This is a genomic window from Actinomyces sp. HMSC08A09 (genome assembly GCF_001807465.1).
Lineage (GTDB): Bacteria > Actinomycetota > Actinomycetes > Actinomycetales > Actinomycetaceae > Actinomyces > Actinomyces oris.
On sequence record NZ_KV789122.1, the window covers coordinates 79,868 to 121,965 of the forward strand.

Consider the following 42,098-nt stretch of genomic DNA (forward strand, 5'->3'; position numbering starts at 1 on the left):
GTGCACCATCCAGCGCCGGTGGTACTGGCCCTCGGGGGCCAGGGAGTCGGCGGCGCTGACGCCCTCGGGCAGCATCCCCCACTCCTCCAGGCGGGCGGCGATCACCTCCATGGCGGCGGCATGGACGTCCTTGAAGCGGCAGCCCGGCGTGCCCGCACGGGCGAAGGCGGCGTCGGCGGCGTCGAGAACCGCCTGGTAGATCCGGCGCTGAGCCTCGGTGAAGCGACCATCGACCGGGATCGTGCGAGTGACGTCAGCGGTGTAGAGGGAGTCGACCTCGACACCGGCGTCCACCAGGACCAGCTGGCCGGGCTCGACGGCGCCGTCATTGTTGATCCAGTGCAGGGTGTTGGCGTGGTTGCCGGCCGCGGCGATCGTGTCATAGCCCAGGCCGTTGCCCTCCTCGCGGGCCTTGGCCCCGAAGGCCCCCTCCAGGACCCGCTCACCGCGCCAGTGGCCACGGGCCCGGGGGATGGAGCGGATGAGGTCGTCGAAGCCGGCCTTGGTGGCGGTGACGGCGGCACGCAGCTGGTCGATCTCCCAGGGGTCCTTGACCAGGCGCAGCTCGCTGGCGGCCTCGGCCAGACCGGCGTCCACCTCCGTGGCGCCCTGGCCGGTCTGCAGCCCGACCTTCTCCCGCGTGGTGGTCACCAGAGCGGTGACGGACTCATCGGCCTCGGCGACGACGCGCAGCTGCACCGCGTCGGGACCGGCATCCTTGGCCAGCGCGTCGGGCAGTGAGTCGATGTGGGCGCAGCGCATGCCGGTGGAGGCCTCGACCTCCTCCAGGGAGGGCCGCACCCCCACCCACAGCTCGCCGTAGCGGGGGTCGCCGTAGAACTCCTGGCTGGATCGCGAGGCCCGGGGCCGGAAGTAGAGGACTGCCTCATGCGTCGGGGCGACGTCGTCGGTGTCATCGGAGCCGTCCGGGGAACCGGCGTCCTGACTCGGCTCGGTGAGGGGGTCCAGGACGAGCACGGCATCCGGCTCGAAGTCCGTGCCGGTTCCGGCCAGGTGGGCGAAGGCGCTGTGGGGCCTGAACCGGTAGTCGCAGTCGTTGTTGCGCACCTTGAGCGCGCCCGCGGGGAGCACCAGGCGCTCGCCGGGGAAGAGCCTGCCGAGGGCCTCACGGCGGGCGGCCGCCCAGGGGGCCGCCTCGCTGCGGGAGGGCAGACCCTCGGGACGCGGGCCCCACCCCGAGCCGATGAAGTCGCGGAAGGCCTGGTTCTCGGGCTGGCGGGACCGGTTGGAGCCTCGCGCCGCCAAGGACTGGGGGGCCTCCTGCGAGGAGGCGGGGGACTCGTCGGACGGGTGGGTGTCTGCGGGAGAAGTCGATGCCATAGGGGCATCATTCCACTGTTGGGCCCCAACCGGCGCTCGGTGGGGGACTCAGGAACGCGGGGGCGGCTCAGCCCTGCTCATCTGCCGGGAAACGCACCCCCACCTGGCGGCGTGCCTCCTGCAGAACCCCGATCGCCGCCACGGAGCGGCTCAGCGGGTGCAGATCGGACTGGCGCGCGCCGGCACGCACCAGGCGGCACACCTCGGCCAGCTCGTAGGCGAGCTGGTGACCGGGCGCCTCAGCGCCGCGCTCGACCGACAGGTCCTCACCCGTGCCCGTCGCTGCCGCCGGGCCGCGCAGCTCGATGCGCCGAGGCCACTGGCAGTCGTCAATGCTCAGCACGTCATGGTCCCCGGCGAAGCTCGACTCCATTCCCGGGGAGGTCTTGGAGTGTAGGCAGACGACCTCCAGCCCGGCGTGCTCACCGCAGTCGTAGGACAGGACCACCGTGCCCCGTGCGTCCACACCGTGCTCCAGCAACGTTCCCGTAGCCGTCACCCGGTCCGGCTCGCCGAAGAGGTGAATGGCCAGGCTGACCGGGTAGATGCCCAGGTCCATGAGGGAGCCGCCGCCCAGTGCCGGGTCGAAGGCCGGCGGCAGACCGCCGGAGCGGTAGACCTCCATCCGTGAGGAGAACTGCTCCTTGGACAGCACCACCCGGTGCAGCTGCCCCAGCCGCGGCAGGTGCTCACGTAGCCGAGCCACTCCGGGCTCGAAGGCGGACAGCCACCCCTCCATGAGGAAGCGGTCGGTCGCCTGCGCCGCCTCCACCATCGCCTCGGCCTGCGAGCGCGTCAGGGCGAAGGGCTTCTCCACCACCACGTGGAAACCGGCCTCCAGAGCCGCGATCGCGTGCTGTGTATGCAGGGAGTTGGGGGAGCCCACATGGATGACGTCGATCGGGGCCTTCGAGCCCGGGCCGTGGGCGGTGAGCATCTCCTTAAGCGAGGCGTAGGCATGCGGAACTCCGTGCTCGGTGGCGAAGGCGGCGGCGCGCTCGCGGTGGGCGGAGGTGACGGCCACGATCTGGGCACCCGGCTCGCGGGCGACTGCCTCGGCGAACCAGCGGGCGATGAAACCGGCGCCGATCACCCCGAAGCGGATTGGGGTGTCGGCGGCGCGCCGCGTGGTGGACACAGTATTGCTCATACGGCTCGGCTCGCTCATGCCGTCCAGTCTTCCACGCCTCCCTGCGCGCTGCCTGCACTTACCTACACTGTCCCGGTGCGCATCGACCCCCACACCCACTCGGCCTGCTCCGACGGCACCGACTCGCCTGCCGAGCTCATGGCGAAGGCGGCCGGGGCCGGCCTCGACGTCGTCGGTCTGACCGACCACGACACGATGGCCGGCTGGCAGGAGGCGGCCCGGGCCGTCCCGTTCGCCGGCGTCGCCCTGCTGCGCGGCACCGAGATCTCCTGCGCCGCCGACGGGGTCACCCTCCACCTGCTGTCCTACCTGCACCGGGCCGACGACGCCGGGCTGGAGGCCGCCTTCGCCCGCGCCCGCCGCTCGCGCGACAGCCGGGCCCAGCGGATGGTCGAACGCCTCAGCGAGGACTACCCGGTCACCTGGGAGGACGTCCTGACCCAGTCGGCCGACTCCCACACGATCGGCCGGCCCCATATCGCCGACGCCCTCGTAGCGGCCGGCTCCTTCCCCGATCGCAACGCTGCCTTCGCCGGGCCGCTGGCCACTTCCTCGCCCTACTACGTGCACCACTGGGCGCTGGACCCGGTGGAGGCCTGCCGCCTGGTGCGCGCCGCCGGTGGGGTCCCGGTGGCGGCCCACCCGCGCGCCGCCTCCCGCCAGCGCCGCCTCGTGCCCGATGAGACCTTCGCCCAGATGGCCGAGGCCGGCCTGGCGGCCCTGGAGATGAACCATCGCGACCAGGACCCCGAGCAGCGCGAGCAGGTTCGCCTCCTGGCCCAGCGCCTGGGCCTGGGGCTGTCGGGGGCCTCGGACTACCACGGCACCGGTAAGCCCAATCGCCTGGGGGAGAACCTCATGCCGCCCGAGCTGCTGGAACAGATCCTTGACGAGGGCGCTCTCGACCTCGTCCGCCCCTGAGGGCCGACCGGCCACGGCACCCGACTCCCGCCGAGCGGCGGTGATAGAAACGCCTCATGCTGCAGTCCGTCTTCGACACCACGGTCTTCGCCACGACCTTCACCACGCTCCTGGTCATCCAGGACCCGTTGGGCGCCATCCCGATCTTCCTGTCCCTGACCTCGCGGCAGACACCCCCTGAGCGCGCCGCCTCTGCACGCCAGGCCACGGTCGTCTCCTTCGCCGTCATCGTGCTCTTCGCAGTCTTCGGACGCTACATCCTGAAGTTCCTGGGGATCTCCGTGCCCTCCCTCCAGGTGGCCGGCGGACTGCTGCTGCTCCTGGTGGCCCTGGAGCTGCTGACCGACAAGGTCGATGAGAGCCCCGATCCTGACGCCGTCACCGCCAACGCCGCCCTCGTGCCCCTGGGCACGCCTCTGCTGGCCGGGCCGGGAGCCATTGTCGCGGCGATGGTCGCCGTGGACACCACCGGAGGCGGGGTGGCCGGGTGGGTCTCCGTGACGGCCGCGATCATCGGCACGCACATCGCCATCTGGGTCTCGCTGCGCTTCTCCCTGGGGCTCAACCGGGTGCTGGGCACCTCCGGCATCCGGATTCTCACCCGGGTCATGGGGCTGCTCCTGGCGGCCATCGCCGTCCAAATCATGGCCGACGGCGTCTTCGCCTTCCTGGAGACCCGCCTCTGAGCCGGGTCCGCTCCGGAGTCGGACAGCGGCTGAGACCCACGTGAGTCTCAGCCGCTGCTTGTCAGTCCTACTCGCCGGCGGTCCCGTCAACCGGGCGGCCGCCGCGCGTGCGCTTACGGGTGCGCTTGCGCCGGGGCTTGGCCTCGCCGTCGGCGGAGCGCCGGGAGCGCTCACCGCGCTTGGAGTCCTTGGCGCCCCTGCCGCCGCGGCCCCGGCCGCGCTCCGAGCGCCCGCCCTGTCGGCCGGACTGCTTGCGCCCACGCTTGCCGGTCTCACCCAGGTCCTCGATCTCCTCGGCGTCGAGCCCCTCCAGGGTGCGCTTGTGACGGGGCAGGCGGCCGGTGACCTTCTCCGGGATCGACAGGTCGGAGAACAGGTGCTCGCTGGTGTGGTAGGTCTCCACCGGCTCCTCGATGGGCAGGCCCAGAGCCTTGGCGATGATCCGCCAGCGCGGCACGTCGTCCCAGTCCACGAAGGTGACTGCCGTGCCGGAGTTGCCGGCGCGTCCGGTGCGCCCGATGCGGTGGACGTAGATCTTCTCGTCCTCGGGGCACTGGTAGTTGATGACGTGGGTGACGTCGTCGACGTCGATGCCCCGGGCGGCCACGTCGGTCGCCACCAGCACGTCCACCTTGTTGTTGCGGAAGGCGCGCAGGGCCTGCTCGCGGGCCCCCTGGCCGAGGTCGCCGTGCAGGGCCCCGGTGGCGAAACCGCGGGCGCGCAGGTCGTCAGCCACCCGGGCCGCGGTGCGCTTGGTGCGCGCGAAGATGATGGTGCGCCCGCGTCCCTCGGCCTGGAGGATCCGGGAGACGACCTCCACCTTGTTCATTGAGTGGGTGCGGTAGACGACCTGCTGGACCGTCTGTACGGTCATGCCCTCGTCGCCCGGGTCCTGGGCGCGGATGTGGGTGGGGCGGGTCATGTAGCGGCGCGCCAGGGCGACGACGGCCCCGGGCATGGTGGCGCTGAAGAGCATCGTGTGCCGGTCGGCACGGGTGCGGGCCAGGATCTTCTCCACGTCGGGCAGGAATCCCAGGTCCAGCATCTCGTCGGCCTCGTCCAGGACGACGGTGGTGACGTGAGCCAGGTCCAGCACGCCGCGCTCCATGAGGTCGATGAGGCGGCCGGGCGTTCCCACGACGACCTCGGCTCCCCGCTCGAGGTCCTCGATCTGGGGCTCGTAGGCGCGCCCGCCGTAGACCTGGACGATGCGCACGGTGCGCTTGGCGGCAGCCGTGGACAGCTCCTCGGCGACCTGCTTGGCCAGCTCACGGGTGGGCAGGATGACCAGGGCCTGGGGGCTGCCGGAGGCGGGATCCTCGTCCCAGCCCTCCTCCCCGGGGCCCAGGGTGTCCATGAGCAGGGGGATGCCGAAGCCCAGGGTCTTGCCGGTGCCGGTCTTGGCCTGACCGATGATGTCCTGTCCCTCCAGGGCCACCGGCAGGGTGAGGGCCTGGATGGGGAAGGGGTGGGTGATGCCCTTGGCGTCCAGGGCCTCGCAGATCTCCGGCTCGACGCCGAAATCGGCGAAGGTCTTGCGGGTCAGGTCGGTCTGGTCGCCCTCGTCGGTGATGTCGGGAGTGGCCTCGTCCAGGACGGGGGCGTGGGCGCCGGCCGTCTCGATGATCCCGGACGTGCCGGCAGTGGTGCCGGCAGCGGCGTCGGCGCTCTCGATGGTGGTCTGGTCGTCTGTGGAGTTGTGGTCGGGCTCGACGGCGTCGGCCCCGTGCTGCTCGTTGCTCACGAGGTTCCTTGTCTTCTGATCGGGTTGAACCGGTCCGGCGCGGCTGTCGCTCGCGCGCACGGTCGGGTGCGCTGCGTGGGCGTTGGCGCCGTCGGATGTGGCAGCCGATCGCGAGTCATAGCTGAGTCCATCTGACGACCGGGCAACCGTGGACGCCGTCAGCGTAGCGGGAAAACATGATGATGGCCTGTCTGGATGGGGAGGTGCGCCGTCGGCGTGGTCGATGTCACGGCTGTGCTTCACGCACGGCAAGACCTGGATACGATGGTGGCCATGTCCCAGATGCCGACTCCGTCACCTCAGCCCAGCGCCTCCACCCCGATGCAGGTCGGTCCTCACGAGCTGTCCGTCGTCGGCGTCGTCGCGATCTCCCGGACGGCGGCCTGCACCCGCTACGCCAAAGATGCCGACCGGGCTCCGCGGATGACGGCCCGGGTCGACCTGCTGCGCATGAGCGCCTGGGAGGTCGCCTCCTTCGACCGGGTGGTGGAGTTGGCCGCGACCCACGGCATGGACGCCCTGGGGGCGGCCGAGCGCTTCACCGACGTGCTGGGTGACTTCGACGAGCGGCTGCGGCCACTGGACTGGGCCGAGCGCCTGCTCAAGACCTACATCACCTTCGGGCTGCTCATCGACTTCGGGATGGCACTGAGCGAGTCGTTGGAGGATCCCTTGCGCAGAGGGCTCGTCCACGAGCTCAGCCAGGACCCGATCAGCACCTACGCCATCGCCGAGCTGGAGGAGGTCATCGCGGCCGACCCACAGCTGGCCGCCCGGCTGGGGCTGTGGGGTCGGCGCGTCATCGGTGAGGAGATCGGAACCTTCCAGAGGCTCCTGGGGCAGTTCCCCGAGCTCCTCGGGCAGATGGCTCAGGAGCAGCTCCACTCGGTGCTGACCCAGGGGGCGGTCTCGCGCATGAGAGGGCTGGGCCTGAGGGTCTGACCGTCTCTCAGCACGTCCGAGCGGCTAAGATGTGAAGTGCCCAACAGTGGAGTAGTGCCCGTGTCGGTGGCGTGACAGGACCCGGGCTGCGTTGGGTAAGGTGTCCGCATCCACATCCTCATCACCCGATGTGAGAGTCGTGGCTCTCACATCCTGAAGGAGTTCCCATGAAGCGAAGCGTATGGATGGCCGCGTCCGCGGCCGTCGCCCTGTCCGTCGTCCCGGTCGGCGCGGCTGCTGCCGAGACGGACCCCGCTCCTGCCGCCGAGCAGGTGGCGCCGCAGTCCGGTGGCGCGAAGGCTGACGCTCCCCAGCCCGACACCCCTTCCCCGGCCGCTCCCAAGCCCGATGGCGACAAGCAGCGTGCCCCCGCCCCCGAGCCTGCTCCCGCCCCCGCGGAGGACGCGGGCAAGGCGGCACCTCAGGCTCCGGGTGCCAACAACGCCGCGGCGCAGCAGGAGAACAAGCCGGAGGCTCCGGCTGAGCAGTCCCAGCCGAACCAGGGCGACCAGCAGCAGGGCGATCCTGCCGGTTCCCAGGCTGCTCCCGAGCAGCAGGCCCCGGCCCCCGAGCAGTCCTCTGAGGGAGGCGCCCCTGCGGCTGCCGAGGAGAGCGCCCCCCAGGGCGCCGCGGAGGCTCCCGGTGAGCAGGCCGCGGCACCCCGCGAGCAGGCTGCCTCTGGCCAGCGGGGTACCGCCACCGCAGGTCGCTCCACCCTCGCTCAGACCGGAGCGGGAACGACCGCCGCTTGGATGGCGCTGGGCACCGGTGCGACAGGTGCCGCCATGCTCATGGCTCGCCGTAGGCTGACCTACTGACACACATCGGTCCTTGACGTTGAGGAGAGGTCTGGCCCATGGATGACCGGATGCTCGACGGGGACAGGGTGCTGTGGTTCATCGGCGGCAGTCCTGAGCGTGCTCAGGAGGCCCTTGCCGCCGGACACGCCTGGACGCCCGAGCAGCGTGCGCAGCTCGAACAGATCGCAGCATCTGCCGGATATTCCCCTCAGCAGCCTGCCGGCTACCCGCCTGCTCAGCAGCAGGTGCCCGTTCAGGAGCCCGCGCCCGTGTACGGGGCGCCTGCACAGCCCGCGGCCTTTGATGGCGTATTCGGGGGCGACGGCGCTCGTGGCGGCACTGTGGACTACGGGGCGGCTCAGCCGACTCAGCCCGCTCAGCAGCCGGCTGCGGTCGCGCCGCCCCAGCCGCAGATGGCGACACCGACGCAGCCTCAGCCGCAGGGCTACAGGCTTCAGCCGCTGCCCGCGGTGACCGAGATGGAGGCGCCGCAGAGCGATGTCTCCCAGTACCCGAGCAGTGCTCCGCGTCGCGGTTGGGTCCTCCCGGTCGTGGCGGTCAGTGTGCTCGCCATCGGGCTGGTGGGGGGTGCCCTGGGAGGACACTGGCTGTGGCCCGGCAAGAGCGCGGAGGCTCCGTCGTCTCCCGCTGCGGCGGCCCCCGCTGCCCACAAGCCTGCGACCCTTCGCGCCGGCAGTGGTTCCTTCGTCTGCTCCTCGGGCGGTACCGGAGTCTCCTGCTGGGGCGCTGACGCCCAGGCCAACACTCAGGGCGCACGTGTCTCGCCGACGGCGGTGCCCGGCCTGGAGAAGGTCAAGGTCTCTGCGCTGAGCGTGGGCAAGGGCTTCGCCGTGGCCGTGGACGACTCGGGCAAGGTCTACGCCTGGGGCGCCAACGAGGTCGGCCAGCTCGGCAAGAAGACTGATGAGGCGCTGGTGAACCAGGCCGTGGAGGTCGGCAAGCTGCCGGCCGCTCCCACCGCGCTCGTCTCTGGTTACGAGCACACCTGTGCGCTCGCCAAGGGCACGGTCTGGTGCTTCGGCTCCAACCGCTACGGACAGGTCAACGGCACTGTCTCCGACACCCCCTCAGGGTTGGTGAAGGTGGACAAGATTGACGGGGCCACCCAGATCGGCACCTCCGGCTATGACACGTGGGCCACGGTTGACAAGGGGACCTGGACCTGGGGGAACAACTCCTGGGGGCAGGCCGACCCCTCGCAGAGCGTGGTCAACGTGGCGCCGACCCTGATCCCTGCGAGCAGCTGACGCCGGTATCGGCAACGCAGTAGCGCCCAGCCTCCTTCAGGAGGCTGGGCGCTACTGCGTATGTCGCGACGACGCTTACTTGTCGCCCTTGAGGTGGTTCACCGCACCCTTGATGGCGTCCTTGGCGTCCTCGGCGACCTCCTTGATCTTGCCCTCGGCCTGCTGGAGCTTGCCCTCGGTCTCGGTCTCCTTGTTGCCAGTGACCTTGCCTGCGGCCTCCTTGGCCTTGCCGGCGATCCTGTCGAAGGTTCCGTTGTCGCTCATGAGAGCTCCTTTCCGTAGTGAGTCTCCACGAGGTGGAGGATGGCTCGACTATACATGCGTGCATCTGAGACAGCGCCCGGTATCCAGTGAGAGTTTCTATAGAGATCGCCTAGAATATGTGACATATCCTATTTTACTGAGGGTGTGGTGGATCGTTTCCTCTCTCCGGCGTCGTTCGCCGCATCTCAGTGCCCGTAGACTTCAGGCAGCTCTCGTTCGAGAGCCTCCTGATACCGACACTGAGGTCGATCGCCCATGAGCAGTGCACCCGCGGACGTTCCCGCCGCCACCCGCGTCGAGAACGCCGGTCTTGACGTCATCTCCGAGTCCGATCGCAAGGGACGACCGAGCGATCTCTTCATGCCCTGGTTCGCGGCCAACATCTCCGTGCTGGGACTGTCCTGGGGCGCCTGGGTCCTCGGATTCGGACTGTCCTTCTGGCAGGCGGTCGTTGCTGGCAGCGTCGGTGTCATCGTCTCCTTCCTCCTGTGCGGCGTCGTGGCCGTCCTGGGCAAACGAGGCAGCGCCCCCACCCTGGCACTGTCCCGAGCTGCCTTCGGCTACAACGGCAACCGCCTGTCCGCGGCCCTGTCCTGGATCCTCACGGTCGGCTGGGAGACCGTCCTGTGCGTTTCCGCCACCCTGGCCTCGGCCACGGTGTTCCAGGCTCTGGGCTGGCACAACCAGGTCGGTGCCCAGATCCTGGGCTTCCTGCTCACCGTCAGCCTGGCCGCCAGCGCCGGCATCCTCGGCTTCGAGGCGATCATGAGGGTCCAGACCTGGATCACCTGGGCCACCGGTGTCCTCACCATCATCTACCTCGTCCTCGTCGCTCCCCAGATCAGCTTCCGCACGCTCCTGGCCCTGCCGTCGGGCGGCCCCGCGGCCTTCATCGGAGCCCTGGTCATGGTGGCCACCGGCTTCGGCCTCGGTTGGGTCAATGCCGCCGCCGACTACTCCCGCTACCTGCCCCGCAAGGCCTCGACAGCCGGCGTCATCGGCTGGACCACGCTGGGATCGGCACTGCCCTGCGTGGTGCTCGTCTTCTTCGGCATCCTCCTGGTGGGCTCCGACGCCGAGCTCGGCCAGGCCATCAACACCGACCCCATCGGCGCCCTGACCACGATCCTGCCCACATGGTTCCTCATCCCCTTCGCGATCGTCGCCATCCTGGGGCTGGCCGGCGGCATCATCATGGACCTGTACTCCTCGGGCCTGTCGCTCCTGGCGACCGGCCTGCCCGTGCGTCGGCACGTGGCCACCTCCATCGACGCCACCATCATGACCGTGGGCACCATCGCCGTCATCTTCGGTGCCGATGACTTCCTCGGCCCCTTCCAGGGGTTCCTCACCACCCTGGGAGTCGTCATCGCCGCCTGGGCCGGAGTCATGGTCGCCGAGGTCATTCTGCGCAAGCGCGACTACGACGAGGAGGCCCTCTTCACACCCGACGGCGTCTACGGCTCAGTCAACTGGGAGGCCATCGTCCTCGTGGCTGCCGGTTCCGTCGTCGGCTGGGGGCTGGTCGTCAACTCGGCCGCCTCCTGGTTGTCCTGGCAGGGCTACCTGCTCGGGCCTCTCGGGGGTCGCGACGGGGCCTGGGCCGGAGCCAACCTCGGTGTGCTGGCCGCTCTGCTCATCGGTGTGCTCGGGCACCTCGTCCTCGGCCGAGGCCGGGTGGCCCGCCAGGAGGCCCGTTCGTGAATGACAAGGCCACAGGCTTCGCTCTCGAGCCTGAGTGTCTGGAGGCCCTGAGCGCCTCTGCCGGCGCAGAAGGCCCGGGCCCGGCCGTGGAAGGCGCCCACCAGATCGCCCGACGCACCGGCGCACCTCGCCACGACCTCCTGGTGGTCCTGGGATCCGGCGCCGCTGACGCCTTGGCGTCCTGGGGTGAGCCGGCTGCGAGTATGCGCCTGTCCGACCTGCCCGGGGTCATGGTCCCGGTCGCGCCGGGACATGAGGACCGCCTTGACTCCTATGTCGTCGCTCGTGGCCGGAAGGTGGCCGGACAGGAGGTCGGGGGAGGTCGGCGCGTCCTCGTGGCTCGCGGACGGACCCACCTCTACGAGGGGCACGGCCCCGGACCCGTGGTCGCCCTGTCCCGTATCGCGGCTGCAGCCGGCGTACGTGGAGCCGCCCTGGTCAACGCCGGCGGCTGTCTGCGCGGCTGGCACATCGGCGAGGTCATGACGATCACCGACCACCTCAACCTCACCGGCTCCTCACCCTTCGACGGCCCGGTCTTCACTGACGTTCGCAGTGTGTGGGACGACGAGCTCGCTGACGTCCTGCGCGGTGTCACAGAGAGGTCAGGCGTCTATGCCGCTGTGCGCGGGCCGGAGTATCAGACCATGGCGGAGACGCGAATGCTGGAGTCCGCCGGTGCCGACTGTGTCGGCATGTCCACCGTCCTGGAGGCCATCGCCCTGCACCAGCTCGGGGTGCGCGTGGCCGGCATGAGCATCGTCTCCGACTTGTCCTTCGCCCAGGCGCCCACCGATCCCGACGAGGTTGTCCGACTCGCGGCCGGTGCGCACACGACGATCGCCGCCGGCACCGAGGCGGTGCTGGCGGCGATGTCCTGAGCTGCCGACGTCGAGGCGAGTCGCAGGGGATCGCTCGGGTCAGTTCACGCCCATGAACATATAGGCACGCGTCACCTTGCCGTCGACGTCGCGGAAGACAGTGTCGACTCCGCGCCCGACGACGTCGCCGCTTGGGGCGGTCATTGACCAGCGCAGCAATAGCGCGTCGCCGGACTCCATGCGCTGGTCGTAGCTGAAGGTCAGGCCCTGACCCGCAATGCGGTCGTTGTGGACGCGGTTGATGTGCTCAGCGATGTCGGCTGTTCCTGTGACGGTCAAGGCGGGTGAGGAGATGTGCAGCGACCCGTGCGGGGCCCACATCTGCTCGATGAGTGCACGGCGCTGACCGGCGTCGGGCTCAGTCCAGGTGCGCAGGTAGCTCGCGTCGAAGTCGGCGCCGGTACGGGTGGTGTCGGTCATGAGTCGTTCCTCTCCTCAGATTAAGTTGACAATGTCAGCATAACCGGAAAGTTGACTGTGTCAACATGTGGGTAGGCTTGGGGCATGAGCCCTCGTGATCCAGGTCCGACGCGCGCCGCCATCCTCGACGCCGCTGCAACGCTGCTCGAGGACAGGGGACCTGAGTCGGTGACGCTGCGCGCCGTTGGTGAGGCTGCCGGCGTGTCCCGCTCGGCGCCCTATCGTCACTACGCGGACAAGGCTGCGCTCATGCGTGCCCTGGCGGGACGGACCCTGCGGCAGATCGCGGAGCGGATTCGTCACGGTGCGGAGCGGCACCGGGGGGCGCGACAGCGGCTGCACGCCGGTTGCTGGGCCTACATCGACTACGCAGTCGAGTGCCCCCATCACTACCAGCTGGTCTTCGGGGACGCCCCGATTGCGGAGCCGGACCCCGGGCTGGAGGAGGCCGCCGACGACGCCATGGCCGCCGTCGGCGAGCTCGTTGCCCAGGCCCAGGGAGCCGGTCTACTACGACCCGGCCCCACCCGTGAGATCGCCACCGTCATCTGGGTTCTGCTTCATGGGCTCGCTGCCCTGCAGATCACGGGTCATCTCCATGAGCCCCGGACCATTGACGGCAATGAGCATCTTGCGGATCTGCTGGACCTTGCCCTGGAACAGCTGCGACCCGTGTGATGCGCCTTCGGTGATGTCGGCCGGTAGCGATCTGAGACGTGTCTGGGACGCCCGTCCCCGCACGGCGGCGAGCACGAGCGCCTAACCTTGCACCTATGACAACTGATGCAAAGACGCCCAACCAGGCTGTCACGACCCGCACCGAATCCGACTCCATGGGCACCATCGAGGTGGACGCCAACCGCTACTGGGGGGCCCAGACCGAGCGGAGCCTGCACAATTTCGACATCGGCCGCGAGACCTTCGTGTGGGGCCGCCCCATGATTAAGGCCCTGGGGATCCTCAAGAAGTCCGCCGCCCTGGCCAATGCCGAGCTCGGCGAGCTGCCCGCCGACATCGCCGAGCTCATCGCCAAGGCCGGCGACGAGGTCATCGCCGGTGACCTCGACGCCGAGTTCCCGCTCGTGGTCTTCCAGACCGGCTCGGGCACCCAGTCCAACATGAACTCCAACGAGGTCATCTCCAACCGGGCCATTGAGCTGGCCGGTGGCGAGCGCGGCTCCAAGACCCCGGTTCACCCCAACGACCACGTCAACCGCGGCCAGTCCTCCAACGACACCTTCCCCACGGCCATGCACATCGCCGTCGTCAACGAGCTGGCCGCCATGTACCCGCGCGTCCAGCAGCTGCGCGACACCCTGGACGCCAAGGCCAAGGCCTACGCCGACGTCGTCATGGTGGGCCGCACCCACCTGCAGGACGCCACCCCCATCACCCTGGGGCAGGTCATCAGCGGCTGGGTCGCCCAGATCGACTTCGCCCTCGACGGCATCCGCTACGCCGACTCCCGCGCCCGTGAGCTCGCCATCGGCGGGACCGCCGTCGGCACCGGCCTCAACGCCCACCCGAAGTTCGGGGCCCTGTGCGCCAAGAAGATCTCCGAGGAGACCGGCATCGAGTTCACCCAGGCGGACAACCTCTTCGCCGCCCTGGGCGCCCACGACGCCCTGGTTCAGGTCTCCGGCGCCCTGCGCGTCCTGGGCGACGCCCTCATGAAGATCGCCAACGACGTGCGCTGGTACGCCTCCGGCCCCCGCAACGGCATCGGCGAGCTCATCATCCCCGAGAACGAGCCCGGCAGCTCGATCATGCCCGGCAAGGTCAACCCCACCCAGTGCGAGGCCATGACCATGGTGGCCACGAAGGTCTTCGGCAACGACGCCACCGTCGGCTTCGCCGGATCCCAGGGCAACTTCCAGCTCAACGTCTTCAAGCCGGTCATGGCCTGGTGCGTCCTGGAGTCCATCCAGCTCCTGGGTGACACCTGCGTGTCCTTCGACACCAACTGCGCCTACGGCATCGAGCCCAACACCGAGCGGATCAAGGCCAACCTGGAGACGAACCTCATGCAGGTCACCGCCCTCAACCGCCACATCGGCTACGACAAGGCCTCCAAGATCGCCAAGAACGCGCACCACAAGGGCCTGTCCCTGCGCGAGTCCGCCCTCGAGCTCGGCTTCGTCACCGCCGAGGAGTTCGACAAGTGGGTCGTGCCCATGGATATGACTCACCCCAGTGCCGCTGAGGACTGATCCTCAGGACTGTCCCCCATAGCTGACGACGGCGTCGCCCTTCACATGAGGGCGACGCCGTCGTCGTACGAGCCGAGCCCACATTCTGGCTTGCTCGCCAGCACGCGGATGCCGACTCACAGAAGCGGCACAGCCCCGTCCTGGGATCGTTCGTGCCTTAAGGTGATGTGCTAGCCACGTACGCAGACACCCGAGCGAGGCACGCGACTGAGCGTGCCGGAGGGAACCACGATGAACCTGCCACGACGCACCATCCTTGCCGCCCTGCCCGCCACGGCGGGACTCCTGGGCCTGGGAGCCTGCTCCACCGGAGGGGCCACCGCGCAGGCCTCCTCCGCGGCCTCGTCGCAGGCGCCCACCGATGCCAAGCTCGCCCTGGACTCCGCCGCCTGGCGCTACGACGCGGACCACAAGGTCTACTACCAGCTGGGTCTGCGCTACGTGGCCACGCCCCAGGCCTCGGACTACGAGACCCTGGGCATCTACGTGCCCGGTGCCTACTTCACTGGGAAGGACAACGGCAACGGCACCTACACGGTCACCGTCAACGCCTCGGGCACCGTCGGCAGCTTCACCGCTGCCACCGCACCCACCGTCTTCCCGGTCAACACCCCGGGATACTCCGCCCAGAAGCCGCCCACCGAGTACTCCTACGACACCATCAAGGCCTACATGGAGGCCGGCTTCATCTACGTCCTCGCAGGCCTGCGCGGCAAGGACTCCAACTCCCAGACCTACTCCGGCAACGCGCCCTGGGGCGTCGCCGACCTCAAGGCCGCCGTGCGCTACCGGCGCTACAACTCCGCCGCCGTTCCGGGCGACGCCGCGAAGGTCTACGTCTTCGGGCACAGCGGGGGAGGGGCGCAGAGCGCCGTCGCCGGAGCCTCCGGGGACAGCGAGCTGTTCGCCCCCTACCTGGCCGTCCTGGGGGCCGCCACCACTGACACCAGCGGCAAGGCGCTGTCCGACGCCGTCGCCGGAGCCATGTGCTGGTGCCCGATCACCAGCCTGGACAGCGCCAACGCTGCCTACGAGTGGAACATGGGGCAGTTCGCCTCCTCCGACACCCGGGCCGAGGGCACCTGGACGCGGGCCTACTCCCAGGACCTCGCGGCCGCCTTCCCCACCTACCTCAATGGGCTGAAGCTCACCGACTCCCAGGGCAAGCCCCTGACCCTGGAGTCCTCCTCCCAGGGCACCTACCTGTCGGGCTCCTACTACGACCACCTCGTGGCGGTCATCCAGAAGTCCCTCAACGACTTCCTGGCGGCCACCACCTTCCCCTACACGCCCTCCTCCACCGAGATGGCGGGGATGGAGCCCAGCGGGGGCGGCGGGGCGCCGTCGGGAACCCCGCCCAGTGACGCCGGTGGCACTCCACCCAAGGGCGGGACATCCGGAGGCGGCGGTCAGGGCAGTGGCGAGTCCACCACCTACAAGACGGTGGAGGAGTACATCGCCGCCCTCAACTCCTCCTCCCAGTGGGTCACCTACGACGCCTCCAAGAAGACCGCGACGATCACCGGACTGAAGGGCTTCGTCACCTCCCAGAAGAACGCCTCCAAGGACGTGGGGGCCTTCGACGGCGTGGGCCGCGCCCAGACCGAGAACCTCGTCATGGGCTCGGGGGAGAACAAGCAGCACTTCTCCTCCCTGAGCCGCGAGGTCATCTCCAAGGGGCAGTCCAGGTACTCGGGGCTGTCGGGCTGGAACAAGGACTACGGCGTCGCCGGCTACGAGAAGGACCTGGGTGCCAAGGACTCGGTCGGCACCGACATGGTCACGCGCGTGGCGATGTATGACCCCCTGTACTACCTCACCCAGGACTCCAAGGGGCGGGGCAGCTCCACCATCGCCCCCGCCTGGCGCATCCGCACCGGCATCACCCAGGGCGACACCGCCTCCACCGTCGAGGTGAACCTTGCCCTGGCGCTCCAGCAGGCCGGAGCCGGCAGCGTCGACTTCGCCACTATCTGGGGACAGGGGCACACGATGGCCGAGCTGACCGGCACCGGTGAGGAGAACTTCATCGCCTGGGTGACCAAGCAGGCCTCCTGAGTGCAGGACGTTCAGGAGACTGCGCCGGGAATCCCGGGGGAATAACGACGGCGATGGGACGGTTGAGCCGATCGGTTTCCATCCGTCTCATGAATCGAGCGCTCATGCTCACCGCCGCAATGGTCCTCGCCGTCCTGGCTGCCGCACTCCACGTCCTCATCTTCTACATGGAGTCCATCGCCTGGGAGGGGCCCCTGGCCCGCAAGACCTTCGGAGGCACGCCCGAGGAGGCCAGGCCACACGCCTTCTACGCCTTCAACCAGGGCTTCTACAACCTCTTCCTGGCCCTCCAGGCGCTGACCGGAGTCGCCCTGGCGGCCCTGGGGCACGTGGCGCTCGGCGCCGCCCTCATCCTGGCCGGGACCGGGGCCATGCTGGCGGCCGCCGTGGTCCTGGCCCTGGCCTCGGCGCCCCACCGTGGCGCGGCCGCCAAGCAGGGAACCTTCCCGCTGCTGGCGGTCTCCTGCACCATCGCGGCGCTCCTGAGCTGAGCCCGCATGAGACGCCGGGATGATGAATCGATGAGGCCGTGTCCTTCGGGTCCTGAGCGCCCAGCCATGCAGTGCGGGAATGGTGCGCACTGCTGCGGTGTTGAGTGGGTGCAGCTCGTCGATACCTTCGACGTGTCGATGGTGAGCACCTGGGTGTTTGCTTTCAATCCTGCACCAATCGCCTTGGGAAAGGCTGCCACCTGGCAGATCGGCAGATGGTGGCTGGTACGGTGGCAATACGCCATCGGGCCGCGCCGCCTAAGGCCATGAGAGGACACCCGGCACCCGCAATGAGCAGCACCATTACCTTCGATGCCGTTACCAAGTCGTACCCGGCCGGGAGGGGCGCCGAATCAGGTTCCCCCGCCGTCGACTCCTTCACCGCCCGCATTGAGGCCGGCACTACCACCGTCCTGCTGGGATCGTCCGGCTGTGGCAAGACGACCCTGCTGCGCATGGTCAACCGCATGGTGGAGCCCTCCAGTGGACGGGTCCTCATCGATGACGAGGACGTCGCCACCCGCGATGCCGTGGCCCTGCGTCGCTCCATCGGCTACGTCATGCAGAACGCGGGGCTGCTGTCGCACCGGCGCGTCATCGATAACATCACCCTCGTACCCCGCCTCCAGGGCGCCGACCGCCACGACGCCCGGTGCCGGGCCCTCGAGCTCATGGACATGCTCGACCTCGACCGCGACCTGGCGGGGCGCTACCCCCACCAGCTCTCCGGCGGCCAGGCCCAGCGGGTCGGTGTGGCCCGGGCACTGGCCGCCGATCCTGAGGTGCTCCTCATGGACGAGCCCTTCGGCGCCGTCGATCCGCTCGTGCGCCGCGACCTCCAGCGCGAGATGGCCCGCATCCAGGCCGAGCTGGGGAAGACCATCATCTTCGTCACCCACGACGTCGATGAGGCCCTCGCCCTGGGTGACGAGATCATCCTCCTGCGCGAAGGCGCCCAGGTCGCTCAGCGAGGCAGCGGCCCTCAGCTGCTGGCCCACCCGGCCGATGACTTTGTCGCCCGCTTCCTCGGCCTTGACGACGCCGCCCGCCAGCTTCAGCTCACGGACGTCGCCGAGTCCCGGATCGTCCTGGACCGGGCCGGCCGCGCCGTCGGGCGCCTGGCCGACGAAGCCTCCACGGAGGCGGAGGAACGGGCATGAGCTGGGTCCTGGCCAACCTGCCCACCATCGCCGGGCACCTCCTGGCCCACCTTCTCCAGGCGGTTCCCGCGATCGTCGCCTCCTTCGTCCTGGCGATCCCCATCGCCCGGCTGGCCCGCGTGGCCCGGCCGTTGCGAGCCCTGCTGGTGACCGGCTCCTCCCTGCTCTACGCCGTCCCCTCCCTGGCCCTGTTCGTCATCCTCCCCATCATCCTGGCCACCGGCATCCGCGACCCGCTCAACGTCATCGTGGCCCTGACCCTCTACGGGCTGGCGCTCCTGGTTCCGGCCACCGCCGACGCACTCGACGCCGTTGACGCCCGCGTGTTGGACGCCGCCACCGCCATGGGCATGGGGCGCCTGCGCTGCTTCCTCACCGTCGAGCTGCCGCTGGCGGGCCCCGCGATCCTCACCGGCCTGCGCGTGGTGACGGTCTCGACGATCTCACTGACCACTGTCGGGGCGGTCCTCGGTGTGCGCAGCCTCGGCTGGCTGTTCACCGACGGCTTCCAGCGCGGCATCACCGCGGAGATCGTCACCGGCCTGGTGACCACCGCGGCCCTGGCCCTCGTCCTGGACGGGCTCGTCCTCGCTCTGGGGCGGCTGTGCCTGCCCTGGACCTGGAAGCGCGCCGGCGACGCCGGGGTAGTCCCTGCCGGAGCCTGCGCAGCCGCCTCGAACAGTCAGGAGGGCAAGGCGTGAGGTTCGTTCTGGCCGCCCTGGCCTACATCGCCGATCCCGCTCACTGGAGCGGGGCCATGGGGATCGGCCCGCTGCTGGTCCAGCATGTCCTCTACTCCCTGGCCGGTGTCCTCATCGCCGCCCTCATCGGGGTCCCCGCCGGCTGGTGGGTGGGGCACACCGGACGCGGGCGCACCTGGGTGCAGCCGCTCAGCGGCATGGCCCGCTCCCTGCCCACCCTCGGCCTCATCACGCTGTTCGGCCTCGTTCTCGGGGTCGGCCTGAGCGCCCCCATGATCGCCTTCGTCATCCTGGCCCTGCCCAGTGTCCTGGCCGGAGCCATGAGCGGGGTGCGGGCGGCCTCAGCCATGGCTGTCGACGGCGCCCGGGCCAGCGGCATGAGTGAGCTGCAGGTGCTGAGCCGGGTCGAGATCCCCCTGGGAGCGCCGCTGCTCGTTGGCGGGCTGCGCTCGGCCAGCCTCCAGGTCATCTCCACCGCCACACTGGCCGCCTACACCGGCGCCGGCGGGCTCGGCCGACTCATGTTCCTGGGCCTCAAGACCCAGGACTACGTCATGATGCTGGCCTCGGCGCTCCTGGTCATCTCCCTGGCCCTGGCCTCCGAGGCCGTCTTCGCCCTCATCCAATGGGGGGTCACGCCCCCAGGTGCCCGGCAGCACCGGAAGGAATCAGCATGACTGCACCGTCCAACCCGCGCCCCGGCAAGCAGCTGACGCGACGCGGCCTGCTGGCCGGCGTCGGTGCGACCGCCGGCTTGCTCGCACTGAGCGCCTGCTCCGACACCGACCCCTTCGCCGTCGACCAATCCTCAGGAGGCTACTCCGGCGGCCCGATCATCATCGGCAGCCAGCAGTACTACTCCAACGAGATCATCGCCGAGCTCTACGCCCAGATGATGGAGAAGACGGGCCTGAGCGTCACCCGCCAGTACCAGATCGGCCAGCGGGAGGTCTACCTGCCCGAGCTCGAGGCCGGCAAGATCCACGTCATCCCCGAGTACGGCGGCAACCTGCTGGAGTACTACAGCAAGACCTCCGCCTCAGACGGCCCGACTGCCACGACCTCCACCGCGACCGCCACTGCGACCCCCTCCCGCGCCGCCGGCGATACCGCCTCCATCCAGGACACCCTGCTGAGGACCCTGCCGCACTCGCTGACCGTCCTGAACCCGGCCGAGGCGACGGACCAGGACTCCCTGACCGTCACCAAGGCCACCGCCCAGGCCCACTCCCTGACCTCCATCGGCGACCTGGCCTCGCTGGGTCGGTCCGTCACGATCGCCGCGAACTCGGAGTTCACCACCCGCCCATACGGCCCCAAGGGCCTCAAGGCCGTCTACGGCGTCGACGCCTCCGTCACGCCGGTGGAGGACTCCGGCGGGCCTCTGACCGTCAAGGCCCTCACCGACGGCACCGTCGACGTCGCCGACATCTACTCCTCCGATCCCGCCATCAGGGCCAAGAACCTCGTCATCCTGTCCGACCCCCAGATGCTCATCCTCCCGCAGAACGTCACCCCGCTGGTCTCCGCCTCACTGCCGGCCATCGCGGCCACCGCCATCAACCGGGTCTCGGCCCTGCTGACCCCCGACGAGCTGCGCTCCCTCAACCAGCGCTCCACCGGCGAGAAGCTCAGCTCCAAGACCATCGCCACCGACTGGCTCACCTCCAAGAAGCTGCTCTGAGCGGCGAGAGGGCCGCGGTGTCCGGCCTGTCAGTGATGGCGGGGAGCGTGCGCGACGACAGTTAGTGATCTCTTGCACACAGTCACTCTCTATCGGAAAGTGGGTTCACGTGAGAGAGTTTAGTTGTTCGTTCAACAACTAACGCTCAAGGAGCTCTCATGTCCGTCCCCTCCATCTCCATCATCGGCGCCGGCAACATCGGATCGGCGGTCGCGGGTCTGGCGGTCAAGGCCGGTGCCAGTACTCAGGTCCTGGTGCGCGACGCCTCCAAGGCCACCGGCCTGTCGGGCGTCGACGTCGCCCAGATCGGTTCACCCCTGACCGGCGACATCGTCGTCCTCGCCCTGCCCTACGCCGCCATCGACGAGGTCATCGCCACCTACGGCGCACAGGCATTCGCCGGCAAGGTCGTCGTCGACCCGACCAACCCCCTGGACTTCACCACTCTCGACTCTCTCGTCCCGGCCGGCAGCTCCGCGACCGCCGAGCTCGCAGCGAAGCTCCCGGACGCCCAGGTGGTCAAGGCCTTCAACACCGTCTTCGCCGCCGTCCTGGCGAGCGGCACCATCGGCGCTCGCCCGGCCACTGTCCTGGCCGCCTCCGACTCCGCAGAGGCCAAGGCGGGCCTGCGCTCGTTCGTCGAGGCCGCCGGACTGGCGTGGGCCGACGCCGGCGAGCTCCAGCGGGCAGAGCGTATGGAGGCACTCGGGGCACTGAACATCGCCCTGGGTGTCACGGAGCAGGTCGCTTGGACCGGCGGCCTCGCCGTCGTGTCAGAGTGAGCCCCGAGTGAGCCCCGAGTAAGCCTCGAGTAAGGCTCCCGGTTCGCAGGTAACCTGTCGCCTATGCCCGTGTTGGCCGCTCACACGCGTGGGTGGCCGACGACGGATCAGCGACCAAGCACACGAGGAGACGACGTGGCCGACACTGAGCAGCCGACCGGCACGCAGCAGGCGGGGGAGATGGCGCCCGACCCCTATAGCCGCAGCTGCCCCTCACGCGGCCTGCTCAAGTCGCTCGGCGACCTATGGACCGTGCTCGTCGTCGGGGCGCTTCACGAAGCGGGCCAGCCGCAACGATTCAAGGAGATATCGACCCGCGTCGACGGTATCTCCACCAAGATGCTCACCCAGACCCTCAGGGGCCTTGAGCGTGATGGACTCATCGAGCGCCATCAATACCCTGAGATCCCACCACGAGTGACCTACGAGCTCACCGACTCAGGCAAGGGGCTGGCGGAGGCGCTGGCTCACCTCGAGGCCTGGGCCACTGAGCACCTCGGCGCTGTCAGCCAGGCCCGGGCGCGCTACGACGCCGAGCACTGAGCATCCGCTGAAACGCTCGCCGAGGGCGTTTCAAGCGCGTCTACAGGTGCCGCCAGGTCTCCACGCGCCAGCGCGCGTCCCCGGATGTGGGGCGCCACTGCCCCCGTGGGTCGGAGAGGGCCGGATCGATGGCCCACTCCTGAGTGCTGATCCCCGGCGCGCGCACGAGCGCCGAGTCGGGCAGGCCGCGCTCGCGGGCCCGCTGCGTGGCATCCAGGTCCAGGACGCTGATAACGAGCACATCGGGCAGGCCGTCAGCCAGCGCCTGCTCGTAGACGCTCCCGCCACCGATGACCCACAGGCGGGGCAGCCCCGCAGCATCCCCCTCACGGGGATCGTGCCCCAGCTCAGCGGCCAGGCCCCGCGCCGCCACCGAGAGCCCCTCGCGCAGCGAGCCGGCGTGGATCGCGCCCTCGGCCCGCCAGGAGCGGTCACGGGTGAGGACCACGTTGCGCCGCCCGGGCAGAGGGCCCCCCAATGATTCCCAGGTGGTGCGTCCCATGACCAGCCCGCAGCCCATGGTCGTGGCCTTGAAGTGGGCGAAGTCCGCCGGCACGCGCCACAGCATGCCGCCGTCGGCTCCCAAGACGCCGGTGACGTCCTGGGCCCAGATCATCCCCAGGCCGCTCATACCGCGACCGGGGCCTTGATCGTGGGGTGGTGCTCGTAGCCCTGGGAGGCGTCGATGTCGTCCATGTCGTAGGAGTCGATGGACTCGGCCCGCTCCAGGCGCAGCGTGGGGAAGGGGTGGGCGCTGGGCACCCGGGAGAGCTGGGTGCGGACCTGTTCGACGTGGTTGTCGTAGATGTGGCAGTCTCCGCCGGTCCAGATGAGCTCTCCGGGCTCCAGGTCCGTCTGCTGGGCGAGCATGTGGGTCAGCAGCGCGTAGGAGGCGATGTTGAAGGGCACCCCCAGGAACAGGTCGGCGCTGCGCTGGTAGATCTGCAGGCTCAGGCGGCCGTCGGCCACGTAGCACTGGAAGAAGGCGTGGCAGGGGGCCAGCGCCATGGATCCCAGCTCGGAGACGTTCCAGGCCGACACCAGCATGCGCCGCGAGTCCGGGTCGGTGCGCAGCGTGTCGATGAGTCCGGTGATCTGGTCGATCGCGCCCCCGTCCCGGGTGGGCCAGGAGCGCCACTGCGAGCCGTAGACCGGCCCCAGCTCACCGGAGTCGTCGGCCCACTCGTCCCAGATGGTGATGCCCCGCTCCTGGAGCCAGCGCACGTTGGTCTCCCCGCGCAAGAACCACAGCAGCTCACCCTTGACGGCCTTCATGGCCACGAACTTCGTGGTGATGCGGGGGAAGCCGCGGCGCAGGTCGTAGCGCAGCTGGCGGGCGAAGAGTGAACGCGTCCCGGTGCCGGTGCGGTCGGACTTCGCAGTCCCGTTGGTCAGGACCTCGGCCAGGAGGTTCTCGTAGGCGACGTCGACACCTGGTGGGGAGACGAGCCCCATCTGCGCCAGGGCCGGGTACTGGGCAGCCGACGGTGAGGGCTCGCTGGCGCTGCCGATACCGCTCACGCTTCGATCACCTCGACGTGGGAGCTGTCGACGTAGTCGCTCAGAGCGAGCTGGGGCCCCAGCGCCGCCTGCGCCCCCTCGATGACCTGGTTGGCCAGTGCCCGGCCCCCCTTCCAGCCGATGGCGGCCCCGATCCCGAAGGGCAGGAGGCGCCCCAGTGCCAGCGCCCCGCCCTTGGCGGCCGAGCGCTTGGCCACCCGCTTGATGAGGTGGGCGTTGATCGACTTCACCGATGGCAGGGGCATCTGCATGAGCAGCTGAGCCGCCCAGAACATCGAGGACAGACCCAGCTGGCCCTGAACCGCCTCGGATCCCTCCTTGCCCAGAAGGGCGGAGAGGACCAGGGCCCGACGGCGCTCGGTGTCGACGACGTGGACCCCCTGGATCTCCGCGACAGTCAGAACGTAGGTGACGGCCGAGGCGATGAAGGCGGCGCTCTGGCCGACCGTCAGGGCAGCGGCCGCGCCCGTACTGATGGCCGGGATGGCTGCCGAGGCCCCGACCGCCCCCGATGACAACCCTGCGTCCCGCCGGAAGCGGGCGCCGGCCATCTCGACGAGCTCGGCGGCGTCGGCCCCGGGGCGGTCCCGGCGCATCCGTGCGACGCGCTCCTCGATGCGGGAGGCCGGGATGGCGATCGCCTTGTCGAGGGCACGTTCCAGCGCTGTGGAGCGCCCGGAGCGGGAGGTGTTCACAGTGTGGTCTCCTTACCTGAGTGACGCAGGGGGCCTCGGGGAGCGCGGCCGGTTCAAGGACCGGAGTGCTTGAGGGCTCAGTCCTCGTTGGGGTCGACAATCGTCGTGGTGTAGGAAGCGCCGTGCTCGATGGTGTGGCCCACGGTGCAGTGACGGTCGACGGCGCCGGCGACCCGCTGGCTGAGCAGCTCGCGCTGCTCGGCGTCGAGCGAGGACAGGTCGGTGACGATCTCGACCTGGAAGGACTCGTAGCGCTCCTCGGCGTCGTTCTTGACGGTCGAGCAGCCCACGGTGGCCTCGAAGTCCTCGCCCAGGGCCTTGGCCAGACGGTGATCGGCGGACAGGGTGTTGCAGGTGGCCAGCGCGATCTTCATCAGCTCACCGGGGGAGAACTCGCCCGGGCCCATCCCGATGCGGACCTCAGCGCCCGAGGAGTTGCGGCCGATGTACTGACGGGTGCCCGCGCGCTCGGCCCACACGGCGTTAGGGGCGGAAGCGGCTGTGTTAGAAGTGCTCATGGCCTGATCGTGCCATGAAACCGGGCGAGACTCGGCGGTGGAATCGGCGTACAGCCCCGTGCTGCGCCACTGGCGGACAGGGGCGCAGCACGGGAATAACGCCGCTGGGCGACGCAGCGCACAGTCCGTGATCGGGGCGGGCGATCGAGGTGAGCGATGGGGAGGCGATGTAGACGCGAAGGAAGCACGGCTCAGTGCTCGGCGAGCCACGCGGTGGCTCGGCGCTCCTCGTCCGCCACGACTCGGCCGACCATGCCCATCGCCTTCTCCTCGATGGTCTTGCCGACCAACGGCACGGTGACCTTGAGGTCGACGTCGACGGTGACGGTGGTGGCCTCACCGGCGGGAGACATGGTGGAGGTGGCGCTGACCTTGACCGGGGCGTTCTTGATCGACACGTCGTAGCCGCCGGAGCGTGAACCGTCATCCTTCGGCTCGCCCCAGGACTCGGCCACGGAGAAGGCCACCGCCGAGCGCACGAACCTCGAGGCGACCGAGGGCAGCTGGGAGGGCTGGATGCTTCCGGCGATGGTGGCCACGAAGCCCTGGCCTCGCTGGGCGACGTCCACCGAGGCGTTGTCGAGCCCGGCCCGTGAGACCCGTGCCTCCTGGTAGGCGGGGTCGGCGAGCATCTGCGCGGTGCGTGCCGGAGTGGCGGGATAGGTGATGGTGATGGTCTTCCTCATGGTGCGATCCTGTCATGTTTCGCTGGTCCGGGGCATGTTCCGACCCCCGTGGGGACGGAAGCCAAGGCGTGCTCGTGCGGTTGAATGCGGGATCGCTCAGTTCCCGAACATGTGTCTTGCTTGGCAATTAGCCGGCTCAACGAGCCGGTTCCGCTCACTGCCGATAACCTTGAGAGGTGCCTAATCTTCTGCCTAGCGCCCTGAGAGACGCAGTCGACCTCGCCGAGGCCGACCTTGACTGGATCCACCAGCTGGTGGCCGACTGGCAGCTGATTGCGGACCTATCCACCTCCGACCTGGTCCTGTGGGTGCGTACCCGTGCGGGGCGCTTCATCGCCGCGGGCCACACCCGCCCCTCGGGGGGAACCACCGTTCACCTCGAGGACGTCGTCGGGCGGCGCATGCCGGCCTCGCGTGAGGCCATGGCCATGGAGTCACTGTCCACCGCCCAGATCCAGGACGCGGCCGAGCCCTACTGGACCGGTACCGCCGCGGTCCAGGAGGAGTACATCCCGGTTGTTCACGCCGGCACGCCGATCGCCGTCGTGACTCGGGAGACCTCGGTGGGTGTTATCCGGGGCGGGCGCATCGTTGAGCGGGAGATGGAGGAGATCGCCGAGGTCCTGTGCCAGATGACCGCCTCGGGCGAGTTCCCCATCCAGGGGGCCGGCACCACGATCCGCCACGGCACGCCGCGCGTGGCCGACGGCGTCCTGCGCCTGGACGAGGAGGGGCGGATTGTCTACGTCAGCCCCAACGGGCGCTCCTGCTTCCACCGCCTGGGGATTGAGGGCGAGCTGGAGGGGATCCTGCTGGCCGAGGCCGTCACCTCGATCATCCCCGCCCGTACCCCCGTCGATGAGACGCTGGCCGTGGTTCTCATGGGCAGGCAGGCCTGGCTCACCGAGGTCGAGGTCGGGGGAGTGTTCCTGTCTGTGCGCTCCATCCCGCTGACGCTCAAGGGGCGCCGTTCCGGGGCGGTGCTCCTGGTACGTGACGTCACCGAGGTGCGTCGGCGTGAGCAGGTTCTGCTCAATAAGGACGCCACCATCCGGGAGGTTCACCACCGGGTCAAGAACAACCTGCAGACCGTCTCGGCGCTGCTGCGTATGCAGGCCCGCCGCGCCTCGAACGAGGAGACCCGTCAGGCCCTGTCCGAGGCCGAGCGCCGGGTGACCACTATCGCCACCGTCCACGACGCCCTGAGCCACAACGTCAATGAGCACGTGGACTTCGATGAGGTCTTCTCCTCCATCCTGCGCATGGCCGCGGTCGTGGCCACGCCCACGGGCGAGGTCAGCACCAAGCTGGAGGGCTCCTTCGGGGTGGTCGACGCTGACACGGCGCAGGCGCTGGCCACGGTGCTGGCCGAGCTCGTGACCAACGCTGTCGAGCACGGCCTCGACGGCCGCGACGGCCGCGTGACGGTCACGGCCCACCGTGACGAGGACCGGCTCGAGGTCCATGTCATGGACAACGGTGCGGGCCTGGCGCCGGACACCCTCATGACCGGACTGGGAACACGGATCGTCACCACGCTCGTGCGAGGAGAGCTGCGCGGGGTCATTGATTGGGAGCCTCTGAGCGGAGGGGGCACCGACGTCGTCATTCATGCCCGCCTTCATCAGCGGGCTGCCAGGGCTGAAGCCTGACCTTTCCTTTTCCCGCTGTAGAGAACCACTGGATCAACAAAACGGTGTTCGCACGATTAACCGTGCGAACACCGCAGTGTCAAGAACTCGATCAGTTTTCAGGAGGACCGGCGGGCCCTGGCCGCCCGGCGCTTGAGAGAACGGCGCTCGTCCTCGCTCATGCCTCCCCAGACGCCGGCGTCCTGGCCGTTCTCCAGTGCCCACTTCAGGCAGGTGTCCACCACCTCGCAGCGGCCGCACACCTCTTTTGCCTTGGCGATCTGGGCAATGGCGGGACCTGTGTTCCCCACGGGGAAGAAGAGCTCCGGGTCAACGGTGAGACATGCGGCTTGGCTGCGCCAGTCCATAAGGGCCCCCTACAAGGTCATCGGTCATGCGGTTGGCGCCGACCCAACTTGTCAGGGAACGGCGGCCGCGTCCGAGAACAACTTTCACACGACGGGGGGCGGTGGGCAAGACCTCGATCATGAGACCTGTGCCGATATCCTGTCGTGATCCTCACAGGATGCTGAGCTGTTGAGATAACACCACTTTCCTTCATTGAGAATGCCTGTTAAACAGGGTGTTCAATAGGACGATCATTGTCTTCGGGCCGGGGTAGCACGATCTGAATGGGCAGGCACGTTCCGCGATAGACGAGTGCCCCACGACCGGGCAGCGTCATCGCTCTGGGGTCGGTGACCGTCCGCAAGGAGATGCCGGCGGCCTGATCGGCAGGGCGCATACCGGGCCACAGCACGACGAGTGCCTCACGCTCACGCATGGTGGAGATCGCGCCGCGGAAGGTCGTGGCGACCTTCTCCGTCGAGGCGGAGGCCAGGACCACCTCGGAGCGCGCCAGCGCGGCCTCCACCTGAGTGGCGGTGGCGATGTCCGCCAGGTCCAGGTCGTCAACGACGAGGGGGTCGGAGGCCATCGCCTGGGCCAGAGCCCGCAGTGCCGTGGAGCGCCCCGAGCCGGGAGGCCCGGCGACCAGGACGCTGGTGTGAGCCGGAAGCGTGACCGGTGCCGCCGCGTCTCCTCCCACAGCCCAGGTGCCCTCCGGGACGTCCTCCCAGGTGAGCCGGGTCGGCAGCGGCTCGAGCCGCAGCGCGCGGGCGCCGTCGCGCTCGGAGGCGGATACGGGGAAGACCGCACGGAGCACGATCTGGCAGGCGGTCGTCGTCGCCCCGTCCAGGATGACGCCACGCCCCGGGGCGCCGCCGGTGACCACCCCGCGTGGAAGACCAGCGAGAGCGGCCTGTGTGCCGGTGGCCGCACCGAGAACCAGCCTGAGGCCCATGGATCCGGCCCACCGGGCGGTGGAGGCGACCAAAGGGGCGGTCAGCAGCAGGGGAGTGCCCGCTGCGGACGTGGTGCGGATAACGGCCTCCAGCAGGGCGTTGCCCTGGCCGGGGCCCAGCACCTCATCGATGGTCGCGACGAGCGCGTCGACGTTATCGAGGCACAGGAGGTCCGTGCCGAGGTGCCCACTGGCGGCGAGTCCCCACAGCCGGGCCAGGCGTCGCGGGTCCTCCGTGCCGACCACCGTGCCCACCCCGGGGTGGGTGAGGAGCTCGCGCATGGGTGAGGCCTCGTCCGGGGCCTGGCCGGAGGCGTCTAAGGTTGGGGAGGCGAAGCCGCACAGGTGCACTCCTCGGCCCGCGCCCAGTGCTGCCGTCGCGGCTGAGGCGATGACTGTGGACCGCCCTGACCTTGAGGCCCCGAGGACCAGCAGCGGGCGTGTGACCCGCCAGTGCCACAGCCCCAGGCTCTGCTGGCGAGGAAGGTCGGTCACGGCCAGGAGAAGATGGTCGTCGTCGCACCCGGACAGTCCTGCGTGGTCAGCAGGCTCCGCGGGGGCGAGTGCTCCGTCGGCTCCCTGCTCCTCACGATCACCCGGTGCCCGGGGGCCCCGGAGCCGAACCAGCTCGAGCGCCTCGGCCGCGCTGATCGAGGCGGGCAGGGCCGGCGCCCAGGGGCGCCACGGGGAGGCGTGCCCCTGGGCTGCGAGTGAGATGAGGTCGACGATCCTCTGGACCTCACGTGTCGAGCCGCACCAGGGGGCCTGAAGCACCTGACTGCCAGGGCTGGGAGCACCACTGGCTCCGTCGGAGAGACCTTGCCGGTCAGGGGCACTCTCCTGAGCGCCGCCGGCGCCACTGACCAGGACCCGCCCGGGATGATGACCGATCCGGGCGGCCCCGTCGTGCCCCAGGACGTCCCTGGAGTCAGCGGCGTCGAGCACCCGCAGGCACACTCGCAAGGAGGTGTTGGCCCGAATCGCCGGGGACACGGCCCCCTGAGGGCGCTGTGTGGCCAGAATGAGGTGGATGCCCAGGCTGCGCCCCTGGGCGGCGATACGCACCAGTGACTCCAGGACCTCGGCGTGCTCGCCGGCCAAGGTGGCGAACTCGTCCACCGCCACCACCAGATCGGGGACGACGACCTGTGGCGGCAGGCAGGAGAGATCCTTGGCGCCGTGGGCGGCCAGGATCCGCTCGCGGCGGCGCACCTCGGCCTCCAAGGAGGACAGGGCGCGCTGGGTGCCGGCGGGATCCAGATCCGTCAGGACCCCGGCCGTGTGCGGCAGGCCGGCGAGGGGGCCGAAGGCGGCACCGCCCTTGTAGTCGACCAGGACCAGGGTGAGGCGGTCCGGCGCTCGGCTCAGCGCCAGCTGTACCAGCCACGAGATGAGCAGCTCGGACTTCCCCGAACCCGTTGTCCCGGCCAGCATGGCGTGCGGGCCGTCCGCCACCAGGTCGGCATGCACCGGCCCTCGTGCTCCCACGCCGAGCACCGCTGACAGCGCCGGGGCGCCCCGGGTCGGCGAGTGCGCCTGCTCCTGCCACTGCTCCCGCAGCTCGTGGGCGTCGAGGTCGTGCATGACCGTCTTGAGGGGGACCACGTCGGGGACGCCATCGACCCGGGACGACGACCGGGGCGGTTCCGTGATCCGGGAGCGGCTCAGGTGCTGAACCGCCTCCCACCAGGTCGGTGAGCACGACGGCGCCCCGGCCGGAGCGGGCCGTGTGCTCAGCGCCTGGGGCGGGACCTCATCATGGGAGCAGGTCACTATCTGTGCGCTGTGAGGGTGGGCCTGCGGGCCCCAGGCGAGGCGTAGCCCCAGCCGGCCGCTCGCCATCTCCCATCCCTCACTTTGCGCACTGTCCCGATGGCCCGCGCGTTCATGTTGCAGGGCTCCTGACGGGGCATCCAACACGGTCACCCGGACCTCGTCGCGGGCCAGAAGCTGGGCACACCACCATCGCAGCGCATTGCCGGCGCCCTTGCCCACCAGGGCCAGGCTCTCGCCGTCGCAGAGCGTCAGGACGCAGCGTCGTCGGCGAGCGGCACTCCATGCGGCCAGGACCTCCCGAGCGGCGGAGGCGGGCGTTGAGCCCTCGGACGGGGAGTCCCGGACGGCCTGAGACATGCTGGAGCGCGCCGCGACGGCCAGCAGCATCGTGGCAGGGTCCGGCTCATTGCGCCTCCAACCCGGTCGGTGTCCCCGGTGGCGCCGGCGAGCCCGCCATCGGGCCCCACCGGCACGCCCGGTGCGCCCGGCGCGTTGGGCTCGCCGTTGTTGCAGGAAGGGCACCAGACGCATGATCGTCATCGTCACCATCGGCGCCACCATGACCATGCCCATCGCGCCGCGGCTGCCCGTCCTGAGCGCGATCACTGCTGAGCCGCCCATGACCAGGACGCAGACCAGTGAGCCCACCATCAACCATGCCGTTGACGAGGCCTGTGTCGCAGGGGCCGCCACTACCAGGTCGCAGGGGCGCCTGCGCAGCTCGAGCACGCTGTCTCCCAGCCGCAGGAGCGTCCCCTCCTTCATCCTCGTCTCCCGGCGCACACGCAGCCACAGCCCCAGGTGCCAGTAGCGGTAGGAGCCGTTGGCCGATCCGCAGTCCTGCGCCAGGACTCGGCCGCCGTGAAGGCGCAGGCGCAGATGATGGCGGGAGACCAAGGGGTCACTGAGAACCTCGCCCCGGCCCAGAAAAGCGCCGTCCCTGACGGCCATCACCAGGCCACGGTCAGGACCGTCCAGGACCGCGAGGTGCCACGGACCGGCCAAGGTGGCCAGAGCCGCCTCCGCGGCTGCCTCACCCGCCGATCGCCGGCGCAACGAGGCCGAGGCCTCTCCCGGCAGGAGCCAGTGGTGGTCCGGGACGGCGGTGGGAGTGCTCATTGCTCCAGAATCGCCGCTGGGGACCGTCGCGTCGCCGTCGGTCAGCCCCGGGTGTGGACAACCTCGGCGTTCGGGGATGTTCATGGTCACTGTGGACACGGGCGGATCCCGGTGTGAACCCGGTTGGGGGAAGATGGCCCCATGACTGACACCGACGCGCCCCGCGGATCCGCTCCCGTCCCGGCCCCCTCCTCGGCACGCTCCGATCAGCGTGGCCCCGTGGATCTGAGCGCCATCCCCACCGCCGCCCGGGAGCGTTGGAGCGAGCTGGTGCGTGACATCGAGGCCGCCCGCGACGCCTACTACAACGCGATCGATGCCGAGAGCCCCCTGTCCGACGCCGACTACGACACCCTCTATCGGGAGCTGGAGGGACTGGAGGCGGCCCACCCCCTCCTGGCCCGAGCCGGGTCACCGACCCGCTCCGTGGGCGGGCGCGCCGTCACCGACTTCGCCCCCGCCCCGCACCACGAGCGCATGTACTCCCTTCAGGACGTCTTCTCCCTCGACGAGGTCCAGGAGTGGGCCGAGCGCATGGTCGCCGAGACCGGGGTCGGCGACGACGAGCTCGCCATGACAGCAGAGGTCAAGATCGACGGCCTGGCCGTGGCCCTGACCTACGAGGACGGCATCCTCACCCGGGCCGCGACCCGCGGCGACGGCACCACCGGTGAGGACGTCACCGGTAACGTGCGCACCATCGCCTCGGTCCCCCTCGTCCTGGCCGGCGACGCCCACCCGTCTCTGCTCGAGGTGCGCGGAGAGGTCTACTTCCCCACCCAGGAGTTCGAGGCCTTCAACGAGGAGCGCCGCACCCGGAACGTGCAGCGGCAGGCCGACGGAGCCCCCCTCCTGCAGGTCTTCGCCAACCCCCGCAATGCGGCCGCCGGCTCGCTGCGCCAGAAGAACCCCGCTGTCACCGCCTCCCGGCCCCTGGCGATGATCGCCCACGGAGTCGGTGCGATCACCCCCGCACCGGGGGAGAGCCTCCCCACCCGGCAGCACGAGTGGTACGAGCTGCTGGCCGGCTGGGGGCTGCCGGTGTCCCCCTACAACGCCGTGGTGAGGGGACGCGTCGAGCGTGAGGCTTACATCGAGCGCTATGCCGCCCACCGCCACGACCTCATCCACGAGATCGACGGCATCGTCTTCAAGCTAGACGACCACTCCCTTCAGCGCCGCCTGGGCCACACCTCCCGAGTGCCCCGCTGGGCCACCGCCTACAAGTACCCTCCCGAGGAGGTCCGTACCCGCCTGCTGGACATCGCCGTCCAGGTCGGACGCACCGGCCGCGTCACGCCCTTCGGCATGATGGAGCCGGTCCTCGTCGCCGGCTCGACGGTGGCCCGCGCCACCCTCCACAACGCCACCGAGGTGGCCCGCAAGGGCGTGCGCATCGGGGACATGGTCATCGTGCGCAAGGCCGGCGATGTCATCCCTGAGATCCTGGGGCCGGTCGCGGACCTGCGTGACGGCAGCGAGCGGGACTTCGTCATGCCGACGCACTGCCCCTCCTGCGGCACCGAGCTGGCGCCGGCCAAGGACGGCGACGTCGACCTGCGCTGCCCCAACACCCGGTCCTGCCCCGCCCAGCTCACCGAGAGGATCGCTCACATCGGCTCCCGGGGCGCTCTGGACGTCGAAGGGCTGGGGGATGAGGCCGCCGGCGCCCTGACCCGCCCCGACGCCGGACGCCTCGAGGCCCTGACGGCGCTCGCGGCGGGGCGGAGCCTGGAGACCGAAGGCGGACGGCTCAGCCTCCCGCCCGGAGAGCTCGAGTCCCTCCACGTCTCCCAGCGAGTGGAGGCCGTCGAGGAGCTCCTGAAGCAGGCGGGGATTACCGAGCAGACTCCGGTGCTCACTGGCGAGGCCACCCTGTTCGACCTGACCGAGGACGACCTGCGCGAGGTCTTCGTCTGGCGCCCCGTCTCCCGTCGAGGCGTGCCCACCGGTGACTGGCGCCTGAGCCGGTTCTTCTGGACCAAGCAGACCTACGACGCCGACGGTCGGGTCAAGAAGGCGACAGCGCCGGGGAAGAATGCCACCGCGATGCTCTCCCAGCTCCGCCAGGCCCGCAGCCGCCCGCTGTGGCGCATCCTGGTGGCTCTGTCGGTGCGCCACGTCGGCCCGACCGCCGCTCGGGCCCTGGCGGCGCGCTTCAGGTCCCTGGAGGCCCTGTGCCAGGCCGATGTCGCCGAGCTGGCCGAGGTCGACGGCGTCGGCCCCACCATCGCCGAGTCCTGGGCCAGGTGGCGTGAGGTCGACTGGCATCGCGAGATCCTCAGCCGCTGGGAGGCCGCCGGGGTCCGCACCCGGGAGGAGGACTCGGAGGAGCAGGAGGAGCCGGCGCGCACCCTGGAGGGCCTGACCGTCGTCGTCACCGGCTCCCTGGAGGGATTCACCCGGGACAGCGCCAAGGAGGCCATCGTCTCGCGCGGCGGCAAGGCCTCGGGCAGCGTCTCGAAGAAGACGAGCTTCGTCGTCGTGGGGGACAAGGCGGGCTCCAAGGAGACCAAGGCCCGCGAGCTGGGGCTGACGATCCTTGACGAGGAGGGCTTCGTGGCGCTCCTGGAGGGCGGACCCCAGGCGGTCTCCTGAGGACGCACGAACGGGGTGGGGCACCTCCTGACAAGGAGGTGCCCCACCCCGTTCGCGACTCGGCTGTTACGGGCGCTGATACCGGCTCAGTAGTGGCTGTGGACCACCGTGTTCGTGTCGACCCAGTTGTAGATCCACTGCGCCTCGGGGACCGGCATGTTGACGCAGCCGTGGGAGCCGGAGTACCCGAAGCTGGAGCGCCAGCCCGCGCCGTGGAAGGCGTAGCCGCTGTAGAAGTAGCTCACCCACGGGACGTCCTCGGCGACGTAGGGGGAGCCGTCGGCGTTCTCACCGCGCATGGTCTGGGACTCGTACTGCAGGTAGACCTTGTAGGTGCCGGTGACCGTGGGGGTCTCGGCGGCGCCGTCGACGATGGAGACCGGGCCGTGCACGACGGTCGCCCCCTCGTAAGCGGTCACCGTCTTGTTCGACAGGTTGAGGTCGACCCACTTCTCACCCGGAGCGGCCTGGTAGGGCAGCTTCTCCGCACCATTGGCGATGGTGCGCTCCTTCCACTCCGCCTTGACCGTCGTGGCCTCGAAGGAGCCGGAGTAGGCCTTGTTGCTGCCCAGGGACTGCGTGATCGCGGTGGTCACCGCGTCGGCGTTGTTGACGGTCTTGCCGTCCTTGGCCTCGGTCGGGGTGGAGACCACCTGGCCGCTGGCATTGACGTTGCGCTCTCCGGTGACGGGCTCGGAGCTGGCCTCCTCAGCCTGTGACTTGACCCACTGGGAGACCTTTGAGGAGTCCACGGCGATGGTCGGGGCGGACTCGGTCGAGTTGGTGATCTTGATCCACGAGGCCTTGTCCGTGTTCTCCGCCGTGTAGGAGTCCTCGCCCATGGTGATGGTGACGTCCTGGGAGACCCAGCCGTTGGCCTTGTCGGCGACCTTCTGGGCGTCGGAGTCGGAGACCTTCGGGGCGGCGTCCGTGATCGTCAGGGAGATCGACGAGGAGTCCAGGGACGTGGCGGCCTTCTGCGCGGCCTGGGCCAGGGTGTTGGCGTCCAGGGAGGATCCCTTGGCCGAGCTTGTGGTGGTGAAGGTGGCGCCGTCCTCGCCCAGGACCACGGTGGCGTTGCGTGCCTTGGCGCGGTCCTCGGGGATCAGGGAGGTGGCGTAGCTGCTCACCTTGGTCTTGTCGGTGGTGGAGACCACCGGGACCTCGCTCTTGCCTTGGGAGACCAGGGCGCGGAACTTCTCACCGAGCGTGTCGCCCCGGGCCATGACGGCGTCGGCGGTCGCCTGGGCGTCCACGGTGGTTCCCAGGTCCGCCAGAGAGGCGCTGGCGGTGACGTCTCCGGAGATGTCGACCTTGGTGCTCTTGGCGCGCTCCTCAATGGCGGCCACCACCTCCTGCCGGCTCTTGCCGGAGACGTCGGTGCCGGCCACAGTGGTTCCCGGGACGGCCCGGCCGTCGTAGTGCGCGGCGTAGGCGTAGCCTCCGGCACCGGCGACACCCAGCAGGAGGAGCGCTGCGGCCGCGACTCCCAGGGGCCAACGGCGACGCCGCCGCGACTCGGTCGGGGACGGCTCCGCAGCGGTGGAGGTCAGCGCCGGGAAGGCGTTCGTCCCCGGGACGGCCGCAGCGGAATAACCGGCACTGACAGTGCTCTCGGTTCCTGAAGCGCCCTCGAGCGTCGACTGATCGTCGGGCTCGCTGCCGGAGCCCTGTTCTGAGGTCGCTGCCGGGGCGATGGCCTCGATCTCCTCAGTACTGCTCTGCTCGGCGCTCGTACCGCTTGAGGCGGTATTGGCGGAATGGGCCTGCGGTGCCGTGGCTTTCGCAGCCGCCTGGAAGACGGACTGACGACGCACGCCTTCGGGCTGCCCGTAGGGCGTGCTGAGCACAGTGGTCTCGCTCTGTGAGGCTTCTCCCTGGTGCTGCGTGCCAGCGGGGGAAGTGTTGCTGCTCATGCATCCTCGTCCCTCGGCCACGGGTCCCGTGTGGGGCGGGGTGGCCGAATTCAGTGGTCCATCCGACCTCCGGTGGTCCAAGGTGCTGGATGGAGGTCTGACCCAAGGGCTGTTCCTGGTCCGACCTGCGTCAACGCGGCAGCGCCGTCGCCGGCGGGGCGGTCCTCACCCTGGTGATTACCATGACATCTGTGAAACGAGATGATGTCAATCATCCTCGGGGATGAGGCTCTGTGAGATCGCACGAATTCGGTGTCGGTTCAGTTTCCTAGGAACCCGCAGCGCCTGGCGCCATGCACCGCCGGCGGGGGAGGGGCGCCGATGCGGGCCGGGCGTGCCGGTCACGCCTGCGATGTCGACGCGGTGGGGCCGCAGCCCGGCTCGACCCGGCTAGACTCCACACCATGTCTGCTATTTCCACTGATGAGGTCGCACGGGTTGCGGCGCTGGCTCGGGTCGCCCTGAGCGATGAGGAGGTGTCGCGTCTGGCCGGAGAGCTGGACGCGGTCGCCTCCTCCTTCGCCCGGGTCACGAGCGTGGTCACGCCCGACCTGCCGGCGACCTCCCACCCCGTGCCCCTGACCAACGTGCTGCGTGAGGACGTTCCGGCCCCCACGCTCGACGTCGACGAGCTCCTGGCCGGCGCGCCGGCCAGCGAGGACTCCATGTTCCTCGTTCCGCAGATCCTGGGGGAGGACTCCGCCTCATGAGCGCTCACAGCACCAACGCCCTGGCCGACCTCATCAGGAGCAGCGCCGCCGCGCAGGCCGCGGCCCTGGCGGCGGGGGAGGTCTCCTCACGCGAGCTCACCCAGGCCCACCTCGACCGCATCGCCGCCGTCGACGGCGCCGTCGGGGCCTTCCTCGACGTCGATGCCGAGTGCGCCCTGAGCCAAGCCGACGCCGCTGACGCCGCCCGCAAGGAGGGCCAGGTGACCAGCGAGCTGACCGGTGTGCCGGTGGCCGTCAAGGACCTCATCGTCACCCGAGGCCAGGTCACCACCGCCGCCTCACGGATCCTCGAGGGATGGGTGCCGCCCTATGACGCCACCCTCGTGCGCAACCTGCGCGCCGCCCGCACCCCGATCCTGGGCAAGACCAATCTCGACGAGTTCGCCATGGGCGGCTCCACCGAGCACTCGGCCTTCGGCCGCACCGCCAACCCCTGGGACCTGGGCCGCATACCGGGAGGATCCTCGGGTGGCTCGGCCGCGGCCGTGGGCGCCTACGAGGCCCCCGTCGCCGTGGGCACCGACACCGGGGGCTCGATCCGCCAGCCCGCGGCCGTCACCGGCACAGTCGGCGTCAAGCCGACCTACGGCACGGTCTCGCGCTTCGGCGTCATCGCCATGGCCTCCTCCCTCGACACGCCCGGCCCCATGGCCCGCACGGTGCTGGACACCGCTCTGCTGCACGACGTCATCGCCTCCCACGACCCGCTGGACTCGACCTCGCTGCCGGACGCCCCGCGCGACATGGCTGCCGTGGTCCGGGCCGCCCAGGAGGGGAGGGACCTGACCGGACTGCGAGTCGGCGTCATCTCCGAGCTCGACGGCGGAGAGGGCTACCACGACGGCGTCGTGGCCTCCTTCCACGCCGCCCTGGAGCTGCTTGAGGCGGCCGGCGCGCAGGTGGAGACCGTCTCCCTGCCGCACCTGGAGTACGCGCTCGACGCCTACTACCTCATCATGCCCGCCGAGGCCTCCTCCAACCTGGCCCGCTACGACGGGATGCGTTACGGCCTGCGGGTGGAACCGACGTCGGGACCGGTCACCGCCGAGACCGTCATGGCGGCCACCCGCGGGGCGGGCTTCGGTGACGAGGTCAAGCGCCGCATCATCCTGGGCACCCACGTGCTGTCGGCCGGCTACTACGACGCCTATTACGGCTCGGCCCAGAAGGTGCGCACTCTCGTGCAGCGCGACTTCGCCGCCGCCTGGGACAAGGCGGACATCCTCGTCTCGCCCACCGCCCCGGTGACGGCCTACCGCTTCGGGGAGAAGGACGACCCGCTGGCGATGTACAAGCTGGACGTGACCACGATCCCGGCCAACCTCGCGGGGGTCCCCGGCATGAGCCTGCCCTCGGGGCTGAGCGATGACGGGCTTCCGGTGGGCTTCCAGATCCTGGCGCCGCAGAGGGCCGATGACCGCCTGTACCGCGTGGGTGCCGTCCTGGAGGCCGCGCTGGAGGAGACATGGGGGGCGCCGCTGCTGTCGCGTGCGCCCGAGCTGGAGGAGACACGATGAGTGACACGCTGATGGACTTCGACGAGGCCGTTCGCCGCTACGACCCGGTCCTGGGACTCGAGGTGCACGTCGAGCTGGGAACCGCCACCAAGATGTTCGACGCCGCCCCCAACGTCTTCGGCGCTCAGCCCAACACGATGGTGACCCCCACGTCGGTGGGCCTTCCCGGTGCGCTGCCGGTGGTCAACGCCCGCGGCGTGGAGTACGCCATCCGTATCGGCCTGGCCCTGGGCTGTGAGATCGCGCAGTCCTGCCGCTTCGCCCGGAAGAACTACTTCTACCCGGACCTGGCCAAGGACTTCCAGACCTCGCAGTCCGATGAGCCCATCGCCTACGACGGCGCCCTGGAGATCGAGATGGAGGACGGCTCCTTCTTCACCATCCCGATCGAGCGGGCTCACATGGAGGAGGACGCCGGCAAGAACACCCACATCGGGGGTGCCGACGGCCGTATCGAGGGCGCCAGCCACTCCCTGGTGGACTACAACCGCGCCGGCGTGCCGCTGGTGGAGATCGTCACCCGCCCCATCGAGGGCACCGGTGCCAGGGCGCCTCAGGTCGCCGCCGCCTACGTACGCACCCTGCGCGACATCTTCCGGGCCCTGGGCGTCTCCGAGGCGCGTATGGAGCGCGGCAACGTGCGCGCCGATGTCAACGTCTCCCTGCGCGAGTCGCCCGACGCGCCGCTGGGCACCCGCACCGAGACCAAGAACGTCAACACCTTCCGTGGGATCGAGCAGGTCGTCCGCTACGAGATCCAGCGTCAGGCCGCCATCCTGGCCGCCGGGGGAGAGGTGCTTCAGGAGACCCGTCACGGCCAGGCCGACGGCACCACCCGTGCCGGTCGTGTCAAGTCCGACGCCGACGACTATCGCTACTTCCCCGAGCCGGACCTGGTTCCGGTGGCGCCCAGCCGTGAATGGGTCGAGGAGATCCGTGCGGGGTTGCCCGAGATGCCCGCGGCCAAGCGTCGTCGCCTCAAGGCCGAGTGGGGCCTGAGCGACACCGAGATGCGCGACGTCGTCAACGCCGGGGCGCTCGAGCTCATCGAGGCCACCGCGGCAGCGGGGATCACCGGCCAGGCCGCCCGCAAGTGGTGGATGGGTGAGCTCTCCCGCAGGGCCAAGGAGCAGGAGACGGCCCTGGAGGACATGGCCGTCACTCCCGAGCAGATCGCCGAGCTGCAAGGGCTGGTGGACTCCGGTCGCCTGACCGACAAGCTCGCCCGCCAGGTTCTCGAAGGGGTCCTGGCCGGTGAGGGTGATCCTGAGGCCGTGGCCGCCGCTCGCGGGCTCGAGGTCGTCTCCGACGACTCCGCGCTGCTGGCCGCCGTGGACGAGGCCCTGGCCGCCAACCCGGACGTGGCAGACAAGATCCGCGGCGGTAAGGTCCAGGCGGCCGGCGCCATCGTCGGAGCCGTCATGAAGGCGACCCGCGGCCAGGCCGATGCCAAGCGCGTGCGTGAGCTCGTCATGGAGCGCGTGCAGGGCTGAGGCGGGTCTCACCACTCGTCTCCTGAAGCCTCCCTCCGTACAGCTGCCCTCTTGCGTCGAGGCCGACTCGGAGTACTCCGGCCCGTCACCGCTGCATCCAGCCAGTGGTGACGGGCCGGACTGTCCGTTGTCGGCGGTTTCCCTCAGCATCTCCGGTGGCTCGCATCGGTGATGGAGGGGTCGCGCGCAGGGTGAGATTGCTTGCGAAAGCCGCTCGGGATCTCAGCATCCGGTCATAGTAGGACCGTCATCCGAGTGGCTGGCGGTCGGTGAGAGATAGGCTCGGGGTACTGACGTCAAGTCCCGCCCATCCCACGAGGAGTGCCCATGGTTCAGCCCAGTCCCAGTTACACCGTCGCCCTGTACCTCGAGGTACCCGCCTCCCAGAAGGCGGTGGCCCGCCTGGTCGACACTGCCACTGCGACTGGTGCCATCGTCACCGGCGTCGACGTGGCCGATTCCGACGGCGACAAGCTCACCGTCAATCTCACTGCGGACACCCGGGACTCCAAGCACCGCAACGAGCTGGTTGCCAAGTTGGAGGAGATCGACGGCGTCATCGTCCGCAACGTCGGCGACTCGACCTTCCTGACTCACGTCGGAGGCAAGATCGAGATCGCTAGCAAGTACCCGATTCACAACCGTCGTGACCTGGCCCGCGTCTACACCCCCGGAGTGGCCCGCGTCTGCAAGGCCATCTACGACCACCCCGAGCGCGCCCGGATGCTCACCATCAAGAAGAACACGGTCGCCGTCGTCACCGACGGGACCGCGGTCTTGGGGCTGGGGGACATCGGCCCGTCCGCAGCCATGCCCGTCATGGAGGGCAAGGCCGTTCTGTTCAAGCAGTTCGGCAACGTGGACGCCTGGCCGGTGGCCCTGGACACGAAGGACCCCGAGGAGATCATCTCCATCGTCAAGGCCATCGCCCCGGCCTACGGCGGCATCAACCTGGAGGACATCGCCGCCCCCAAGTGCTTCGACATCGAGGCCCGCCTGCGCGAGGAGCTCGACATCCCGGTCTTCCACGACGACCAGCACGGTACCGCCATCGTGACCCTGGCGGCCCTCATCAACGCTCTGAAGATCGTGGGCAAGAAGATCGAGGACGTGCGCATCGTCCTGTCCGGTGTCGGTGCGGCCGGCAGCGCCATTGCCAAGCTGCTCATGGCGCACGGCGCCACGGACATCGTCGGCTACGGGCGCACCGGGGCCCTGTCTGCGGCGAACACCGAGGGGATGAACGAGCACCGCAAGTGGCTGGCTGAGAACACCAACCCGCGTCAGGTGACCGGTTCCCTCAAGGAGGGCCTTAAGGGAGCCGACGTCTTCATCGGCGTCTCGTCGGGCAACCTGCTCGAGCCCGAGGACCTGGAGGCCATGAACGACGGCGCCATCGTCTTCGCCATGGCCAACCCGATCCCGGAGGTCGACCCGATCCGCGCGGCCGACTACGCCGCCGTGGTGGCGACCGGACGCTCGGACTTCCCCAACCAGATCAACAATGTGCTGGCCTTCCCCGGACTCTTCCGCGGCCTGCTCGACACAGGCATCACCGACATCTCCACCGAGCTGCTGCGGGCCGCGTCCACCGGCATCGCCTCGGTGATCGCCGATGACGAGATCAGCTCGGTGTACATCATCCCCGGCGCCTTCGACACCCGGGTCGCCGATGCCGTGGCCAAGGCGGTCCGCAAGTTCGCCGAGACGGAGTGAGAAGCATAGGTTCCAGGTGACGTAGCCAGGGGCGTGAGACACCTTCGGGTGTCTCACGCCCCTGGCGGTACTCAGGACCTGGGCTGAGCTCGATCGTCGGTCACGACAACGGAGACATCAGCGCAGCCAGGAGTCGCCGACCAGGCGAGACCACCAGGCGCCCAGCCCCAAGGTGTCGCCGGCCCGAGTCAGGGCGAACAGAATGGCGGACAGGGTCAGAACCCAGTGGAGATCGACCAGGGGGTTGGTCGCGGCGTTCTCGGTGCCTCCGGTTCCGATGGGCCACAGGGCCAGATACAACGGCACCATGAGTGCTGAGGCCGCGAAGGCGCTCACCTTGAGTCCGATGCCCAGAGTCAGGGCGACGCCCACCCCGAGCATCCCGGCCATGAACAGCCAGTCGCTCACCGGGTTGGCCAACAGCTCGAAGGCGCTCCCGAAGGGGCTGTGAACCGCCACGCCCTTGATGAAGCCCTGGGCGGGCTGACCTCCGTTGATCCAGGCCATCTGACGAGGGGTGGAGAATCCAAGGCCGAACGTCTTGTCCAGGAAGGTCCACAGGAAGATGAAACCGACGACGATCCGCAGGGCGGCCAGCACGATGCGAGCCGACGGGCTGGTCACGATGTCGGATCCGGAACGAGGGCGCTTGGCGCCACGAGTGGAAGCAGGCACGGGAGGTGCTCCTTGATGATCGCTGGGGTCCGATGCCGGACACCAGTAGTTGAACAGTAAACTGACTGGCCGATTGTAGACATACCGGACTGCTCGGTGGATACTGACGAACGGCGGGGTGTTGTCGATACGCGGCGATGCGTTCATCGAAACGGTTGGAATGACGGGGAAAAGTCGATGTGTCCTGGATCATGGGCGATCGGTTTGACGTCTGAGGGGTGGACCTGCTTAAAGTACAGCCCGCTGCCGGACGGCTCGGGCCTTGCTTGAGACCTTCCAGCGGCGAACTCACTACAACAGAACGTCGATCGGTGTGACCGGGAACAATGCTCCTGAGGTTGACGTCGAACCGACAAATGTTCTAGAGTAGCGGAGTTGCTCGCCAGAGCGAAGTTGAGTCAAAAGGCTTGATTGAGTTCCGGCTGGGTGTGTTGTTTGAGAACTCGATAGTGT

The 42,098-nt window shown here is 69.4% G+C and carries 37 protein-coding genes (1 of these 37 cut by a window edge); 23 read left to right on the forward strand and 14 right to left on the reverse strand.

The window, feature by feature from the left end:
* Both HMPREF3165_RS06955 and HMPREF3165_RS06960 read right to left on the reverse strand, forming a co-directional pair.
* Positions 1-1,341: the 5' portion of an aminopeptidase P family protein gene (locus HMPREF3165_RS06955; protein ID WP_070511828.1), read on the reverse strand. 285 nt of this gene lie to the left of the window's left edge; the window shows 1,341 of its 1,626 coding nt (coding positions 1-1,341); its start codon is at positions 1,339-1,341; its stop codon lies beyond the left edge, outside the window.
* 67 nt (positions 1,342-1,408) lie between these two features.
* Positions 1,409-2,509, reverse strand: a complete 1,101-nt coding sequence (locus HMPREF3165_RS06960; RefSeq protein ID WP_070511831.1) for a Gfo/Idh/MocA family protein — start codon at positions 2,507-2,509, stop codon at positions 1,409-1,411.
* A gap of 57 nt (positions 2,510-2,566) precedes the next feature.
* Here HMPREF3165_RS06960 and HMPREF3165_RS06965 point away from each other — a divergent pair, with 57 nt between their 5' ends.
* The gene (locus HMPREF3165_RS06965) at positions 2,567-3,412 is read left to right on the forward strand and encodes a PHP domain-containing protein (protein WP_070511833.1); all 846 of its coding nucleotides are present in this window, start codon (positions 2,567-2,569) and stop codon (positions 3,410-3,412) included.
* 56 nt (positions 3,413-3,468) lie between these two features.
* Positions 3,469-4,098 (forward strand): MarC family protein, encoded by a 630-nt coding sequence (locus HMPREF3165_RS06970; protein WP_070511836.1) that lies wholly within the window; start codon positions 3,469-3,471, stop codon positions 4,096-4,098.
* 67 nt (positions 4,099-4,165) lie between these two features.
* Here HMPREF3165_RS06970 and HMPREF3165_RS06975 read toward each other — a convergent pair whose 3' ends face one another.
* The gene (locus HMPREF3165_RS06975; RefSeq protein WP_070511839.1) at positions 4,166-5,842 is read right to left on the reverse strand and encodes a DEAD/DEAH box helicase; all 1,677 of its coding nucleotides are present in this window, start codon (positions 5,840-5,842) and stop codon (positions 4,166-4,168) included.
* Positions 5,843-6,106: 264 nt separating this feature from the next.
* Between HMPREF3165_RS06975 and HMPREF3165_RS06980 the strand changes: the two genes are divergently transcribed.
* The 3 genes from HMPREF3165_RS06980 (at position 6,107) to HMPREF3165_RS06990 (ending at position 8,852) form a co-directional block, all read left to right on the forward strand.
* The gene (locus tag HMPREF3165_RS06980; protein ID WP_176747018.1) at positions 6,107-6,784 is read left to right on the forward strand and encodes a ferritin-like fold-containing protein; all 678 of its coding nucleotides are present in this window, start codon (positions 6,107-6,109) and stop codon (positions 6,782-6,784) included.
* A gap of 167 nt (positions 6,785-6,951) precedes the next feature.
* Complete coding sequence (locus HMPREF3165_RS06985; RefSeq protein ID WP_070511845.1) at positions 6,952-7,602, forward strand: peptidase; 651 nt, start codon at positions 6,952-6,954, stop codon at positions 7,600-7,602.
* A gap of 38 nt (positions 7,603-7,640) precedes the next feature.
* Positions 7,641-8,852: an RCC1 domain-containing protein gene (locus tag HMPREF3165_RS06990; protein WP_070511848.1), complete on the forward strand. Its 1,212-nt coding sequence runs from the start codon at positions 7,641-7,643 to the stop codon at positions 8,850-8,852.
* Between the two features lie 75 nt (positions 8,853-8,927).
* Here HMPREF3165_RS06990 and HMPREF3165_RS06995 read toward each other — a convergent pair whose 3' ends face one another.
* Entirely contained in the window at positions 8,928-9,116 is a 189-nt protein-coding gene (locus tag HMPREF3165_RS06995) for a CsbD family protein (protein ID WP_020991836.1), read from the reverse strand.
* A gap of 255 nt (positions 9,117-9,371) precedes the next feature.
* Between HMPREF3165_RS06995 and HMPREF3165_RS07000 the strand changes: the two genes are divergently transcribed.
* Together HMPREF3165_RS07000 and HMPREF3165_RS07005 are read left to right on the forward strand one after the other, a co-directional pair.
* Positions 9,372-10,820 carry a purine-cytosine permease family protein gene (locus HMPREF3165_RS07000; RefSeq protein WP_070511851.1) on the forward strand — a complete coding sequence of 483 codons (1,449 nt, stop codon included), beginning with the start codon at positions 9,372-9,374 and terminating at the stop codon, positions 10,818-10,820.
* Positions 10,817-11,701 (forward strand): purine-nucleoside phosphorylase, encoded by an 885-nt coding sequence (locus tag HMPREF3165_RS07005; protein WP_070511853.1) that lies wholly within the window; start codon positions 10,817-10,819, stop codon positions 11,699-11,701. Before HMPREF3165_RS07000 ends, HMPREF3165_RS07005 begins: the two co-directional genes overlap by 4 nt.
* Positions 11,702-11,740: 39 nt before the next feature.
* Here HMPREF3165_RS07005 and HMPREF3165_RS07010 read toward each other — a convergent pair whose 3' ends face one another.
* Positions 11,741-12,121: a nuclear transport factor 2 family protein gene (locus HMPREF3165_RS07010; protein ID WP_020991835.1), complete on the reverse strand. Its 381-nt coding sequence runs from the start codon at positions 12,119-12,121 to the stop codon at positions 11,741-11,743.
* Positions 12,122-12,205: 84 nt separating this feature from the next.
* Between HMPREF3165_RS07010 and HMPREF3165_RS07015 the strand changes: the two genes are divergently transcribed.
* The 10 genes from HMPREF3165_RS07015 to HMPREF3165_RS07060 all read left to right on the forward strand — a co-directional run bounded on the left by HMPREF3165_RS07015 (position 12,206) and on the right by HMPREF3165_RS07060 (position 21,750).
* Entirely contained in the window at positions 12,206-12,799 is a 594-nt protein-coding gene (locus HMPREF3165_RS07015) for a TetR/AcrR family transcriptional regulator (RefSeq protein ID WP_070511855.1), read from the forward strand.
* Between the two features lie 95 nt (positions 12,800-12,894).
* Entirely contained in the window at positions 12,895-14,331 is a 1,437-nt protein-coding gene (gene fumC, locus HMPREF3165_RS07020; RefSeq protein WP_070511858.1) for a class II fumarate hydratase, read from the forward strand.
* Between the two features lie 231 nt (positions 14,332-14,562).
* On the forward strand, positions 14,563-16,389 hold the full coding sequence (locus tag HMPREF3165_RS07025) for a subtype A tannase (protein WP_070511862.1): 1,827 nt from the start codon (positions 14,563-14,565) through the stop codon (positions 16,387-16,389).
* Positions 16,390-16,493: 104 nt separating this feature from the next.
* Positions 16,494-16,880, forward strand: a complete 387-nt coding sequence (locus HMPREF3165_RS07030; protein WP_083303234.1) for a DUF1304 domain-containing protein — start codon at positions 16,494-16,496, stop codon at positions 16,878-16,880.
* Between the two features lie 290 nt (positions 16,881-17,170).
* Positions 17,171-18,040, forward strand: coding sequence for an ABC transporter ATP-binding protein (locus tag HMPREF3165_RS07035; RefSeq protein ID WP_070511866.1), 870 nt, complete (start codon positions 17,171-17,173; stop codon positions 18,038-18,040).
* Positions 18,037-18,741, forward strand: a complete 705-nt coding sequence (locus HMPREF3165_RS07040; RefSeq protein ID WP_070511869.1) for an ABC transporter permease — start codon at positions 18,037-18,039, stop codon at positions 18,739-18,741. Before HMPREF3165_RS07035 ends, HMPREF3165_RS07040 begins: the two co-directional genes overlap by 4 nt.
* Positions 18,738-19,418, forward strand: a complete 681-nt coding sequence (locus HMPREF3165_RS07045) for an ABC transporter permease (protein WP_070511871.1) — start codon at positions 18,738-18,740, stop codon at positions 19,416-19,418. Before HMPREF3165_RS07040 ends, HMPREF3165_RS07045 begins: the two co-directional genes overlap by 4 nt.
* Positions 19,415-20,425, forward strand: a complete 1,011-nt coding sequence (locus HMPREF3165_RS07050) for an ABC transporter substrate-binding protein (protein ID WP_070511874.1) — start codon at positions 19,415-19,417, stop codon at positions 20,423-20,425. Before HMPREF3165_RS07045 ends, HMPREF3165_RS07050 begins: the two co-directional genes overlap by 4 nt.
* 158 nt (positions 20,426-20,583) lie before the next feature.
* Positions 20,584-21,207, forward strand: coding sequence for an NADPH-dependent F420 reductase (locus HMPREF3165_RS07055; protein WP_070511876.1), 624 nt, complete (start codon positions 20,584-20,586; stop codon positions 21,205-21,207).
* 135 nt (positions 21,208-21,342) lie between these two features.
* Positions 21,343-21,750: a winged helix-turn-helix transcriptional regulator gene (locus HMPREF3165_RS07060; protein WP_083303235.1), complete on the forward strand. Its 408-nt coding sequence runs from the start codon at positions 21,343-21,345 to the stop codon at positions 21,748-21,750.
* A gap of 40 nt (positions 21,751-21,790) precedes the next feature.
* Here HMPREF3165_RS07060 and HMPREF3165_RS07065 read toward each other — a convergent pair whose 3' ends face one another.
* The 5 genes from HMPREF3165_RS07065 to HMPREF3165_RS07085 form a co-directional block, all read right to left on the reverse strand.
* Positions 21,791-22,381, reverse strand: a complete 591-nt coding sequence (locus HMPREF3165_RS07065; protein ID WP_070511879.1) for a dihydrofolate reductase — start codon at positions 22,379-22,381, stop codon at positions 21,791-21,793.
* Complete coding sequence (locus HMPREF3165_RS07070; RefSeq protein ID WP_070511882.1) at positions 22,378-23,271, reverse strand: thymidylate synthase; 894 nt, start codon at positions 23,269-23,271, stop codon at positions 22,378-22,380. The genes HMPREF3165_RS07065 and HMPREF3165_RS07070 overlap by 4 nt, the downstream gene beginning before the upstream one ends.
* The gene (locus tag HMPREF3165_RS07075) at positions 23,268-23,966 is read right to left on the reverse strand and encodes a hypothetical protein (RefSeq protein ID WP_009747504.1); all 699 of its coding nucleotides are present in this window, start codon (positions 23,964-23,966) and stop codon (positions 23,268-23,270) included. Before HMPREF3165_RS07075 ends, HMPREF3165_RS07070 begins: the two co-directional genes overlap by 4 nt.
* A 77-nt stretch (positions 23,967-24,043) precedes the next feature.
* Complete coding sequence (locus HMPREF3165_RS07080) at positions 24,044-24,484, reverse strand: OsmC family protein (RefSeq protein WP_060956517.1); 441 nt, start codon at positions 24,482-24,484, stop codon at positions 24,044-24,046.
* Between the two features lie 191 nt (positions 24,485-24,675).
* On the reverse strand, positions 24,676-25,170 hold the full coding sequence (locus tag HMPREF3165_RS07085; RefSeq protein WP_070511884.1) for a DUF2505 domain-containing protein: 495 nt from the start codon (positions 25,168-25,170) through the stop codon (positions 24,676-24,678).
* A gap of 176 nt (positions 25,171-25,346) precedes the next feature.
* Here HMPREF3165_RS07085 and HMPREF3165_RS07090 point away from each other — a divergent pair, with 176 nt between their 5' ends.
* Entirely contained in the window at positions 25,347-26,822 is a 1,476-nt protein-coding gene (locus tag HMPREF3165_RS07090) for a sensor histidine kinase (protein WP_070511887.1), read from the forward strand.
* A 98-nt stretch (positions 26,823-26,920) separates the two neighbouring features.
* On the opposite strand, the gene HMPREF3165_RS07095 is transcribed toward HMPREF3165_RS07090, so the two are convergent.
* Both HMPREF3165_RS07095 and HMPREF3165_RS07100 read right to left on the reverse strand, forming a co-directional pair.
* Positions 26,921-27,169, reverse strand: coding sequence for a WhiB family transcriptional regulator (locus tag HMPREF3165_RS07095; protein ID WP_003779481.1), 249 nt, complete (start codon positions 27,167-27,169; stop codon positions 26,921-26,923).
* Positions 27,170-27,375: 206 nt separating this feature from the next.
* Positions 27,376-31,098, reverse strand: coding sequence for an FtsK/SpoIIIE domain-containing protein (locus tag HMPREF3165_RS07100; protein ID WP_083303236.1), 3,723 nt, complete (start codon positions 31,096-31,098; stop codon positions 27,376-27,378).
* A gap of 42 nt (positions 31,099-31,140) precedes the next feature.
* Here HMPREF3165_RS07100 and ligA point away from each other — a divergent pair, with 42 nt between their 5' ends.
* Positions 31,141-33,597, forward strand: a complete 2,457-nt coding sequence (ligA, locus tag HMPREF3165_RS07105; protein WP_070511893.1) for an NAD-dependent DNA ligase LigA — start codon at positions 31,141-31,143, stop codon at positions 33,595-33,597.
* Between the two features lie 86 nt (positions 33,598-33,683).
* On the opposite strand, the gene HMPREF3165_RS07110 is transcribed toward ligA, so the two are convergent.
* Positions 33,684-35,513 carry a L,D-transpeptidase family protein gene (locus tag HMPREF3165_RS07110; protein ID WP_070511896.1) on the reverse strand — a complete coding sequence of 610 codons (1,830 nt, stop codon included), beginning with the start codon at positions 35,511-35,513 and terminating at the stop codon, positions 33,684-33,686.
* A gap of 404 nt (positions 35,514-35,917) precedes the next feature.
* Here HMPREF3165_RS07110 and gatC point away from each other — a divergent pair, with 404 nt between their 5' ends.
* The 4 genes from gatC to HMPREF3165_RS07130 all read left to right on the forward strand — a co-directional run bounded on the left by gatC (position 35,918) and on the right by HMPREF3165_RS07130 (position 40,970).
* Positions 35,918-36,223 (forward strand): Asp-tRNA(Asn)/Glu-tRNA(Gln) amidotransferase subunit GatC, encoded by a 306-nt coding sequence (gene gatC / locus HMPREF3165_RS07115; protein WP_003789737.1) that lies wholly within the window; start codon positions 35,918-35,920, stop codon positions 36,221-36,223.
* On the forward strand, positions 36,220-37,761 hold the full coding sequence (gatA, locus tag HMPREF3165_RS07120; protein WP_070511898.1) for an Asp-tRNA(Asn)/Glu-tRNA(Gln) amidotransferase subunit GatA: 1,542 nt from the start codon (positions 36,220-36,222) through the stop codon (positions 37,759-37,761). The genes gatC and gatA overlap by 4 nt, the downstream gene beginning before the upstream one ends.
* On the forward strand, positions 37,758-39,254 hold the full coding sequence (gene gatB, locus HMPREF3165_RS07125) for an Asp-tRNA(Asn)/Glu-tRNA(Gln) amidotransferase subunit GatB (RefSeq protein ID WP_009405656.1): 1,497 nt from the start codon (positions 37,758-37,760) through the stop codon (positions 39,252-39,254). Before gatA ends, gatB begins: the two co-directional genes overlap by 4 nt.
* Before the next feature lie 327 nt (positions 39,255-39,581).
* Positions 39,582-40,970: an NAD(P)-dependent malic enzyme gene (locus HMPREF3165_RS07130; RefSeq protein WP_070511901.1), complete on the forward strand. Its 1,389-nt coding sequence runs from the start codon at positions 39,582-39,584 to the stop codon at positions 40,968-40,970.
* 117 nt (positions 40,971-41,087) lie between these two features.
* Here HMPREF3165_RS07130 and HMPREF3165_RS07135 read toward each other — a convergent pair whose 3' ends face one another.
* Complete coding sequence (locus HMPREF3165_RS07135) at positions 41,088-41,645, reverse strand: DoxX family protein (protein WP_070511904.1); 558 nt, start codon at positions 41,643-41,645, stop codon at positions 41,088-41,090.
* Positions 41,646-42,098 lie beyond the last annotated feature (453 nt).

Bases quoted from the DNA above. Each gene is read 5' to 3' on its own strand.
- HMPREF3165_RS06960 (WP_070511831.1), bottom strand. From the start codon at position 2,509: ATGAGCGAGCCGAGCCGTATGAGCAATACTGTGTCCACCACGCGGCGC.
- HMPREF3165_RS06970 (WP_070511836.1), top strand. From the start codon at position 3,469: ATGCTGCAGTCCGTCTTCGACACCACGGTCTTCGCCACGACCTTCACC.
- HMPREF3165_RS06980 (WP_176747018.1), top strand. From the start codon at position 6,107: ATGGTGGCCATGTCCCAGATGCCGACTCCGTCACCTCAGCCCAGCGCC.
- HMPREF3165_RS06985 (WP_070511845.1), top strand. From the start codon at position 6,952: ATGAAGCGAAGCGTATGGATGGCCGCGTCCGCGGCCGTCGCCCTGTCC.
- HMPREF3165_RS06990 (WP_070511848.1), top strand. From the start codon at position 7,641: ATGGATGACCGGATGCTCGACGGGGACAGGGTGCTGTGGTTCATCGGC.
- HMPREF3165_RS06995 (WP_020991836.1), bottom strand. From the start codon at position 9,116: ATGAGCGACAACGGAACCTTCGACAGGATCGCCGGCAAGGCCAAGGAG.
- HMPREF3165_RS07000 (WP_070511851.1), top strand. From the start codon at position 9,372: ATGAGCAGTGCACCCGCGGACGTTCCCGCCGCCACCCGCGTCGAGAAC.
- HMPREF3165_RS07010 (WP_020991835.1), bottom strand. From the start codon at position 12,121: ATGACCGACACCACCCGTACCGGCGCCGACTTCGACGCGAGCTACCTG.
- HMPREF3165_RS07015 (WP_070511855.1), top strand. From the start codon at position 12,206: ATGAGCCCTCGTGATCCAGGTCCGACGCGCGCCGCCATCCTCGACGCC.
- fumC (WP_070511858.1), top strand. From the start codon at position 12,895: ATGACAACTGATGCAAAGACGCCCAACCAGGCTGTCACGACCCGCACC.
- HMPREF3165_RS07025 (WP_070511862.1), top strand. From the start codon at position 14,563: ATGAACCTGCCACGACGCACCATCCTTGCCGCCCTGCCCGCCACGGCG.
- HMPREF3165_RS07030 (WP_083303234.1), top strand. From the start codon at position 16,494: ATGCTCACCGCCGCAATGGTCCTCGCCGTCCTGGCTGCCGCACTCCAC.
- HMPREF3165_RS07035 (WP_070511866.1), top strand. From the start codon at position 17,171: ATGAGCAGCACCATTACCTTCGATGCCGTTACCAAGTCGTACCCGGCC.
- HMPREF3165_RS07040 (WP_070511869.1), top strand. From the start codon at position 18,037: ATGAGCTGGGTCCTGGCCAACCTGCCCACCATCGCCGGGCACCTCCTG.
- HMPREF3165_RS07050 (WP_070511874.1), top strand. From the start codon at position 19,415: ATGACTGCACCGTCCAACCCGCGCCCCGGCAAGCAGCTGACGCGACGC.
- HMPREF3165_RS07055 (WP_070511876.1), top strand. From the start codon at position 20,584: ATGTCCGTCCCCTCCATCTCCATCATCGGCGCCGGCAACATCGGATCG.
- HMPREF3165_RS07065 (WP_070511879.1), bottom strand. From the start codon at position 22,381: ATGAGCGGCCTGGGGATGATCTGGGCCCAGGACGTCACCGGCGTCTTG.
- HMPREF3165_RS07080 (WP_060956517.1), bottom strand. From the start codon at position 24,484: ATGAGCACTTCTAACACAGCCGCTTCCGCCCCTAACGCCGTGTGGGCC.
- HMPREF3165_RS07085 (WP_070511884.1), bottom strand. From the start codon at position 25,170: ATGAGGAAGACCATCACCATCACCTATCCCGCCACTCCGGCACGCACC.
- HMPREF3165_RS07095 (WP_003779481.1), bottom strand. From the start codon at position 27,169: ATGGACTGGCGCAGCCAAGCCGCATGTCTCACCGTTGACCCGGAGCTC.
- ligA (WP_070511893.1), top strand. From the start codon at position 31,141: ATGACTGACACCGACGCGCCCCGCGGATCCGCTCCCGTCCCGGCCCCC.
- HMPREF3165_RS07110 (WP_070511896.1), bottom strand. From the start codon at position 35,513: ATGAGCAGCAACACTTCCCCCGCTGGCACGCAGCACCAGGGAGAAGCC.
- gatC (WP_003789737.1), top strand. From the start codon at position 35,918: ATGTCTGCTATTTCCACTGATGAGGTCGCACGGGTTGCGGCGCTGGCT.
- gatA (WP_070511898.1), top strand. From the start codon at position 36,220: ATGAGCGCTCACAGCACCAACGCCCTGGCCGACCTCATCAGGAGCAGC.
- gatB (WP_009405656.1), top strand. From the start codon at position 37,758: ATGAGTGACACGCTGATGGACTTCGACGAGGCCGTTCGCCGCTACGAC.
- HMPREF3165_RS07130 (WP_070511901.1), top strand. From the start codon at position 39,582: ATGGTTCAGCCCAGTCCCAGTTACACCGTCGCCCTGTACCTCGAGGTA.